At 64.7% G+C, this 55,652-nt stretch carries 54 protein-coding genes and 1 pseudogene (2 of these 55 cut by a window edge); 30 read left to right on the top strand and 25 right to left on the bottom strand.

The annotated features are described in order from the left end of the window. Positions 1-1,018, bottom strand: the 5' portion of a protein-coding gene (gene dnaJ, locus QCM77_RS07895; RefSeq protein ID WP_279660146.1) for a molecular chaperone DnaJ. 116 nt of this gene lie to the left of the window's left edge; only the first 1,018 of its 1,134 coding nucleotides appear in the window; the start codon lies at positions 1,016-1,018; its stop codon lies off the left edge, out of view. Positions 1,019-1,278: 260 nt separating this feature from the next. Next, entirely contained in the window at positions 1,279-3,180 is a 1,902-nt protein-coding gene (gene dnaK / locus QCM77_RS07890; RefSeq protein WP_106943974.1) for a molecular chaperone DnaK, read from the bottom strand. A 396-nt stretch (positions 3,181-3,576) separates the two neighbouring features. Between dnaK and QCM77_RS07885 the strand changes: the two genes are divergently transcribed. After that, a complete protein-coding gene (locus tag QCM77_RS07885; RefSeq protein ID WP_279682739.1) occupies positions 3,577-4,518 on the top strand; it encodes a hypothetical protein in 942 nt (313 codons plus the stop codon). A 169-nt stretch (positions 4,519-4,687) separates the two neighbouring features. After that, positions 4,688-5,410: a bifunctional nicotinamidase/pyrazinamidase gene (gene pncA, locus QCM77_RS07880; protein ID WP_279682737.1), complete on the top strand. Its 723-nt coding sequence runs from the start codon at positions 4,688-4,690 to the stop codon at positions 5,408-5,410. A 77-nt stretch (positions 5,411-5,487) separates the two neighbouring features. Here the strand turns inward: pncA and grpE are convergent, their stop codons facing one another. Both grpE and hrcA read right to left on the bottom strand, forming a co-directional pair. Next, positions 5,488-6,093, bottom strand: a complete 606-nt coding sequence (gene grpE / locus QCM77_RS07875; RefSeq protein ID WP_279682735.1) for a nucleotide exchange factor GrpE — start codon at positions 6,091-6,093, stop codon at positions 5,488-5,490. Positions 6,094-6,189: 96 nt separating this feature from the next. Continuing rightward, positions 6,190-7,278 (bottom strand): heat-inducible transcriptional repressor HrcA, encoded by a 1,089-nt coding sequence (hrcA, locus tag QCM77_RS07870; RefSeq protein ID WP_279682733.1) that lies wholly within the window; start codon positions 7,276-7,278, stop codon positions 6,190-6,192. 181 nt (positions 7,279-7,459) lie between these two features. On the opposite strand from hrcA, the gene rph reads away from it, so the two are divergent. The 3 genes from rph to hemW are packed head-to-tail and all read left to right on the top strand — an operon-like array spanning position 7,460 to position 9,961. Further along, on the top strand, positions 7,460-8,173 hold the full coding sequence (rph, locus tag QCM77_RS07865; RefSeq protein ID WP_279682731.1) for a ribonuclease PH: 714 nt from the start codon (positions 7,460-7,462) through the stop codon (positions 8,171-8,173). A gap of 11 nt (positions 8,174-8,184) precedes the next feature. After that, the gene (gene rdgB / locus QCM77_RS07860) at positions 8,185-8,820 is read left to right on the top strand and encodes an RdgB/HAM1 family non-canonical purine NTP pyrophosphatase (protein ID WP_279660152.1); all 636 of its coding nucleotides are present in this window, start codon (positions 8,185-8,187) and stop codon (positions 8,818-8,820) included. After that, positions 8,807-9,961, top strand: coding sequence for a radical SAM family heme chaperone HemW (hemW, locus tag QCM77_RS07855; RefSeq protein WP_279682729.1), 1,155 nt, complete (start codon positions 8,807-8,809; stop codon positions 9,959-9,961). The genes rdgB and hemW overlap by 14 nt, the downstream gene beginning before the upstream one ends. 147 nt (positions 9,962-10,108) lie before the next feature. Here hemW and QCM77_RS07850 read toward each other — a convergent pair whose 3' ends face one another. Then, the gene (locus QCM77_RS07850; RefSeq protein ID WP_279660154.1) at positions 10,109-11,362 is read right to left on the bottom strand and encodes a penicillin-binding protein activator; all 1,254 of its coding nucleotides are present in this window, start codon (positions 11,360-11,362) and stop codon (positions 10,109-10,111) included. Between the two features lie 347 nt (positions 11,363-11,709). Here QCM77_RS07850 and rsmI point away from each other — a divergent pair, with 347 nt between their 5' ends. The 7 genes from rsmI to QCM77_RS07815 all read left to right on the top strand — a co-directional run bounded on the left by rsmI (position 11,710) and on the right by QCM77_RS07815 (position 18,760). After that, positions 11,710-12,660 (top strand): 16S rRNA (cytidine(1402)-2'-O)-methyltransferase, encoded by a 951-nt coding sequence (rsmI, locus tag QCM77_RS07845; protein ID WP_279682727.1) that lies wholly within the window; start codon positions 11,710-11,712, stop codon positions 12,658-12,660. Further along, on the top strand, positions 12,647-13,048 hold the full coding sequence (locus tag QCM77_RS07840; protein WP_279660156.1) for a YraN family protein: 402 nt from the start codon (positions 12,647-12,649) through the stop codon (positions 13,046-13,048). Before rsmI ends, QCM77_RS07840 begins: the two co-directional genes overlap by 14 nt. A gap of 10 nt (positions 13,049-13,058) precedes the next feature. Further along, positions 13,059-14,003, top strand: a complete 945-nt coding sequence (gshB, locus tag QCM77_RS07835; RefSeq protein WP_279682726.1) for a glutathione synthase — start codon at positions 13,059-13,061, stop codon at positions 14,001-14,003. Positions 14,004-14,328: 325 nt separating this feature from the next. Continuing rightward, the gene (gene cpaB, locus QCM77_RS07830) at positions 14,329-15,153 is read left to right on the top strand and encodes a Flp pilus assembly protein CpaB (protein ID WP_279660158.1); all 825 of its coding nucleotides are present in this window, start codon (positions 14,329-14,331) and stop codon (positions 15,151-15,153) included. Positions 15,154-15,166: 13 nt separating this feature from the next. After that, complete coding sequence (locus QCM77_RS07825; protein WP_279682776.1) at positions 15,167-16,684, top strand: type II and III secretion system protein family protein; 1,518 nt, start codon at positions 15,167-15,169, stop codon at positions 16,682-16,684. 55 nt (positions 16,685-16,739) lie between these two features. Continuing rightward, on the top strand, positions 16,740-17,474 hold the full coding sequence (locus QCM77_RS07820; protein WP_279682724.1) for a CpaD family pilus assembly protein: 735 nt from the start codon (positions 16,740-16,742) through the stop codon (positions 17,472-17,474). After that, the gene (locus tag QCM77_RS07815) at positions 17,471-18,760 is read left to right on the top strand and encodes a CpaE/TadZ family protein (RefSeq protein WP_279682722.1); all 1,290 of its coding nucleotides are present in this window, start codon (positions 17,471-17,473) and stop codon (positions 18,758-18,760) included. The genes QCM77_RS07820 and QCM77_RS07815 overlap by 4 nt, the downstream gene beginning before the upstream one ends. A gap of 45 nt (positions 18,761-18,805) precedes the next feature. Here the strand turns inward: QCM77_RS07815 and QCM77_RS07810 are convergent, their stop codons facing one another. Together QCM77_RS07810 and QCM77_RS07805 are read right to left on the bottom strand one after the other, a co-directional pair. Then, positions 18,806-19,594: a tetratricopeptide repeat protein gene (locus QCM77_RS07810; protein WP_279682721.1), complete on the bottom strand. Its 789-nt coding sequence runs from the start codon at positions 19,592-19,594 to the stop codon at positions 18,806-18,808. A 79-nt stretch (positions 19,595-19,673) separates the two neighbouring features. Next, positions 19,674-19,919, bottom strand: coding sequence for a PilZ domain-containing protein (locus tag QCM77_RS07805; RefSeq protein WP_007598461.1), 246 nt, complete (start codon positions 19,917-19,919; stop codon positions 19,674-19,676). A 226-nt stretch (positions 19,920-20,145) separates the two neighbouring features. On the opposite strand from QCM77_RS07805, the gene QCM77_RS07800 reads away from it, so the two are divergent. From QCM77_RS07800 to QCM77_RS07785, 4 genes are all read left to right on the top strand, one after another. After that, the gene (locus tag QCM77_RS07800) at positions 20,146-21,684 is read left to right on the top strand and encodes a YifB family Mg chelatase-like AAA ATPase (protein WP_279682719.1); all 1,539 of its coding nucleotides are present in this window, start codon (positions 20,146-20,148) and stop codon (positions 21,682-21,684) included. A 109-nt stretch (positions 21,685-21,793) separates the two neighbouring features. Next, positions 21,794-22,261, top strand: coding sequence for a hypothetical protein (locus QCM77_RS07795; protein WP_279682717.1), 468 nt, complete (start codon positions 21,794-21,796; stop codon positions 22,259-22,261). 164 nt (positions 22,262-22,425) lie between these two features. Further along, positions 22,426-24,651 carry an ATP-binding protein gene (locus QCM77_RS07790; RefSeq protein ID WP_279682715.1) on the top strand — a complete coding sequence of 742 codons (2,226 nt, stop codon included), beginning with the start codon at positions 22,426-22,428 and terminating at the stop codon, positions 24,649-24,651. A gap of 124 nt (positions 24,652-24,775) precedes the next feature. Then, positions 24,776-25,420: a histidine phosphatase family protein gene (locus QCM77_RS07785; protein WP_279682714.1), complete on the top strand. Its 645-nt coding sequence runs from the start codon at positions 24,776-24,778 to the stop codon at positions 25,418-25,420. Between the two features lie 55 nt (positions 25,421-25,475). Here the strand turns inward: QCM77_RS07785 and coaA are convergent, their stop codons facing one another. The 7 genes from coaA to hisB form a co-directional block, all read right to left on the bottom strand. Then, positions 25,476-26,432 carry a type I pantothenate kinase gene (coaA, locus tag QCM77_RS07780; RefSeq protein ID WP_279682713.1) on the bottom strand — a complete coding sequence of 319 codons (957 nt, stop codon included), beginning with the start codon at positions 26,430-26,432 and terminating at the stop codon, positions 25,476-25,478. 21 nt (positions 26,433-26,453) lie between these two features. Further along, on the bottom strand, positions 26,454-26,780 hold the full coding sequence (locus QCM77_RS07775; RefSeq protein ID WP_279660167.1) for a phosphoribosyl-ATP diphosphatase: 327 nt from the start codon (positions 26,778-26,780) through the stop codon (positions 26,454-26,456). A 102-nt stretch (positions 26,781-26,882) separates the two neighbouring features. After that, entirely contained in the window at positions 26,883-27,656 is a 774-nt protein-coding gene (gene hisF / locus QCM77_RS07770; protein WP_279660168.1) for an imidazole glycerol phosphate synthase subunit HisF, read from the bottom strand. Positions 27,657-27,666: 10 nt separating this feature from the next. After that, a complete protein-coding gene (gene hisA / locus QCM77_RS07765; RefSeq protein WP_279682711.1) occupies positions 27,667-28,413 on the bottom strand; it encodes a 1-(5-phosphoribosyl)-5-[(5-phosphoribosylamino)methylideneamino]imidazole-4-carboxamide isomerase in 747 nt (248 codons plus the stop codon). Further along, positions 28,401-29,051, bottom strand: a complete 651-nt coding sequence (gene hisH, locus QCM77_RS07760; RefSeq protein WP_279660170.1) for an imidazole glycerol phosphate synthase subunit HisH — start codon at positions 29,049-29,051, stop codon at positions 28,401-28,403. The genes hisA and hisH overlap by 13 nt, the downstream gene beginning before the upstream one ends. Continuing rightward, on the bottom strand, positions 29,048-29,578 hold the full coding sequence (locus tag QCM77_RS07755) for a DUF2628 domain-containing protein (protein ID WP_279660171.1): 531 nt from the start codon (positions 29,576-29,578) through the stop codon (positions 29,048-29,050). The genes hisH and QCM77_RS07755 overlap by 4 nt, the downstream gene beginning before the upstream one ends. 64 nt (positions 29,579-29,642) lie before the next feature. Next, entirely contained in the window at positions 29,643-30,236 is a 594-nt protein-coding gene (gene hisB, locus QCM77_RS07750; protein WP_279660172.1) for an imidazoleglycerol-phosphate dehydratase HisB, read from the bottom strand. Between the two features lie 191 nt (positions 30,237-30,427). Here hisB and hslV point away from each other — a divergent pair, with 191 nt between their 5' ends. The 5 genes from hslV to QCM77_RS07725 all read left to right on the top strand — a co-directional run bounded on the left by hslV (position 30,428) and on the right by QCM77_RS07725 (position 34,752). Beyond that, complete coding sequence (hslV, locus tag QCM77_RS07745; RefSeq protein ID WP_247352594.1) at positions 30,428-30,988, top strand: ATP-dependent protease subunit HslV; 561 nt, start codon at positions 30,428-30,430, stop codon at positions 30,986-30,988. 3 nt (positions 30,989-30,991) lie between these two features. Then, a complete protein-coding gene (locus QCM77_RS07740) occupies positions 30,992-31,477 on the top strand; it encodes a GNAT family N-acetyltransferase (RefSeq protein ID WP_279682708.1) in 486 nt (161 codons plus the stop codon). Beyond that, the gene (locus QCM77_RS07735; RefSeq protein ID WP_279682707.1) at positions 31,474-32,091 is read left to right on the top strand and encodes a DUF2585 domain-containing protein; all 618 of its coding nucleotides are present in this window, start codon (positions 31,474-31,476) and stop codon (positions 32,089-32,091) included. Before QCM77_RS07740 ends, QCM77_RS07735 begins: the two co-directional genes overlap by 4 nt. A 51-nt stretch (positions 32,092-32,142) precedes the next feature. Further along, positions 32,143-33,447 carry an ATP-dependent protease ATPase subunit HslU gene (gene hslU, locus QCM77_RS07730; protein ID WP_279660176.1) on the top strand — a complete coding sequence of 435 codons (1,305 nt, stop codon included), beginning with the start codon at positions 32,143-32,145 and terminating at the stop codon, positions 33,445-33,447. Between the two features lie 180 nt (positions 33,448-33,627). Next, the gene (locus QCM77_RS07725) at positions 33,628-34,752 is read left to right on the top strand and encodes a hypothetical protein (protein ID WP_279682705.1); all 1,125 of its coding nucleotides are present in this window, start codon (positions 33,628-33,630) and stop codon (positions 34,750-34,752) included. A 65-nt stretch (positions 34,753-34,817) separates the two neighbouring features. Here the strand turns inward: QCM77_RS07725 and QCM77_RS07720 are convergent, their stop codons facing one another. From QCM77_RS07720 to QCM77_RS07710, 3 genes are read right to left on the bottom strand one after another with little or no spacing between them, the layout of a single operon-like run. Then, on the bottom strand, positions 34,818-35,408 hold the full coding sequence (locus QCM77_RS07720) for a Smr/MutS family protein (protein ID WP_279682704.1): 591 nt from the start codon (positions 35,406-35,408) through the stop codon (positions 34,818-34,820). Next, complete coding sequence (mltA, locus tag QCM77_RS07715; protein ID WP_279660179.1) at positions 35,405-36,970, bottom strand: murein transglycosylase A; 1,566 nt, start codon at positions 36,968-36,970, stop codon at positions 35,405-35,407. Before mltA ends, QCM77_RS07720 begins: the two co-directional genes overlap by 4 nt. Next, positions 36,948-37,643, bottom strand: coding sequence for a Tim44/TimA family putative adaptor protein (locus tag QCM77_RS07710; RefSeq protein WP_279660180.1), 696 nt, complete (start codon positions 37,641-37,643; stop codon positions 36,948-36,950). The genes mltA and QCM77_RS07710 overlap by 23 nt, the downstream gene beginning before the upstream one ends. 437 nt (positions 37,644-38,080) lie before the next feature. Between QCM77_RS07710 and secB the strand changes: the two genes are divergently transcribed. Beyond that, complete coding sequence (secB, locus tag QCM77_RS07705; protein ID WP_279660181.1) at positions 38,081-38,566, top strand: protein-export chaperone SecB; 486 nt, start codon at positions 38,081-38,083, stop codon at positions 38,564-38,566. Here the strand turns inward: secB and dnaQ are convergent. The 4 genes from dnaQ to QCM77_RS07685 are packed head-to-tail and all read right to left on the bottom strand — an operon-like array spanning position 38,557 to position 41,415. Next, positions 38,557-39,279, bottom strand: coding sequence for a DNA polymerase III subunit epsilon (gene dnaQ / locus QCM77_RS07700; RefSeq protein ID WP_279682702.1), 723 nt, complete (start codon positions 39,277-39,279; stop codon positions 38,557-38,559). The genes secB and dnaQ overlap by 10 nt on opposite strands. 28 nt (positions 39,280-39,307) lie before the next feature. Then, positions 39,308-39,907 (bottom strand): dephospho-CoA kinase, encoded by a 600-nt coding sequence (coaE, locus tag QCM77_RS07695; RefSeq protein ID WP_279682774.1) that lies wholly within the window; start codon positions 39,905-39,907, stop codon positions 39,308-39,310. Between the two features lie 23 nt (positions 39,908-39,930). Further along, the gene (locus QCM77_RS07690; RefSeq protein ID WP_279682700.1) at positions 39,931-40,539 is read right to left on the bottom strand and encodes a Maf family nucleotide pyrophosphatase; all 609 of its coding nucleotides are present in this window, start codon (positions 40,537-40,539) and stop codon (positions 39,931-39,933) included. Positions 40,540-40,575: 36 nt separating this feature from the next. Further along, positions 40,576-41,415, bottom strand: coding sequence for a pyruvate, water dikinase regulatory protein (locus tag QCM77_RS07685; RefSeq protein WP_279682698.1), 840 nt, complete (start codon positions 41,413-41,415; stop codon positions 40,576-40,578). A 457-nt stretch (positions 41,416-41,872) separates the two neighbouring features. On the opposite strand from QCM77_RS07685, the gene hemJ reads away from it, so the two are divergent. The 7 genes from hemJ to QCM77_RS07650 all read left to right on the top strand — a co-directional run bounded on the left by hemJ (position 41,873) and on the right by QCM77_RS07650 (position 50,557). Then, positions 41,873-42,307: a protoporphyrinogen oxidase HemJ gene (gene hemJ / locus QCM77_RS07680; protein ID WP_279682696.1), complete on the top strand. Its 435-nt coding sequence runs from the start codon at positions 41,873-41,875 to the stop codon at positions 42,305-42,307. Between the two features lie 247 nt (positions 42,308-42,554). Further along, a complete protein-coding gene (gene rho, locus QCM77_RS07675; protein ID WP_279660187.1) occupies positions 42,555-43,820 on the top strand; it encodes a transcription termination factor Rho in 1,266 nt (421 codons plus the stop codon). 319 nt (positions 43,821-44,139) lie between these two features. Then, positions 44,140-45,498, top strand: coding sequence for a tRNA uridine-5-carboxymethylaminomethyl(34) synthesis GTPase MnmE (gene mnmE, locus QCM77_RS07670; protein WP_279682694.1), 1,359 nt, complete (start codon positions 44,140-44,142; stop codon positions 45,496-45,498). Between the two features lie 454 nt (positions 45,499-45,952). After that, positions 45,953-47,833 (top strand): tRNA uridine-5-carboxymethylaminomethyl(34) synthesis enzyme MnmG, encoded by a 1,881-nt coding sequence (gene mnmG / locus QCM77_RS07665; RefSeq protein ID WP_279682692.1) that lies wholly within the window; start codon positions 45,953-45,955, stop codon positions 47,831-47,833. Positions 47,834-47,932: 99 nt separating this feature from the next. Beyond that, positions 47,933-48,616: a 16S rRNA (guanine(527)-N(7))-methyltransferase RsmG gene (rsmG, locus tag QCM77_RS07660; protein ID WP_462676300.1), complete on the top strand. Its 684-nt coding sequence runs from the start codon at positions 47,933-47,935 to the stop codon at positions 48,614-48,616. Positions 48,617-48,649: 33 nt separating this feature from the next. Further along, positions 48,650-49,504, top strand: coding sequence for a ParA family protein (locus QCM77_RS07655; RefSeq protein WP_279682690.1), 855 nt, complete (start codon positions 48,650-48,652; stop codon positions 49,502-49,504). Between the two features lie 168 nt (positions 49,505-49,672). Next, positions 49,673-50,557 carry a ParB/RepB/Spo0J family partition protein gene (locus QCM77_RS07650; RefSeq protein WP_279682689.1) on the top strand — a complete coding sequence of 295 codons (885 nt, stop codon included), beginning with the start codon at positions 49,673-49,675 and terminating at the stop codon, positions 50,555-50,557. 239 nt (positions 50,558-50,796) lie between these two features. Here QCM77_RS07650 and holA read toward each other — a convergent pair whose 3' ends face one another. The 3 genes from holA to leuS are packed head-to-tail and all read right to left on the bottom strand — an operon-like array spanning position 50,797 to position 55,047. Then, positions 50,797-51,825: a DNA polymerase III subunit delta gene (holA, locus tag QCM77_RS07645; protein ID WP_279660192.1), complete on the bottom strand. Its 1,029-nt coding sequence runs from the start codon at positions 51,823-51,825 to the stop codon at positions 50,797-50,799. A gap of 47 nt (positions 51,826-51,872) precedes the next feature. Next, on the bottom strand, positions 51,873-52,424 hold the full coding sequence (gene lptE / locus QCM77_RS07640) for an LPS assembly lipoprotein LptE (RefSeq protein ID WP_279660193.1): 552 nt from the start codon (positions 52,422-52,424) through the stop codon (positions 51,873-51,875). Continuing rightward, complete coding sequence (gene leuS, locus QCM77_RS07635; protein WP_279660194.1) at positions 52,411-55,047, bottom strand: leucine--tRNA ligase; 2,637 nt, start codon at positions 55,045-55,047, stop codon at positions 52,411-52,413. Before leuS ends, lptE begins: the two co-directional genes overlap by 14 nt. Before the next feature lie 303 nt (positions 55,048-55,350). On the opposite strand from leuS, the pseudogene QCM77_RS07630 reads away from it, so the two are divergent. Next, positions 55,351-55,458, top strand: a pseudogene (locus tag QCM77_RS07630) (GGDEF domain-containing protein); the annotation flags it as partial. Positions 55,459-55,461: 3 nt separating this feature from the next. Here the strand turns inward: QCM77_RS07630 and QCM77_RS07625 are convergent. Next, a protein-coding gene (locus QCM77_RS07625) for a diguanylate cyclase domain-containing protein (RefSeq protein ID WP_279660196.1) crosses the window boundary here: on the bottom strand, positions 55,462-55,652 show its 3' portion. 1,507 nt of this gene lie beyond the right edge of the window; only the last 191 of its 1,698 coding nucleotides appear in the window; its start codon lies off the right edge, out of view; its stop codon occupies positions 55,462-55,464.

Here is a 55,652-nt window from a genome sequence, read left to right as displayed (position 1 = left end):
TGGTGAGATTTTGCGGGGTCTCGACCACGACCTGGACATACATGTCGCCCGTCTGGCGCGAGCGCAGCACCGGCATGCCTTTTGATGCAATGCGGAATCGACGGTTGGACTGGGTCCCGGGAGGCACCTTCACCTTGGCCTTGCCCTTCTCGATGGTCGGCACCTCGAATTCGCCGCCAAGCGCCGCCGTCACCATCGAGATCGGCACACGGCAATGCAGATCGGCGCCGTCGCGCTGGAAGAACTGGTGCTGGGCCAGCGACAGGAAGATGTAGAGATCGCCGGGCGGGCCACCGCGGACCCCGGCCTCGCCCTCGCCGGCGAGCCTGATCCTGGTGCCGTCCTCGACGCCCGGGGGAATGTTGACCGACAGCGTCCGCTCGCGGGTGACACGCCCCTGACCCGAGCAGGACGGGCAGGCGTCCTCGATCATCTGGCCGCGGCCCTGGCAGCCCGGACAGGTCCGTTCCAGCGTGAAGAAGCCCTGCGACTGCCGCACGCGTCCGGCGCCGCCGCAGGTCGAGCAGGTCTTCGGCTTGGTGCCGGCCTTGGCGCCGATGCCCGAACAGGCCTCGCAGGTGACCGAGACCGGGATCTCGATCTGCGCGGTTTTGCCGCCAAAAGCTTCCTCGAGCGTGATTTCCATGTTGTAGCGCAGATCGGCGCCGCGCTCGCGGCCGCCGCGGCCGCCGCGCTGTCCGGCCATGCCGAACAAATCTTCGAAAATGTCGGAGAACGAGGAGGCGAAGCCCGCGCCGAAACCGGCGCCGCCACCGCCACCCTGCTCGAAGGCGGCATGGCCGTAACGGTCATAGGCGGCCCGCTTGTCCTTGTCTTTCAGGACCTCGTAAGCCTCGTTGATTTCCTTGAACTTGACTTCGCTGGTGTCGTCCCCGGGATTGCGGTCTGGGTGAAACTTCATCGCCAGCTTGCGGAACGACGATTTCAGGACGGAATCGTCGGCATTGCGTTCGACTTCGAGGGTTTCGTAATAGCAGCGCTTGGTGGACGTGGACATGATGAACTCGGTCTATCCGATCGCGTTTCAAGTCGGAGCGAAGCAACGTCGCCATGCGACGATATAAGCGCTCCTACGCCTTGCGGCAGAGGGCAGCATGGCGGCGTTCAGCATAGCGGCTGGGAATTGATCGATCGTAACGGGGCCGATTTTAACAGAGTCTTGGCCCGTCGAGCCCGACACGATGGCCTCCCCCGCGAGGGAGGAGGCCGTTGGCGCGTGTGGGGTCCAAGCCGTCCGCATCATCACCCTCGCGGGCTTCAGGCGGACTTCTTGTTGTTCTTGTCGTCGTCGACTTCGGTGAATTCCGCGTCGACGACGTCGTCCTTGGCCGCATCCTTCTTGGCGTCGGCCTCGGCCTGCTGCTTGTACATGGCCTCGCCGAGCTTCATCGACGCCTGGGCCAGCGTTTGGGTCTTGGCCTTGATCGCCTCGGCATCGTCGCCCTTCAGCGCTTCCTTGAGGTCGCTGACGGCATCCTCGATGGCGCGGCGCTCGGTCTCGGCGACCTTCGAACCGTGCTCGGCCAGCGCCTTCTCGGTCGAATGCACCAGTCCGTCCGCATCGTTCTTGGCGGTCACGGCCTCGCGGCGCTTCTTGTCCGCCTCGGCATTGGCCTCGGCGTCCTTGACCATCTTCTCGATGTCGGCTTCCGACAGACCACCGGAGGCCTGGATGCGGATCTGCTGCTCCTTGGCCGTGGCCTTGTCCTTGGCCGAGACGTTGACGATGCCGTTGGCGTCGATGTCGAAGGTCACCTCGATCTGCGGCATGCCGCGCGGGGCCGGCGGAATGCCCATCAGGTCGAACTGACCGAGCATCTTGTTGTCGGCCGCCATTTCACGCTCGCCCTGGAAGACGCGGATGGTGACCGCATTCTGGCTGTCCTCGGCGGTCGAGAACACCTGGCTCTTCTTGGTCGGGATCGTGGTGTTGCGGTCGATGATGCGGGTGAACACGCCGCCCAGCGTCTCGATGCCCAGCGACAGCGGGGTCACGTCGAGCAGCAGCACGTCCTTGACGTCACCCTGAAGCACGCCGGCCTGGATCGCGGCGCCGATCGCCACGACTTCGTCCGGGTTGACGCCCTTGTGCGGCTCCTTGCCGAACAGCTGCTTCACGACTTCCTGGACCTTCGGCATGCGCGACATGCCGCCGACCAGCACCACTTCGCCGATCTCGGCGGCGGTGAGGCCGGCATCCTTCAGCGCCTTGCGGCAGGGCTCGACGGTCTTCTGGACGAGGTCGTCGACCAGCGCCTCGAACTTGGCGCGGGTGAGCTTCATCGTCAGATGCTTCGGGCCGGTCTGGTCCGCGGTGATGAAGGGCAGGTTGATCTCGGTCTGCGTCGTCGACGACAGCTCGATCTTGGCCTTTTCAGCGGCTTCCTTCAGGCGCTGCAACGCGAGCTTGTCGTTGCGCAGGTTGATGCCCTGCTCCTTCTGGAACTCGTCGGCCAGATAGCCAACGAGGCGCATGTCGAAATCTTCGCCGCCGAGGAAGGTGTCGCCGTTGGTCGACTTCACCTCGAACACGCCGTCGCCGATTTCGAGAATGGAGATATCGAACGTGCCTCCGCCGAGATCGTACACGGCGATCGTGCCGGTCTTGGTCTTGTCGAGGCCATAAGCGAGCGCGGCCGCGGTCGGCTCGTTGATGATGCGCAGCACTTCAAGGCCCGCGATCTTGCCGGCGTCCTTGGTCGCCTGGCGCTGGGCGTCGTTGAAGTAGGCGGGAACGGTGATGACGGCCTGGTCGACCTTCTGGCCGAGATGGGCTTCCGCGGTCTCCTTCATCTTCTGCAAGATGAACGCCGAGACCTGGGAGGGCGAGTAGGTCTGGCCGTCGGCCTCGACCCAGGCGTCGCCGTTGGAAGCCTTCACGATCTTGTACGGAACGAGCTTCTTGTCCTTCTCGACCATCGGGTCGTCGTAGCGGCGGCCGATCAGGCGCTTCACTGCGAAGAAAGTGCGCTCGGGATTGGTGACGGCCTGGCGCTTGGCCGGCTGGCCGACGAGGCGCTCACCGTCGTCCGTCACGGCGACGATCGAAGGCGTCGTGCGCATGCCTTCGGAATTCTCGATGACTTTGGCGTTCTTGCCATCCATTACGGCAACGCACGAATTCGTGGTGCCGAGGTCGATCCCGATGACCTTTCCCATGGTCCTGATATCCTTGTTTTTGCGGCAGGCTGGTTGGGCCCAGAAGGCACCCGAACCGAAACCCCCTAAGATCAAACATTCGCGATATTGCGATGGTTGGGGGTCATATAGGAGGGGGGGAGGGGCCCGCAAGGACCGAACGCAAGTTTCGGCCGTGAAAACATTGGGTTTTGGAAGATCATATCCGGGCTGAACCGCCCTTGCGGGTGAGGAATTATTAACAGGTTCGACGATCGGCCGGCATCCGCCATCGCGTTCCGCCCCGCCCTGTTGCGGCAAGACCAAACCCGCTAAAAGGTGGGCAGCCGACCGGCCTCGTATCGGGCTGCCTCGCGCGACAAAGCGGCCCGGTCGCCGACCATCGAACGGCCTCAATGTGAACCAATCAGAGTGCCCATGAAGCTGATCCGCCCCCTCGCCGCGCTCGCCCTCCTCGTCGCCTCGGCGCTTCCGGCTCTGGCTGCCGACGCCGTTTTCCCGCCTGGCTTGCGCCTCGGCATGGTGCCGTTGGTCGGCCTCAACACAGCCAAGACCTTTCCCGGCTTCGAGAGCGAGGACGGCAGCGTCAAGGTACTGATCACCGAGCTGCCGCCGGCAGCCTATGGCGAGGTCGTGAGCGCCTTCAATTCCAATCCGGCCGGAGCCAACGGCGTCAAGCAGGACAAGATCGAGACGCCCGCAGGCCTGGCCTATTTCACCACCGAAAGCGGCAAGGCCGGCGATACCCCGGTGAAGCGCTATTCGATGATCGTCCCGGGCGCCGGCTTCTCCGGCTATGTCGCGGTGCAGATTCCGGAGAATGCGACCAAGATTTACACCGACGAGGCGGTGCGGCAGATGTTTGCGAGCGTCGCCACCCGCAAGCAGGTCTCAGCCGACGAGCAGATCGCGCTGATGCCGTTCAAGATCACCGATCTCGCCGACTTCAAGGACGTCCGCACGCTGGCGCCGGGCTCGAGCATCATCCTGGCCGACGGCGACGAGAGCACAGGCTATGAATCGAAGCCGTTCATGATCCTCGGCGTGATCGGCGCCACCCCGCAGCAGGCCGACGACCGCGCCCGCTTCGCCCAGGAGGCGGCGCTCCAGATCCCCGGCGTGCGCGAAGCGCGCGTCACCATGTCCGAGCCGATCCGCATCAACGGCCAGCAGGGTTTCGAGACCCGGATCGACGGCGTTAGCGGCAAGGACAAGACGGCGGTGACCGTGGTGCAGTGGATCCGCTTCTCAAGCGGTGGCGCCTCGCTGCGCATCATCGCCAGCGCCCCGCGCGAGCAGTGGTCGCCCGCCTTCACCCGCTTCCGCGCGGTGCGCGACGGCATCCAGCCGAAGGGCTAGCCCGACACTCGGCGTCGTCCCGGCGAAGGCCGGCCTACGCCGGGACGACAATGATATCGGGTCAGCAGCCCGGCCACTCGCCAGAACCGGCTGCATTTTCGGGCTTCTGTTCGTACCCAAGCGGAACTAGGCTTCACCTCCGTTGGATCACCCTGAGGGGAGGCGAATGATGCTGGATCGGCGACATATCTTGGCGGCGCTTGGAACGACGGCGCTCGCGACCCTCGCTCCAACCGCGCTCTTTGCAGCGGCATCGATCAAGCCGGACGATGCGTCCGTGCTGCTCGTGATCGACGTGCAGAACTGCTTCCTGCCCGGCGGCAGCCTCGCCGTGAAGGAAGGCGAGCAGGTGGTGCCCGTCATCAACAAGATGGCCAAAGCGTTTTCGAATGTGGTGATGACGCAGGACTGGCACACGCCCGGTCACGTCTCGTTCGCGTCGGTGCATTCCGGCAAGAAACCGTTCGAGACCGTCGATCTTCCCTACGGCAAGCAGGTGCTGTGGCCGGACCATTGCGTGCAGGGCACCGACGGTGCCGCGCTGTCGAAGGATCTTGCGATCCCGCACGCCGAGCTCATCATCCGCAAGGGTTTCCACAAGGACGTCGACAGCTATTCGGCTTTCCTCGAAGCCGACGGCAAGACCTCGACCGGCCTTGCCGGCTATCTGAAGGCGCGCAAGATCAAGCGCGTCTTCGTCGCGGGGCTGGCGACAGATTTTTGCGTGGCCTGGACCGCGCTCGACGCCCGCAAGGCGGGCTTCGAAGTCTATGTGGTGGAAGACGCCTGCCGCGGCATCGACAATCAGGGTTCGCTCGCAAAAGCTTGGGCCGATATGGCCAAGGCCGGCGTGAAGCGGATTCAGTCTGCGGATATCGCGGCGAGCGCGTAGGCGCGGCTAAAAACTGCAAGACCCTCATCCCGAGGAGCGCGCTTGTTCGCGCGCGTCCTCACCATGAGGATTGAGAGCTACACCGGCTCGTTGCTGTTGGCGGCGGGCGCGGCCTTCGCGCCGCCCTTGGCGACACCGACCAAAGCGGGACGCAGCACGCGTTCGCCGATGGTGTAGCCGGCCTGCATGACCTGCACAACGGTGCCCGGGGGCACCGACGCATCAGGCACCTCAAACATCGCCTGCTGGAAGTTCGGGTCGAACTTCTGGCCCGAGGGGTCGAATTTCTTCACGCCGTGTTTTTCCAGCGCGTTGAGCAGCGAGCGCTCGGTCAGCTCGACGCCCTCGATCAGCGAGGCCAGGCCGGGATCAGCCGCCGCACGAGCTTCGGCCGGAACGGCATCGAGCGCGCGCTGCAGGTTGTCGGCGATGTCGAGCACGTCGCGGGCAAAGCCGGTGATGCCGTAGAGGCGGGCGTCAGCGACCTCCTTGGTGGTCCGCTTGCGCAGGTTCTCCATCTCCGCCAGCGTCCGCAGCATGCGGTCGCGCGCCTCGGCGACTTCCTTCTGCAACACCTCGACCGAGCCCAGCTCCGGATCGTCGGGCATGATGTAGGGTTTTGACACCACGGGCTCGCCGGCCGCAGCAGTCGTGTCTTCGGGTTGCCGGTCTCGATCGGTCATCGGCTCTCTTTTCGCATTCGTCTCAGGGGGTTTCTGGCCCGGATATCGTGCTTCGGGCGCCGAAAAGCAAGCGCCCGTGATCGGGGGAAACGCCGGTCAGCCCCCCAGAAGCTGGCTGACGATGCGGGCCGCGTAATCCACGGTCGGGATCACGCGGGCATAATTCAGCCGCGTCGGCCCGATTACGCCCAAAACGCCGACGATATGGCCGGCGGCATCCCGATAGGGCGAGATGATGGTGGACGAGCCCGACAGCGAGAACAGCTTGTTCTCACTGCCGATGAAGATCCGCACGCCTTCCGCGGTCTCGGCCCGGCCGAGCAGGTCGATCACGCCGCGCTTGGTTTCGAGATCGTCGAACAGCAGGCGAACGCGCTCCAGATCGTCCAGCGCATGCAAATCTTCGAGCAAATTGGCGTGGCCGCGGACGATGAGCTGGCGGTCCTCGTTCTCGCCGCCGGACCAGTTGGCGATACCGGCGGAAATCACCTTTTGCGTGAGCTGATCGAGCTCGGCACGGGCCTCTCCGAGTGCGGTCTCGAGCTCGAGCCGCGCCTCGGCCAAGGTCCGGCCGCGGATTCGCGCATTGAGGAAATTGCCGGCCTCGGTGAGTGCCGAGGAGGGAACCCCGAGCGGCAGCACCAGCACGCGGTTTTCGACCTGGCCATCCTCGCCGACCAGGATCACCAGCGCCTTCTCCGGTTCCAGGCGGACGAATTCGATATGTTTCAGCCGCGCATTAGATTTTGGCGTCAGGACGACTGCGGCGGCCCGGGTCAGGCCGGACAAACGCGTTAGTGCCTCCTCCAGCGCAGCCTCGACTGATTGCGCCTGGCCGACGGAGGCGAGCTGACTCTGGATCGCCTGCCGCTCGGCCTCGGTGAGGTCGCCGATCTGCATCAGGGCATCGACGAAGAAGCGCAGGCCGAGTTCCGTTGGCAGCCGGCCGGCGGAGGTATGCGGGGCGTAGATCAGGCCGAGCTGTTCCAGGTCGGCCATGACGTTGCGGACCGAGGCCGGCGACAGCGGCATGGCGATCAGGCGCGAAATATTGCGCGAGCCCACCGGCTCCCCGGTCGCGAGATAGCTTTCGACAATTTGACGAAAGATGTCGCGGGAACGCTCGTTGAGCTGGGCGAGGCCCGCGCGCGGCGCGATCAGATGGATCGGATCGTGATGGGCCACTGACGGTAACTCCTCTCGGATCCACGTAATTTGTCTATCCCGGGCGCTTCTGACAAGCGTGGCGTTCGCGGATGGAAAAACGGGGGTGAATAAGGCCTTGATCTTCCCCCTTGCCGCCCACCCTCACCCCACCTACAAGCACCGCGAACAGCCCTTTTCCGAGAGTTTTGGAGGAATTCCCATGCGGCCAAGCCGCCGTGCGCCCGACGAATTGCGCCCCGTGACGCTGGAGCGCGGCGTGGTCAAATATGCGGAAGGCTCGTGCCTGGTGAAATTCGGCGACACCCATGTGCTGGTCACCGCCACGCTGGAAGACCGCCTGCCGCCATGGCTGAAGGGCCAGGGCCGCGGCTGGGTCACCGCCGAATACGGCATGCTGCCGCGCGCGACCTCGGAACGCACCCGCCGCGAGGCCTCCGCTGGAAAGCAGAGCGGCCGCACCGTCGAAATTCAGCGCCTGATCGGCCGCTCGCTTCGCACCATCATCAATCTCGAAGCGCTCGGTGAGCGCCAGATCACGGTCGATTGCGACGTGCTCCAGGCCGACGGCGGCACCCGCACGGCCTCGATCACGGGTGCCTGGGTCGCGCTCGCCGATTGCGTCAATTGGATGAAGGCGCGCAACATGATCAAGGCCAACGTGTTGCGCGACAACGTCGCCGCGATCTCCTGCGGCATCTACAACGGCACGCCCGTGCTCGACCTCGACTATGCCGAGGATTCCGAAGCCGACACCGACGCCAATTTCGTCATGACGGGCGATGGCCGCATCATCGAAGTCCAAGGCACCGCGGAACGCGAGCCGTTCACGGAAGCCGAGTTCCTGGCGCTGATGGCGCTGGCGCGCAAGGGCGTCGCGCGTCTCGTGGACTTGCAGAAACTGGCGGTAGCGTAGTCAATAGGCCGATGCATCGCCGAATCACCGGAAAGCTCGTCATCGCAACCCACAATCCCGGCAAGCTCGCCGAGATGAAGGAGCTGCTCGCGCCATACGGCATCGAGGCGGTGTCGGCCGGCGAGCTAGGCGTTCCCGAGCCGGAAGAAACCGGAAACGATTTCCGCAGCAATGCCGCGATCAAGGCGATCGCGGCAGCGCAGGTGACGAAGCTTCCGTCTTTCGCCGATGATTCCGGCATCGTGGTCGACGCGCTCGATGGCGCGCCCGGCATCTACTCGGCGCGCTGGGCCGGTCCGAACAAGGATTTTGCCGCGGCGATGGCGCAGATCGAACGGCTGTTGCAGGAGCGCGGCGCGACCACGCCCGCCAAACGCAAGGCGCATTTCGTTTCCGCGCTCTGCGTTGCATGGCCCGACGATCATCTCGAAGAGGTCGAGGCGCGCGTCGACGGCACGCTGGTGTGGCCGCCGCGCGGTACCGCCGGCTTCGGCTACGACCCGATGTTTTTGCCCGACGGCCACAGCCGCACCTTCGGCGAGATGGAGAGCATCGAGAAGCACGGCCTGCCGCCGCTCGGTCTTGGGCTGTCGCATCGTGCCCGCGCCTTCGTGAAACTGGCGGAGATCTGCCTTGAGCCGCGCTAAGGAAGCCTTCGGCGTCTACGTGCACTGGCCGTTCTGCCTGTCGAAGTGCCCCTATTGCGACTTCAACAGCCATGTCCGCCATGTCGCGATCGACGAGGCGCGTTTTGCGTCAGCATTCGCCCGCGAGATCGCCGCGACCGCCGAGCGCGCGCCCGGCCGTGAAGTTACCTCGATCTTTCTCGGCGGCGGCACACCCTCACTCATGCAGCCTGCAACCGTCGGCGCTGTGCTCGACGCCATCGGCAAGCACTGGACTGTGGCGAAAGACGTCGAAGTCACGCTGGAGGCAAACCCGACCAGCGTCGAAGCCACACGCTTTGCCGGTTATCGCGCCGCTGGCGTCAACCGGGTCTCGCTCGGCGTGCAGGCGCTCGACGATGCCTCGCTGAAAGCGCTGGGCCGCCTGCACAGCGCGCGCGAGGCACTCGATGCCGTCGCGATCGCACGCCGCTCGTTCGATCGTTATTCGTTCGATCTGATCTACGCCCGTCCCGACCAGACGCCGGAGATGTGGGCCGATGAATTGCGCCTCGCGATCGATGAGGCGGCCGAGCATCTGTCGCTCTATCAATTGACGATCGAGGAAGGCACGCCGTTCTTCGGCCTGCATCAGGCCGGCAAATTGAAGACGCCGGATGAAGCGATCGCGCGCGCGCTCTACGACGTCACGCAGGAGACCTGCGACAAGCTCGGCCTGCCCGCCTACGAAATCTCAAATCACGCGCGGCGCGGCGCCGAGTGTCGGCACAATCTCGTCTATTGGCGCGGCAACGAATACGCCGGCATCGGTCCGGGCGCGCACGGCCGCCTCGACATTGACGGTATCAGGCACGCCACCGCCACCGAGAAGCGCCCCGAAGCCTGGCTGATGCGGGTCGAGACCAACGGCCACGGCCTCGTCACCGACGATCTCCTCAACAGCGAAGAGCGCGCCGACGAATTCCTGCTGATGGGATTGCGCCTCGCCGAGGGCATCGACCCCGAGCGTTACAGGGCGCTGTCAGGCCGCCCGCTCGACCCCAAGCGCATCGTGTTGCTGCGCGAGGAAGGCGCGATCACGGTGGATGCAACGGGCCGGCTGCGCGTGACGAGCAGCGGTTTTCCCGTGCTGGACGCGGTGGTTGCGGATCTGGCGGCGTAAGCTCTCTCCATCGTCGTCCTGGCGAAAGCCAGGACCCATTACCCCGAAGAGCAGTTGCAGCGTAAAGCTGACAACCACGAGTCTTCGCAAAACCACTTCCTGTGGTTATGGGTCCTGGCTTTCGCCAGGACGACGTCGAGGAACCAATTACGCCCCAAAACTCTTCGGCGAGCCCGCGACCGCAACGCCGCCGCCGGTCGTGACCTTCATCACCGCGAGACCACGCTCGTTGGTGCCGTCGGCGCGGAAGCGGAACAGGCCGTCGATCCCGGCAAAGCCGGAGGGATTGGTGAGCACGTCGGATGAGAAGCGCGTCGTGCCTTGCGTGCGCGCCAGCGCGGCGACGAGGGCGACGGCGTCATAGGCGAGCGTCGCGGTGCGCACCGGCTCGGCGCCGTATTTGGTGCGATAGCGGCCGGAGAAGGCGCGGAAGCCGGCCGGGTCCGGCGCGGCATAGAGGCCGCCTTGCAAGCTTGAGCTGGCATAGACCCGCGGACTGTCCCACAGGCCGGTGCCGAGCAGCTGGATATTGCGCAGATTCGCACCCGCCGCACTCATCGCATCGGCGACCGCGACGACGGCGTCGCCATCATCGGCGATGAACAGCGCATCGGCGCTGCCGAGCTGCTGCGCGACGGTCCGTGCCGGCGCCGCGCGATCGGCGCCGTATTTTTCGAACGCGACGATGCGTCCGCCGCGGCGCGGCACTGCCGCCTTCACCGCGGCCTCGACCACATTGCCATAGGCATTGTCGGGCACCAGCACGGCGACGGAGCGCTTTCCGATGCTGGTGGAATATTCGACGATGCGGTTGACGTCGGACTCCGGCAGGAAGCTCAGCAGAAAGACGCCGCGGCCGGCGATGCTGGAATCGGTCGAGAACGCCATCACCGAGATGCCGCGCGTACGCGCGATCTGGGCCACCGCAGGCACCGATTGCGCGAACAGCGGCCCCAATATGATCTCGGCGCCTTCGTCGACCGCCTGCTGCGCGCTCGCCTGCGCGCCTTGCGGGCTGCCATTGTCGTCCTTGATCAGGAGCTGGATGTTGGGATTCTGGAACTCGGCCAGCGCCATCTCGGCGGCGTTGCGCATCGACTGCGCGGCAAGGCCCGCATTGCCGGCCGCCGAGAGCGGCAGGATCACGGCAACCTTGACCCCGCCGGTGCCGGCGGTCGTCGCCTGTTGCGGCGGGCCGGCCGGCTGGGCCGGAGGCGAGGAGGAGCTGCTGAACGGATTGGAGAACTGGCTGAGACTCTGTTGCACGCCGGCGCAGGCCGACAGCAGCGGCGCGCCGAGCAACAGGCCAAGCGCGCTCCGCCGGGTCGCCCCTGATATCAGGGGCCCCTGAACGGGAGACTCCTCCGAGAAGGAAGATCTGGGATCACGCGGGCCCGTCATGGCAGCTTCTCTTCTGACCGGCCGTCGCCAGCCGGTCACAACAACTCTTTCCACGACACAAGCCGCAGATTCAGGCATATTGTCGGCAAATAGTTAACTAAAACAAAAGGATAATGACCGCTTAACGCGCCCCCACCTCAAGTTCTGGCTAGCTGTCCACCGTCCATCACCCAGCATCAAGGCGGCGTTTCCGCCGCGAATATGGCGCTGACGCTTCATTCCCTCGGGAATGTGATGCCGGATGGATCACATTCCAGTCCTTCCTCGCCCCTTACCCAGCCACGATCTTTTTCTTTTTCCGAGAACCGGTTCCCAGCCCCGGGGATCATGCCTAAGTTCGTCTCATTATGCGCGCAAAGCCGTCCCCGATAAATACACCTGAGACTACGGATCCCGCCTTGCGCGGTTTCTCCATCGACGCCCATCGGCTCGCGGCGCGGAAGGCCGCGCCGGGCCTGCACCTGGTCGCGACCCCCATCGGCAATCTCGGTGACATCACGCTGCGGGCGCTGCAGACCCTCGCCGGGGTCGATGTCATCGCCTGCGAGGACACCCGCATCACGCGGCGTCTGACCGAGCGCTACGCCATCGCGGCGCAGCTCAAGCAATATCACGAGCACAACGCGGAAGCGGCCCGTCCAAAGATCCTGGAGGCGCTGGGGCAGGGCGGCTCGGTCGCGCTGGTGTCGGACGCCGGCACGCCGCTGATCTCCGATCCCGGCTTCAAGCTGGTGCGCGAGGTCTGCGCCGCCGGCCACGCGGTCTACGCGCTGCCCGGTCCGTCCTCGGTGCTGGCGGCGCTGTCGGTCGCGGCATTGCCGACCGATCGTTTCTTCTTCGAAGGTTTCTTGCCGTCGAAATCCGTCGCGCGAAAATCGCGCCTGACCGAGCTTGCGCGCATCGATGCGACGCTGGTGATGTTCGACTCCGGCAACCGGGTGCAGGACACGCTCGCCGAGCTCGCCGAGATCATGGGGACCCGCGAAGCCGCGATCTGCCGCGAGCTGACGAAACTGCACGAGGAGATTTCGCGCGCGACGCTGCATGAGCTGGCCCGCGACGCCGGCACGCTGGAGACGCGGGGCGAATTCGTCCTGGTGATCGCTCCGCCTGCGGCTGATGCCGAGATGCTGACATCGGATGCGCTCGACGACGTCCTGCGCGAGCAGCTCGCCGCGCACAGCGTCAAGGATGCGGTGGCGCATGCGGTCGCGCTCTCGGGCCGGCCGCGCCGCGAGGTCTATGCTCGCGCGCTCGAGCTTGCCAAAGGCCTGCGGGGCGGCGATGGCGAAGAATGAGGTCCCGGCGGAGCCCAAAGTCGCCTCGCCCGAGCGCGTCGCCGCGTTCCACACCGGCATCTCCGCGGAAAGCCGCGCCGCAGCCTTCCTGATGGCCAAGGGCTACCGCATCCTCGCCAAACGCTACCGCACGCCGCATGGCGAGATCGACATCGTGGCCCGCCGCCGCAACCTGATCGCCTTTGTCGAGGTCAAGGCGCGCGCGACGCTGGACGACGCCGCCTTTGCCGTGACGGCGCGCCAGCAGCAGCGCATCATCGACGCCGCGCAAGGCTGGCTGGTAGCGCATCCCGAGCATGCCGAATTCGAATTGCGATTCGACGCCATGCTGATTGCGCCGCGGTCACTTCCGCGCCATGTGTTGGCGGCATTCGACGCCTCGACCTGAAAGGCAGACCATGAAACTGAACGTCGCCGTCCAGATGGACCCCATCGCCCGTATCAATATCAAGGGCGATTCCACCTTTGCACTGCTCCTGGAGGCGCAGAAGCGCGGCCACGGCCTGTCCTATTACACGCCCGACAAGCTCTCGATGGTCGGCGAGGAGATTGTCGCTCCCGTTCAGCTGCTCACCGTGCGCGACGAACCCGGCAATCATTTCACCCTCGGCGAGCCCAGGCGGGAGGCCCTCAACGGCTTTGACGTGGTGCTGCTGCGCCAGGATCCGCCGTTCGACCTCGCCTACATCACCTCGACGCATCTGCTCGAACGCATCCACCCGAAGACGCTGGTCGTCAACGACCCCGCCTCGGTGCGCAACGCGCCGGAAAAGCTGTTCGTGATGAACTTTCCGCAACTGATGCCGCCGACCCTGATCTCGCGCGACTTGGATGAGATCAACGCCTTTCGCGACAAGCACGGCGCCGTCGTCATGAAGCCGCTGCACGGCCATGGCGGCGCCGCGGTATTCCGCGTGATGCCGCAGGACATGAATTTCGGCTCGCTGTTCGACATGTTCTCGGTGACATTCAAGGAAGCCTGGGTGATCCAGCAGTTCATCCCCGAGGTGAAGCACGGCGACAAGCGCATCATCCTGGTCAACGGCGAGTTCGCCGGCGCGGTGAATCGTGTCCCGGCCACAGACGACCTCCGCTCCAACATGGTACGCGGCGGCGCCGCGCAGGAGACCGAGCTCACGCCGCGCGAGCGCGAGATCTGCGCCACCGTCGGACCGACGCTGCGCGAGCGCGGGCTCTTGTTCGTCGGCATCGACGTCATCAACGGCAACCTCACCGAGATCAACGTGACCTCGCCGACCGGCATCCGTGCGATTGCAAAGCTCGGCGGCCCGGACGTGGCGGCAAAGGTCTGGGACGTCATCGAGCAGAAGCGGGCGAAGTAGGCACCTGTTCTTTCGTGGCTTGCAGCCCGCATGAGCGCAGCGATATCCCGGCTACGGACATCAATGGAAACACTGCGCACACGCCACTAGCCACCCCTTCACCATGACGCCGCGCGCCTCATTCGAACGCAGGGGCCGCGCTGCGTGAAACTACGGGGCCAGTGGCCGACCAGCTAACGCCCCATTCACCATCTGCCCAGAACGCGCGTCGTCACTGGCCATCACACTCGGCCTCGCAACACCCCTTATACTTTTACTGCCTACTCATCGACGTCGGGGAACCCGCCAGGTGCGGTTCGAGTGCCCCGCGTAAGAGTAGAAGCGTATGAACACCGCACGCATTGTCGTTCTCGTCATCGCGCTAGGCGCCGGCGGCGTCGCTGCGTATCTGGCGAGCGGCTATGACAACAGGCCCGCGCCCGTTCTCCCCGTCGCCGAGAAGCTGCCGACGGTTGAGGTCCTGGTCGCCAAGAACGACATCCAGCTCGGTCAAGCCGTGAAGCCCGAGGACCTGCAATGGCAGGCCTGGCCGGCGACGACCGCGAGCAGCGCCTTCATCCGCCGCGACAACAGGCCCGAGGCGCAGACCCAGATCGCAGGCTCGATCGCACGCGTGCCGTTGATGCAGGGCGAGCCGATCCGCGAGCAGAAGCTGGTCAAGGCCGAAGGCTCCGGCTTCATGGCCGCGATCCTGCCGTCGGGCATGCGCGCCGTCTCCACCGAAATTTCAGCCGAGACCGGCGCCGGCGGCTTCATCCTGCCGAACGACCGCGTCGACATCGTGCTGACCCGCCGCCTGAAGAATCCTGACGGCGCGAACAACAGCAACGGCCCGACCGGCGGTAACGACCTCGTCCTGTCCGAGGTCATCCTGACCAATATCCGCGTGCTCGCGATCGACCAGGCGCCGAAGGAAAAGGACGGCCAGAACGCCGTCGTCGGCAAGACCGTCACGCTCGAGCTCAGGCCCGATCAGGTCGCCACGCTGTCGGCCGCGCGCCAGGGCGGCACGCTGACACTCGCGCTGCGCAGCATTGTCGATGCCAACTCAGTCGACGGCACGCCCGAGGACCAGGCGATCAAGCGTCCCGGCGGCGTCAACGTGATCCGCTACGGCGTGCAGGCACGGCAACTGACGTCACAGAAGTGATGATGGGGATATGATGAACTACGGGGATGATCGGACGGGCATGCGCATTCGGGGGAAGCGCGCGCGCTCGTTCTGGACGGGGACGATGCTGATACTGGGGCTCCTCGCAGCTCCCGATGTCGTCAGCGCGGCAGATGCGCCGGTCGGCGACCAGGCGCCGATGCAGGCAGCGGATCTCGATGTGGCGCCGGTCGCGACGATCGCGCCGGCGAGGACGCGCTTCCTGTCGCTCGGCGTCGGCAAGTCCGCCGTCATCGACCTGCCGCGCGAGGTCAAGGACGTGCTGGTCGCCGATCCCAAGATCGCCAATGCGGTGATCCGCTCGGCCCAGCGCGCCTATATCATCGGCGGACAGGTCGGCCAGACCAACGTCGTATTCTTCAGCGCCGACGGCCAGCAGGTCGCCGCCTACGACATCGCGGTGAAGCGCGACCTCAACGGCATGCGCGCGGCGCTGCGTCAGTCGCTGCCGGGCGTGCAGATCGAAGGCATCGGCGACAGCGTGATGCTGACCGGCTCGGTGTCGAGCCCGGTCGAGGCCCAGCAGGCCGGCGACGTCGCCGCGAAACTGGTCGGCGGCTCTGAGAAGGTCGTCAACAACATCGTCGTGCGCGGCCGCGACCAGGTGATGCTCAAGGTCGTCGTCGGCGAAGTGCGCCGCGACATCGTCAAGCAATTGGGCGTCGATCTCAGCGCCAGCCTGAATGCCGGCACGGCGGTCGTGAACTTCAACAATTCCAATCCGTTCTCGGTCTCGGGTGGCCCGCTCGTCAGCAGCAACGGTCTAGGCGTCGCCGGCCTCACCAAGGGCGTCGCCACCGTCAGCGCCACGATGCGCGCGATGGAGAGCGCCGGCGTGATGCGGACGCTGGCCGAGCCGAGCCTGACGGCGATCTCCGGCGAGTCCGCCACTTTCATCGCCGGCGGCGAATTCCCGATCCCTGCGGGCTATTCCTGCGATCCGGTCACCCACGTCTGTACCACCCAGATCACCTACAAGAAGTTCGGCATCTCCCTGAACTTCACGCCGGTCGTGTTGAGCGAGGGACGCATCAGCCTGCGCGTGATGACCGAGGTCTCGGAGCTGTCGAATCAGAACGCTATCTCGGTGACACAGGCGGTGTCCGCGAGCTCGACCAGCTCAATCACCATCCCCTCGATCCAGACCCGCCGCGCCGAGACCACGCTCGAGATTCCCTCGGGCGGCTCGATGGCGATGGCCGGCCTGATCCAGCAGCAGACCAAGCAGGCGATCAACGGCCTGCCGGGCGTCGACCAGGTGCCGATCCTCGGCGCGCTGTTCCGCAGCCAGGACTACGTCAACAACGAGACCGAGCTGATGGTGATCGTGACGCCCTATGTGGTGCGCGCGGTCGCCCAGAAGGAATTGTCGCGGCCCGACGACGGCTTCGCGCCGGCCTCTGACGCCCAGACGGCGCTGCTCGGCCGCATGAACCGCCTCTATGGCATCGCGCGCCGCGTCGATCCCATCGCCGGCACGCCCGGCGATTTCGGCTTCATCATCGACTGAGGCGAACGGGCGGCCAGGGGAACGGGGCAAGATAGGGGCAAGAGGGGATGAAGCGATGACGAAGACCATGGCCGATCGACGTCGCAAGTTGAGCGTCGCGCTGGCGCTGACGGGGCTCTCCGTCATGCTGGGCGCCTGCAACACCACCGGCGAGATCGTCACCCAGACGGTGCCGACCGACTATCGCCAGCGTCACCCGATCGCGGTGCAGGAAGCCAAGAAGTCGATCGTGATCTTCGTCGGCAAGGCTCGCGGCGGCCTCTCGGCCGCGCAACGCTCGGACGTCGCCGGCATTGCCCGGGACTGGGTCGGCGAAGGTACAGGCTCCGTCGTCGTCGACGTGCCCGTCGACGCCGCGAATTCGCGCGCGGCGGCAGCGACTTATCACGAAATCCGTTCCGTGCTCGCATCCGGCGGCGTGCCCTCGCGCGCCGTCGTCCAGCATCCCTATCGGCCCGAGGATCCCGGACTGCTGCCCACCATTCGCCTGAGCTATTCCCGGATCGCCGCGGTCGCCGGCCCCTGCGGGCTGTGGCCGGAGGATATCGGCCCCTCCATCCTCGACCCCGGCTACAACGAGAACCGGCCCTATTTCAATCTGGGCTGCGCCAGCCAGCGCAACCTCGCGGCGATGATCGACAATCCGGCCGACCTCGAGCAGCCGCGGTCCGAGACGCCGGCCTATAATGCACGGCGTGACATGGCCTTCGAGCGCTATCGCAAGGGCACGCCGATCGCGACCGCCAATCCAGAGGCCGACAAGGCCAAACTCAGCGACACAGGCAGATGACACGCGTCCACGACGAAGAAGCGGACGATCCGCAGCACCCCGAGGAACACATTGCGCCGGTTCCTCGCATCTCCGTGCAGGCCTTTTGCGAGACCGGGCAGACGCTCGCCGCGGTGACCGCGGCCGGGCAGGATCGCCGCCTCGCCAAGGCACACCTCACCGCCAAGGACGGCGGCCTCGCCGCGGCGATCGAAGTCTATGAAACGATGCCGACGCCGAACGTCATCGTGATCGAATCCGACGGCGCGCGCGACATCCTCGAGGGGCTCGACGACCTCGCCGGCGTCTGCGATCCCGGCACCCGCGTGGTCGTGATCGGCAATCCCAACGACACCGCGCCCTATCGCGAGCTGGTCCGCCGCGGCGTCAACGATTATGTGGTGGGACCGGTCGAAACGCTCGACGTCGTCCGCTCGATCTGCAGCCTGTTCTCGGCGTCCGAAGCCATCATCACCGGCCGCGTCATCGCGGTGGTCGGCGCCAAGGGCGGCGTCGGCGCCTCCACCGTCGCGCACAATGTGGCCTGGACCATCGCCCGTGACCTCGCGCTCGATTCCGTCGTGATTGATCTCGACCTCGCCTTCGGCACCGCGGGTCTCGACTACAACCAGGATCCGGTGCAGGGCATCGCCAACGCGGTGCTGTCGCAGGACCGGCCGGACACGGCGCTGATGGAGCGTCTGCTCTCCAAATGCACCGAGCGGCTCAGCCTGCTCGCCGCGCCCGCGACGCTCGACCGCGTCTACGATTTCGGCGCGGAGGCCTTCGACGCGGTGTTCGACACGCTGCGTATGACCACGCCCTGCATCGTGCTCGACGTTCCCCACCAATGGTCGGGCTGGACGCGGCGCGCGCTGGTCAACGCGGACGACATCGTGATCGTGGCCGAGCCCGATCTTGCGAACCTGCGCAACACCAAGAACATGCTGAGCGTGTTGAAGGCGGCGCGGCCGAACGACCGGCCGCCGCTCTACTGCATCAACCAGGTCGGCATGCCCAAGCGGGCGGAGATCGAGGTCAAGGCATTCGCCAAGACCATGGAGAGCCAGCCGATCGCGGTGATCCCGTTCGATTCGAAGCTGTTCTCGACCGCGGCCAACAACGGCCAGATGATCGCGGAGGTCTCCAGGAGCCACCGCACCACCGAGCTGTTCCAGAACATGGCGAACCGCCTCGCCGGGCGCGGCGAGGTGAAGAAGCCGAAGCGCTCGCTGCTCGGGCCGCTCCTGAAGAAGCTGAAGGGCAGGTCGGGGCGCGGGTCAGCCCCGCATCGCAAGGCATCCTGACCAAGGCATCCTTGCCAAGGCATCCTGACACGCGCGGGCGGCGGGTTACTTGTCCGCCCGCTGCTGCTGCTTCTTCACCAGCAACTGCCGCAGCGCCGTGACTTTTGCCGCCGCCTGATCCGGCGGCAGATCGGCCTTGACGATGGTCTCGGCCTCGGCCTGCTTTCCTTCCAGTCCCAGCACGAGCGCGAGATTGGCGCGCACGCGGACATCGGCGGGATTGCGCTCATGCGCCCGGCGCATCGTTTCCTCTGCCCGCGGCAGATTGTTCTGGAGCATGTAGGACAGTCCGAGATTGGACAAAACCTGCGGCTCGTCGGGCACGATCTTCAGCGCGGTGGCGTAATATTGCTGCGCTTCCTCGTTGCGGCCGAGCTGATCGAGCGCGGCGCCCTGCGCCGACAGGATACGCCAGTCGGGATCTTCAGGCGAATGCGCGCGCCCGAGGACGTCGAACGCCTGCTGGAAATTACCGCTGTCGGCGAGCGCGCGGCCATAGCCGGCGAGCAGCGCCTTGTTGGTGGAATGGGCCAGCACGGCCTGCTCCAGCACCGCAAGTGCCTGCGCGCGCTGGCCGGTCTGGCGCAGCGCCTTGCCGTATTCGAGCGCGACGTTGGGATCGCCAGGCTTGGCGCGATAGCGCTCGCGCAGCGCGTCCATGTCCGGCTTGATGTCCGGCTTGGCGTCGGCCTTGCCAGCCGTTTCCGACCTTCCGCCGAGCGCACCGGTGATGTCCTCGATGCCCGTGGTCTGACAGCCGCCGAGCGCCAGGATCAGAAGCGCGGAAAACAGATATCTCGCCGGAGGAGAGGCAACGGACAAACGCTTGGACATACTCTGATCACTCGGCGACTGATCAGAGATGCTTACCGATTAACGCTAAGGTCCCGTTAAGGCGGGGCGCTTCTGTAGCTTAGTCGGTGAATTCAGCGCCGAATTCGCAGCCGATGCGCCAGCGCAGGCGGCACTGGCGGGAATAGTCGGGCGCGAAGATGATGGTGAATTGCGGCGGCACTTCCAGAAACTCGGCCACCACCTTCACGCCGCCATCCGAAATATCCGTGATCGTGCAGTCCCGCGGCAGGGAACCCGCGCCAAAATGGATCTTGGCAAGCCGGGTGCACATCCGTCGTTCGCTTCTCCGGCGATTTGCAAGCATTTGAATTGTTCACCCGTTAGACCACGGCCCATCCCGCAGCCTTAGGAGTAGCGGACATTCGTTGGAATGTGCTGAGGAGAGCCGCTGGCATTCGAGGCGTAGTGTCTTGGTCGTGTTTACGATTGGTTAGGGCCTCCCAGCCCCTGGGCATGTTCCCGTATTGTTCTTGCAAGTGCCGGCCCGCTCTGCTACCCCTAATTGTGCAAGAGGGCAGGCTGGTTCGGGCATGGTTCAGCGGGTTTCCACCGTCGCCTTTGAGGGGATCGAGGCCCGCGCGGTCGACGTGCAGGTGCAGGTCGCGCCGGGTCTGCCGGCCTTCGCGATCGTCGGTCTCCCCGACAAGGCGGTGTCGGAGGCGCGCGAGCGGGTCCGCTCGGCGCTGATCGCCTCGGGGCTGGCGCTGCCGGCGCGGCGGATCACCGTCAATCTCGCCCCCGCCGATCTGCCCAAGGAGGGCAGCCATTATGACCTGCCGATCGCGCTCGGGCTGATGGGGGCGATCGGCGCGATCCCGCCGGATGCGCTGACCGGCTTCACCGTTCTGGGCGAGCTCGGCCTCGACGGATCGATCGCGCCGGTGGCCGGCGTCCTTCCCGCCGCAATCGGCGCCAATGTGCGCGAGGAGGGGCTGATCTGTCCGGCAGCTTGCGGCTCGGAAGCGGCGTGGGCGAGCCCGGACATCCAGATCATCGCCGCAAGTTCGCTCATCCAGATCGCCAACCACTTCAAGGGAACGCAGGTGCTGTCGCGGCCTGTGCCGAAGGTGCATGAAGCCGCGGCCTCGCCGCTCGACCTGCGCGACATCAAGGGACAGGAGAGCGCCAAGCGGGCGCTGGAGATCGCGGCCGCCGGCGGGCATCATCTGCTCATGATCGGCGCGCCCGGCGCCGGCAAATCGATGCTGGCGGCACGCCTGCCCTCGATCCTGCCACCGCTGTCACCGGGCGAGTTGCTCGAGGTGTCGATGATCGCCTCCGTCGCCGGCGAGATCGAGGGCGGTGCGCTGACGGCGCGGCGGCCGTTCCGCTCGCCGCATCATTCCGCCAGCATGGCCGCGCTCACCGGCGGCGGCATGCGCGCAAGGCCCGGCGAAATCTCGCTCGCGCATCAGGGCGTGCTGTTTCTCGACGAGCTCCCCGAGTTCGATCCGCGCGTGCTGGATTCGCTGCGCCAGCCGCTGGAGAACGGCGAGGTCTCGGTGTCCCGCGCCAATCACCGCGTCACTTACCCCGCACGCTTCATGCTGGTCGCGGCGATGAATCCCTGCCGCTGCGGCAATGCGTTCGAGCCCGGCTATGCCTGCAAGCGCGGCCGCATCGATCGCTACACCGGCGACTACCAGGCCCGCATCTCGGGGCCGCTGATGGACCGCATCGACTTGCGCATCGAGGTTCCCGCAGTGACCGCGGCCGACCTGATCCTGCCGCCGCCGGCAGAGGGCTCGGCCGAAGTCGCCGCGCGCGTGGCGGCGGCGCGCGACATCCAGCTCGCGCGCTACGCGGATGCCGGCCTGCCGAAGGTTCGCACCAATGCCGAAGCGCCGGCCTCGGTGCTGGAGGAGATCGCCAAGCCGGATGCGCAAGGCCAAAAGCTGCTGCGCGACGCCGCCGAGACCATGCGGCTGTCGGCACGCGGCTATCACCGCGTGCTACGGGTGGCGCGCACGCTCGCCGACCTCGACGGCGCCGACAAGATCGGCCGGCTGCATCTCGCCGAGGCGCTGTCCTACCGCGCGCTCGCAGAGGATGTGCGCCAGATGGCGTGAGCGTCACGCGCGTCAACCCGGCGGTAACGAGTTTCCTTTACGCTCTGCAAACCATAAGGCCCATCGGTTCCCGCCACGAGTTTCCCCAGGGCCTGGCGAGTAGCGTGTCATGTTGCGTTTCAAGGTCCTGGCCTCGGTTATTCCCCTGCTCGCGGCTGCGGTGTTTGCCCGCAGTGAGATCGGATCGGTCTCGCATCCCTGCATCGCACTGGGCGACACCTCGGTCGAGCTGACGTCCCTGTTCTGGACCGCCGGCGTGCATGTCGCCTTCACCGATGATCCCGCTCGCGCCACGGTGCGGGTTCAGATCACCGAGGATGCGGATGCGGCAGACTTCGCGGTCGTCGACGACGGCCTCGGTTCGGAATCGGAGACCTGCCAGGCCAATCCTTCGACCCGTCTGATCTCGATTGCCGCGCAGCCCGTCGACGGCGGTCAGGTGATCTATCTCTCCACCGAGGGGCCGGCGGATTACCGCGTCTATGTGCGCTCGAAGACGTTCTCGCAGCGCGAGGCGGCGGCGCTGATCGTCGGCGCCCGCGGCGGCCACCGCCATCTCCAGGCCGCCTCGCTCTAGATTGTTGTTTGAGCATGATTTTTCTGAATCATGCGCTGAGCCGTTAACGCCTCGTCAACCCTGTTTGGAGGCGGTCCCAATACCTCAAGCTGTTCGCAAGGTCGGCGGGACATCGTCGGTTACAGCGAGCGCAGGGTTTTAGGAAAACAGTCGGGTCGGTGGCGATGGGTCGGACGTTCCGGATCAAGGTGCGCATGCGCCGCTTCAGGCGGCAGTACCCCAAAATCGCCTTCGCGATCCGCTCCTTCATGATCTTCTCGGCGACCTTCGGCGGCGCCTATGGTTTTGTCTCCGGCAGCCGGTCCGAGAATTCCGGCTATGATCCCAACGCGTTCGCGATCGGCGCCAGCTTCCTGTTCGCGCTCTCCTGTCTCGGCCTTGCCACGCTCAGCATGCGCCTGCGCTTCGTCAAGAAGCGGATGCGTGCGCTGGCGGCTCACAACGAAGCGCTGATCGACCGCAATTGGGAGCTGAAGGAAGCGGAGGAACGCGCCCGCAGCCTGTTCGAACAGCAGGGCGATTTGATCGTGCTGCGCGACACAAACGGCCGCATCACCTTCGCCAACGAAGCCTATTGCGCGCTTGCGGGGCAGGCGCGCGGCGCGCTGGTCGGCACGCGCTTTGATTTCGACGTGCTGGAGCAGGGCGACAGCGCCCGCGAGAGCAACGGCACGCGCATTCACGACCAGAAGATCGCAACCCCGCTCGGCGCACGCTGGATCGCCTGGCGCGAAGGCTATGTCCGCCTCGACGCCGGCCAGCCCGCCGAATTGCAGAGCGTCGGACGCGATGTCACCGACCGCACCGAGACCGAGCGTGCGCTGTCCGACGCCCGCGACCAGGCCGACGCCGCCAACCGCGCCAAATCGCGCTTCCTGGCGATGGCGTCGCACGAGATCCGCACGCCGCTCAACGGCATCATCGGCATGGGCGGGCTGCTGCTCGACACCACGCTGACGCCGGAGCAGACGACCTACGCCAAGGCCGTGAAGACCTCCGGCGAAGCACTGATGGCGCTGATCGAGGAGTTGCTCGACTATTCCAAGATCGAAGCCGGCAAGCTCGATCTCGAGCAGCGTCCCTTCGCGCTCTCGGCCCTGATCGAGGAAATCACCGAGCTGCTCGCGCCGCGTGCGCAGGCAAAGAAGCTCGAAATCGCCGCCTATGTCGACGAGCGCCTGCCGCTCGAATTGGTTGGCGACGCCGCGCGGCTGCGCCAGGTGCTGCTCAACCTCGCCGGCAATGCCATCAAGTTCACTGCGAGTGGCGGCGTCGCGCTGATCGTCGAGCCCGGCATCTGGCCGAACGAGATCAGCTTTCTGGTGCGCGACACCGGCATCGGCATCGCGCCGGAAGCGCAACAGCGCATCTTCCGCGAATTCGAGCAGGCCGACGAACGCGTTGCGCGCACCCATGGCGGCACCGGCCTCGGTCTCGCCATCAGCGAGCGCATCGTCAAGCGCATGGGCGGCCGCATCACGCTCACGAGCGAGCCGGGCAAGGGCTCGACCTTCGAGGTCGCGATTCCGCTCGCGTCATTGCACGCCGGCGCGGAGCCGACGGCGTTCCCGAGTCCCGACCTCACCGGCAAGTCGATCCTGCTGATCGCCGACGGTATCGAGGCCTCCCTGATCGCGCGGCGGCTGGCGCGCTGGGGCGGCCAGACCTGCATGGTGACGGACGCGGCGGCGGCGGAAGCGCTGCTGCCGGAACGCTCATGGCATTCGGTGCTGATTGATCGTGCGCTTGGCGCCGCCATCGCCGACCGCCTCGGCGAGGCCGCACGCAGGCATGCTATGCAACGCCTCGTGCTGCTGACGTCGGGCTCGCGCCACGAGAAAGTCTCGCCGGCCTTCACCGGCTTCCTGGTGAAGCCGCTACGCGCGGGCTCGCTCGCCGCACGCCTCGCGCTGACCCCGGAGGTCGCCTCACCCGATCTGGCACCGGAGCCATCACCCCGATCCACCGGCGCGGTACCGGCGAAAGGCCTGTCAATTCTCGTCGCCGAGGACAACGAGATCAACGCGCTGTTGATGCGCTCGCTGCTGACGAAACTCGGCCACCGCGTCGTCATCGCCGTCCATGGCGAGGCCGCGCTGGAATCCTGGCTCGGCGCGTCATCGGCCGGCACGCCCTATGATCTCGTGCTGATGGACATCCAGATGCCGCAGCTCGACGGCATCGAAGCGACAAAACGCATCCGTGCGCATGAGGCAGCCAAAGGCGGCCACCACACGCCGATCCTCGCACTCACCGCCAATACGCTGGTGGAAGATCGCTACGCCTGCTTTGAAGCGGGCATGAACGGATTTCTGATCAAGCCGCTCGATCGCGAGAAGCTGGAAGAGGCGCTTGCGGGGCTGGCGGGGTCGCGGCATCTGGCAGTTTGATCCAGGACGGCTCGACGTTTCCGCGCATGGGAACTTCTTATCCGTTGATATTCGATAATTGAAATCGACCCTGCTGCACGTCACCATCCTCGGGGGGCCGTTTTTCAAGAAGAGGATGTCGGACATGAACCTGCTTTGCCGGCTCGCTGCCATTGTCCTTCTCTCTGGATTCACCTCGTCTGGATTCACCCCGGCCGCCGCGGCCGATAGCTCGGAACTAATCGCCTCGCTCAAGCAAGGCGGCTACGTGCTGGTGTTTCGCCACACCGCCACCGACGACGGCCAAAAGGATGTCTACCCCTTCAAATTCGACGACATGAGCGCCCAGCGCCAGTTGAGTGAAAAGGGCCAAGACATGGCACGCCAGATCGGGACCGCGATCAAGGAACTCGCGATCCCGATCGGAGACATCTACACCAGCAGGCTGAACCGTGCGATCGAGGCGGGCAAGCTGCTCTCCGGCCGCGAGGTCAAGCCGATCTATGCGTTGACGGACAGCAGCAACGCCAGCGCATCGGGAATGGCAAACCCGACCGGTGCGAACGCAAAAGCCGGACTGGCCATGCGCCAGCTCGTCGACGCCTCGCCGAAGGCCGGCACCAACACGTTCCTGGTCACGCACAAGACCAACATCGCCGACGCCTTCGGCAAGGACGCCGGCGACGTGCAGGAAGGCGAAGCCTTCGTCTATAAGGCAAGCCCCACCGGTGCCGCGACTTTCGCGGGGCGCATCAAGCCTGCGGATTGGATTGCAAGAGCCGGCAAGTGACGTGCCGCACGCAGCTTCGGCGGGCAGATCGCTGACGCATCCGGCTGGCTCGCAGCTACAACCTGCGCAGCGCCACGCTCGCCACCGTGTGGTCGGCGCCCTTCTTCAGGATCAGCGTCGCGCGGGGGCGGGTCGGCAGGATATTGTCCTCGAGATTGGCGAGGTTGGTGCGCTCCCAGATCGCGATCGCGGTCGCGGTGGCTTCCTCGTCGGACAACAGCGCATAGCGATTGAAGTAAGACTTCGGATTGGTGAACGCGGTGTCGCGCAGCGACAGGAAGCGCCTGATGTACCACTGTCGCAGCGCGGCTTCGTCGGCGTCGATATAGACCGAGAAATCGAAGAAGTCGGAGACGACGGGCACGGCCTTGCCGTCGCGCGGCAGCTTGCCGGTTTGCAGCACGTTGACGCCCTCGACGATCAGGATGTCGGGCTGGTCGATCTCGGCCCACTCGTTCGGCACGATGTCGTAGGTCAAATGCGAATAGACCGGCGCGCGCACATGGCGGCGGCCGGCCTTGATGTCGGAGAGGAAGCTGAGCAGCAGCGGCAAATCGTAGCTCTCCGGAAAACCCTTCTTCTGCATGATGCCCTGCCGTTCGAGCACGGCATTGGGATACAGAAATCCGTCGGTGGTGATCAGCTCGACCTTGGGACGCGGCGACCAGCGCGCCAGTAGCGCCTGAAGCACGCGGGCGGTGGTGGACTTTCCGACCGCGACCGAGCCGGCGACCCCGATGACATAGGGCATCTTGCGGTCGCGGATGTTGAGGAACTGGCGCTCCGCGTAATAAAGCCGCTGCATCGCATCGACATAGATCGACAGCAGGCGCGATAGCGGTAGGTAGATGTCCTCGACTTCCTGCAAGTCGAGGCGATCGTGCAGCGAGCGCAGCCGGTCGAACTCGCCCGGCTCCAGGGTCATCGGCGTGTCGTCGCGCAGCCGCGCCCATTGCTCGCGCGTATAGACGCGGTACGGATTATACTGCTGCTCGGGTGCGCGGATATCCATGACGCGATCTTTCCACCTCGGCTAGTTGCCGCTTTTGCGCGACGCCTTTTCTTCCAACCCTGACATGTTCGTCCGCTTGTCCAGCGCGGCTTCGACCTCTTCCAGCTTTACGCCGCGGACCTTGAGCAGCACAAGGAAATGATAAAGCAGGTCGGCGCCTTCAGCGATCAGATGCGCGCGATCGTTTTCGACTGCTGCGATTACGGTTTCGACTGCTTCCTCACCGAACTTCTTGGCGCAATGTTCGGCGCCCTTGTCGAGGAGCTTGCGGGTATAGGACGCCTCGCCACCCGCTGCCGCGCGGGCGTCGATGGTCTCGGCCAGATCATGGATCGTAAAACGCGGCATACAAAATACTCGGAAAACGCGCCTCGGCCGATTATTGGCCGGTTATCTGGCGGGATAAGCCGGTCCCCGCCGATGATGTAGCATTTTTACGGACGGGAGTCGTCAGGCATCGAGGCGCATGGCCAGCCCGCGCCGGGCCATGTGCTCCTTGGCTTCGCGGATGGTGAATTCCCCAAAGTGGAAGATCGAGGCGGCCAGCACGGCGGTGGCGTGACCGTCGCGAATACCGTCGACGAGGTGGTCGAGATTGCCGACACCGCCCGAGGCGATCACGGGAACGGGAATGCTGTCGGCGATCGCCCGGGTCAGCGGGATGTCAAAACCCTGCCTCGTGCCGTCGCGGTCCATCGAGGTGAGCAAAATTTCACCAGCGCCGAGCGAGACCACCTCCTGGGCGTATTCGATGGCGTCGATGCCGGTCGAGTTGCGGCCGCCATGGGTGAAAATCTCCCAGCGGTCGCCGCCCGGTCGCTTGACCCGCTTGGCGTCGATCGCGACCACCACGCACTGCTCGCCGAATTTTTCGGCAGCTTCCTTGACGAACTCACGCCGCGACACAGCGGCGCTGTTGATCGAGACCTTGTCGGCGCCGGCACGCAGGAGCGTCTTGATATCGTTGACCTCACGCACGCCGCCGCCGACGGTCACCGGCATGAAGCAGGCTTCAGCGGTGCGCCGGACCACGTCCAGCATGATGCCGCGATTCTCATGGGTCGCGGTGATATCGAGAAAAGTGAGCTCGTCGGCGCCGGCGGCGTCATAGGCGATCGCCGCTTCGACGGGGTCACCGGCATCGCGCAGGTCAACGAAATTGACGCCCTTGACGACCCTTCCGTCCTTGACGTCGAGGCAGGGGATCACGCGCACCTTGAACATGTGTCAGCTCCTAGGCGATGCGCGCGGTGCGGATCAAAGTGAGGGCGGCGGCTGGATCGAGCCGACCGTCATAGAGCGCGCGGCCGGCAATCGCACCGGCGAGCTTTTTCGCGCGCGGCGTCAGCATCGCCTTGACGTCCTCGATCGAGGCGAGGCCGCCGGAGGCGATCACCGGGATGGATATGGCATCTGCCAGCGCAATGGTCGCATCGAGATTCAGGCCCTTGAGCAGGCCGTCGCGCGCGATGTCGGTGAAGATGATGGCGGCGACGCCGGCATCCTCGAAACGCTGTGCGATCTCCAGCACCGTCACCTGAGAGGTCTCGGCCCAGCCTTCGACCGCGACCTTGCCGTCGCGTGCATCGAGCCCAACCGCGACGCGGCCGGGGAATTTCCTTGCAGCCGCCTTCACCAATTCAGGGTCGCGCACCGCGGCGGTGCCGATGATGACGCGGGCGATGCCCTTTTCGAGCCAGGCTTCGACGGTCGCGAGATCGCGAATGCCGCCACCGAGCTGCACCGGAATCCTGATCGTCTTCAGCATCGCCTCGACGGCCTCGGCGTTGACCGGCTTGCCGGCAAACGCACCGTCGAGATCGACGACGTGGAGATACTCAAAGCCCTGCGCAACAAAGCTCTCGGCCTGCGCGGCGGGATTGAGGTTGAACACGGTCGCGCGCGCCATGTCGCCTTGCTCGAGGCGCACGCATTGGCCGTTCTTGAGATCGATCGCGGGAAAGAGAATCACGGCTTCCATCGCAAAAAGTTCGAGATCAGGGCCAGGCCAAAACGCTGGCTCTTCTCGGGGTGAAACTGCGTGCCGATGGCGGTGTCCTTGGCGACGATCGCGGTCACAGGCCCGCCGTAATCGGCGCGCGCGAGCACGTCCGCCTCGTTGGCGGCATTGAGGTGATAGGAGTGCACGAAATAAGCGTGCTGGCCCTTGGGGCCGAGCGGCAGCCTCTCCAGCACCGGGTGCTCGCGCAGGACGTCGAGCGTATTCCAGCCCATGTGCGGGATCTTCAGGCTTTCGTCGCGCGGCGTGATCTTCTCGACGTCGCCGCCGATCCAGTTCAGCCCTTGCGTGATGACATGCTCCTTGCCGCGGGTGGCGAACAGCTGCATGCCGACGCAGATGCCGAACATCGGCCGCGCCTTGACGCGCACTGCTTCGGTGATCGCCTCGACCATGCCGTTGACCGCATCGAGCCCGCGCCGGCAATCGGCGAAGGCGCCGACGCCCGGCAGCACCAGACGGTCCGCGCCATAGGCCTGGTCCGGATCGCTGGTGACGAAGACCTTTTGCGGGTTCTCCATGCTGCGCGCGGCGCGCTCGAACGCCTTGGCGGCCGAATGCAGATTGCCGGAACCGTAATCAATGATGGCGACGCTCATCTTGGCCCTCCCGGTTCTGGAAACAATCCAATGATGCCGCCCGCCGGCATCGGCGGTGGGTTTGAGAATTGCTGACCCGGCACGTTGCGGGTCGGCGGCGGGCCGCCGCGATCGACGGCCCATTGATCGTTGACGATGCCGCGCTGCTTTTGGCTCCAGCGCTCGAAGAAGCGGCGCTCGGCGGTGTCCTCGTCGTCGGCAATCACCACGTCGAGCTGACGCCATTTGCCGCGCGACAGCGTCCAGCGCCGCAGGCTCGAGGCCTCGAAACCCATCAGGAGCGCGACGATGATGTCGGCAAAGAAGATCGAGCTGCGTCCGACGCCGAGGCTGGACAGCCCCGCGTTGAACGCGGCGACGAAGATCACCCAGCCGATCAGCGCCAGCCATAGCCGATGCCACAGCAGCCAGAGCGGGCCGAAAATCATCGCCCAGAAATGGAAGCCGTCGCGCACGAAGACGAACTTGTCGGTCGCGCGCAAATCGGCTCCGGCAGGGGAGGGAGCATGAACTGTATAGACAGGCATGGTGATGCCCCGTTCTCAAGAATTCAGTGATACCGCAAGCGGCGCGTGCCGCCGGCCCGAGATGTCAGCCGCCGAGCGAGCCCTTGGTGGACGGGATTTCGCCCACAGCCTTCGGATCGATCGCGACCGCCGTCCGCAGCGCCCGCGCCAGACCCTTGAAGCAGGACTCGGCGATATGGTGGCTGTTATCGCCATATAGGGTCTCGACGTGGAGAGTCACGCCGGCGTTCATGGCGAAGGCCTGGAACCACTCGCGCACCAGCTCGGTGTCGAACTCGCCGATCTTGTCGCGGGGGAAGTCGACCTTGAACACCAGGACCGGGCGGCCCGAGATGTCGATGACAACGCGCGACAGCGTCTCGTCCATGGGCATGTGCATGTCGGCATAGCGGGTGATGCCCGCCATGTTGCCGAGCGCCTGCTTGACGGCCTGGCCGAGCGCGATGCCGGTGTCTTCGGTGGTATGGTGATGATCAATGTGCAAATCGCCCACCGCCTTGACCGTGAGGTCGATGCGGGAATGGCGGGCGAGGAGATCGAGCATATGGTCGAAAAAGCCGATGCCGGTCGCGATATTGGACACGCCGGAGCCATCGAGGTTCACGGTGACCTCGATGTCGGTTTCCTTGGTCTTGCGCTTGATCGTCGCGGTGCGCATCAAAACTAGCTTCCATCCTAGTTCGGGGCCGAAAACGCCGGTCTTTTAACAGCCAAATGACGCCTTCGCTACTGCGGGAACGGCTGGCCGGGCCTCTACTTCTGCCTATGGTGAGCGAAATTGGGCCCGGAGCGGCCCGTTGTGCCCCCGCCCCTGACCGCCTAAATCAGCCCGGACAACGAGGATCATTCATGCAGGACTCCCCAAACAGCTCGCCGGGCTGGCACGGCACCACGATTTTGACGGTCCGCAAGGGCGGCACGGTGGTGGTCGGCGGCGACGGCCAGGTCTCGATCGGCCAGACCGTCATCAAGTCCAATGCCAAAAAGGTCCGGAAACTCGGCAAGGGCGACGTCATCGGCGGTTTTGCCGGCGCCACCGCCGACGCCTTCACGCTGTTTGAGCGTCTGGAAGCCAAGCTCGAGCAGTATCCGGGGCAATTGACCCGGGCCGCGGTCGAGCTCGCCAAGGACTGGCGCACCGACCGTTATTTGCGGCGCCTGGAGGCCATGATGATCGTGGCCGACAAGGACGTCTCCCTGGTGCTGACAGGCACCGGCGACGTGCTTGAGCCCGAGGCCGGCGTCATGGCGATCGGCTCCGGCGGCAATTACGCGCTGGCCGCCGCGCGGGCCCTGCTCGACACCGACAAGGATGCCGAGACCATCGTCCGCCGCTCCCTCGACATCGCCGCCGACATCTGCGTCTACACCAACCGCAATGTAACCATCGAAGCGCTGTCGGCCGGCTAGGCCATGCCCCTCGCCTACACCTTCCGCCCGATGACCGCGACCGACCTGCCGCTGATCCGGCGATGGCTCGGCGAGGCGCATGTGCGGGAATGGTGGGGCGATCCGGACGAGCAATTCGCGCTCGTGAGCGGCGATCTCGACGAGCCTGCGATGGACCAGTTCATCGTATTGGCCGGCAGCCGGCCGTTCGGCTATCTTCAGTGCTACAGCCTGACCGCCTGGAATACGGGGTTCGGGCCGCAACCTGAGGGCACGCGTGGGATCGACCAATTCATCGGCGAAAGCGACATGATCGGACGCGGTCACGGTTCGGCATTCATCCGCCAGTTCGCCGATGCGCAGCTTCAGCAAAGCCTGCCGCGTATCGTCACCGATCCCGATGCACTCAACCTGCGTGCCGTGCGCGCCTATGAGAAGGCTGGCTTTGTCCGCAACCGCATGGTCGAGACACCCGATGGGCCGGCGCTCCTGATGGTGCGCGAGCCATGACGCTGACAACCACGCACGAGGGCAACGCCGCGTTTACACCGCTCGCCTGGGTTGGCATCGCGCTGCTGCTGCTGGCGCTGCAGGCTTCGATCCTGTTCGCGATGGGGCGGGTACCGATCTGCACCTGCGGCTATGTCAAGCTGTGGCATGGCGTGGTGAACAGCTCGGAAAATTCGCAGCAGATCGCCGACTGGTACAGCTTTTCGCACGTCCTGCACGGCTTCCTGTTCTATGGCTTGACCTGGCTGCTGCTCGCGCGCCTGCCGTTCCCGTCTCTGTCCTGGCCGGCCCGGCTGATCGTCGCGATGCTGATCGAAGGTGCCTGGGAGATCGTCGAGAATTCGCCTTTCATCATCGAGCGCTACCGCGCCGGCACGATCTCGCTGGATTATTACGGCGACAGCATCGTCAATTCGATCTCGGACACGCTGTTCATGATGCTGGGCTTTCTCGCCGCGCGCCTGCTGCCCGTTACCGTGACCGTCCTGCTCGGGCTCGCCTTCGAGATCATGCTGGCGCTCCATATTCGTGACAATCTGACGCTCAATATCCTGATGCTGATCCATCCGATCGAGGCCGTGAAACAATGGCAATCGGGTCCGCCGATCATCTGACGGCAAAAAAGCGGCTTGTCCCGCCCCGCATCTGACCCTAGCTAAGGTCCCATGACAGACTTCTCCCCCCGCGAAATCGTTTCCGAACTCGACCGTTTCATCGTCGGCCAGGCCGATGCCAAGCGCGCGGTCTCGATCGCGCTGCGCAACCGCTGGCGGCGGCAGCAGCTCTCTGGCTCCTTGCGCGAAGAGGTGCTGCCGAAGAACATTTTGATGATCGGCCCCACCGGCGTCGGCAAGACCGAGATCGCGCGACGGCTGGCCAAGCTTGCCAACGCGCCGTTCCTGAAGGTCGAGGCGACGAAATTCACCGAGGTCGGCTATGTCGGCCGTGACGTCGAGCAGATCGTGCGCGATCTCGTCGAGGTCGCGATCGCCCAGGTCCGCGAGCGCAAGCGGAAGGACGTGCAGGCACGCGCGCAGCTCGCCGCCGAGGATCGCGTGCTCGACGCCCTGGTCGGTGCCAATGCCAGCGCGGCAACGCGGGACTCCTTCCGCAAGAAGCTGCGCGCCGGCGAGCTCAACGACAAGGAAATCGAGATCGAGACGCAAGGCGGCGGCAGCGGCTTTCCGATGTTCGAGATCCCGGGCATGCCCGGCGCGCAGATGGGCGCGGTTTCGATCGGCGACATCTTCGGCAAGCTCGGCGGACGCAGCAAGACGCGGCGGCTGACGGTGGAGAGCTCGCACGAGATCCTCGTCAACGAGGAATCCGACAAGCTGCTCGACAGCGATCAGTTGACGCAGGAGGCGATCAGCGCGGTCGAGAACAACGGCATCGTGTTCCTGGACGAGATCGACAAGATCTGCGCCCGCGAAGGCCGCGCCGGCGGCGACGTCTCGCGCGAGGGCGTGCAGCGCGACCTGCTGCCGCTGATCGAGGGCACGACCGTTTCGACCAAGCACGGCGCGGTGAAGACCGACCACATCCTGTTCATCGCGTCGGGCGCCTTCCACGTCGCAAAGCCGTCCGACCTGTTGCCGGAACTGCAGGGCCGCCTGCCGATCCGCGTCGAGCTGCAGCCGCTGACCCGCGACGACCTGCGGCGTATCCTGACCGAGCCCGAGGCCTCGCTGATCAAGCAATATGTCGCCTTGATGCAGACGGAGGGTGTGACGCTCGACATCACCGACAACGCCATCGATGCGCTGGCCGACGTCGCGGTGGCCGTCAATTCGGCAGTCGAGAACATCGGCGCGCGGCGGCTCCAGACCGTGATGGAGCGGGTGCTGGACGAGATCTCCTTCAGCGCGCCCGATCGCAACGGCGAGACCATCCGGGTCGATGCCGATTACGTGCAGAAGCACGTCGGCGACCTCGCCAAGAACGCGGATCTGAGCCGGTTCATTTTGTAAATTGACCGGCCCGCGCTATTTATTCCGCCGTCGTCCCGGCGAAGGCCGGGACCCATAACCACCAGCGGTTATTGTTGGAAGAGATAGCGGCCCCGGCTTTGGATCAAAACGAACATTCGTGGCTATGGGTCCCGGCCTTCGCCGGGACGACAGCGGAGTTTTGTGCGCGTCGAGTGTCACATGCACGCTAACTTCCTGCAAAACCCCTGGCGGCTGCTGCTCGCCATCAACGCCGCAATCATCGTCGGCGTCTTCATCCACAAGATCCAGCTGCCGCCTTATGTCCCCTACATCCACCTCCTCGTCGATTACCATTTCGGCTTCATCAAGCGCGCGCTGATCGGGGCGACGGTCGCGCTGTTCACGGACAAGGTGCCGGTGTGGCTGGTGTTCGCGCTCGGCGGCGTGACGTGGCTGGTGACGCTGGGGCTATACGCAAGGCTATTCCAGAAGACGTTCGGCTTCACCGCAAAGGCGCTGCCGCTGTTCGTCTTCATCGCGGGCTCGCCATTCTTCCTCAAGAATTTCATGCACACGCTCGGCCATTTCGACATCTATGGCTGCGCGTTCTCGCTCATCCTGCTGCTGGCGCCGGCGGGCTCGCTTCTGTTCGTGGCGCTAGCTGCGCTGTTCTCGATCGTTCTCGTCCTGATCCACCACATTCATCTCTTGATGTATGTGCCCACCATCTTCACCATCGTCGTGATCAGGCACTATCTGACCTATGGCTGCAATTGCACCAACGTCGCGTTCGGCATCATTGCCTTGCTCATCGTCTCTACGCTGTTCCTGGCGGCGCAGTTTTTGGGAACGATGCCGATCCCGGAGGCGGATTTCGTCCTGTATCTGAAGAGCCGGATGGCCGATCCGTCGCGGACCGACCTGCTGCAATTCGCCTACATCTGGTACCAGCCGCTGGCGAAGGAGATTTCCGACACCTGGGGCCGCCTGCCCCACAACATCCTCGGCGTGCCCGTGTTCGTGCTGCTGATCTGGCTGCACACGCCGCTGTGGCGCTATTTTGCGAACCTGATCGGCGCGCTCGCAAGCGACACGCACCGCCGTCTCGTGATCGCGGCGCTGGCCGGCGTCAGCCTCGCCTATCTCGTGATGTTCGCGATGGTGTTCGACTATTCGCGCTGGATCTCGAACTGGGCGGTCTGCATGTTCCTGATCCTGCACGCGGCGAAGATGCTGCCCGCCGCACGCGAGACCCCGCTGATTCCGCCCGAGGACCGCAACACAAACGTCTTCGGCTTGGTCATCACACTGATCCCGCGCGTCGGGATCGTGCGGCCGTTCTAGAGCTCGGTGCGCCCCCTCTCCCGCTTGCGGGAGAGGTTAAGGGAGCCTGCGGCCCGATCGAGATTTTAAGATCTAGCCCGCCGAATCCGCACGTAAAGCGCGCCCTCGCCGCCATGGCCGATACCGGCTTCCTCGAAGCCCACGACAAAGGCGCGGAATTCCGGCAGGCTCAGCCATTCCGGCACCTGGCGGCGCAGCACGCCGCTTTCGCCGCCGCTTCGGCCCTTGCCGGTGATGACGAGCACGAAGGTCAGTCCGTCGTGATGGGCGCGGTGCAGGAAGCCGGTCAAGGCGCGATGGGCGCGCGTCTGGGTCATGCCGTGCAGATCGAGCCGTGCCTCGATCTCGCTGCGCCCGCGCGACAGTTTTGTGCGCTCGCGCTTGCCGAGCGGCGCCAGCGGCGGCATGGCCGGTTTTGCCACGCGCGGCGCCGGCGCGGCGGCAATCGGACGCGGCGATGGCGCAAGCCGCGTGGCCGGCGCCGCGGGTGAAGACTCAGTGCGCGGCGCAGCTTGCGCCTTGGCCGCGCGATGCTTCCTCAGCGGCTTGACCTGCTTTGCGATCGTATCCCAGAGCTCGCGCTCTTCCTCGCTCAGCGCGCGGCGGCGCGGCGAGGGACGAGGCTCCAGCACGGGCGGACGGGACGATCGCTTCATTGCTGCCGATGGGAACGATTTTTCACCGGCCGCCGCGGCTCGCGGACGGGCTCTATCACAGGACGCGGCGCCGGCAGCGGGACGGGGTTGGCGACGGCGACGGTCTCACCTTTGCCTTGTGTCACGGCTGCGGGCGGAGCCGCCGCCTTGACCGAATCCTTGGCCGAATCCCTGGCCGAATCCTTCGCAGGCTCCGTTTGCGGAAACAGCCTTGCGATCTTCTCCGAGGGCCGCGGGTCCGGTACCGGCAGCCGCGCGCCGCGCGTTGTGGGATCGAGGCCCTTCGGCACCAGCATCACGAAATGCATGGCATGGCGCAGCCGCCCGGAGACCCGGCCGGCGTCCTGGCCCGCGCCGAAATAGAGATCGGCGCGCGCGGGTCCGATGATGGCCGAGCCGGTGTCCTGCGCGATCATCAACCGATGGAACGGCGTCTTCGCGCGTTCGGAATCGATCGGCAGCTCGCCCTCGATGAAGAACGGGGTGCCGTAGACATGCAGCGATTTGTCGACCGCGATCGAGCGGCCGGCCGTCAGCGGAATGCCTTGCGCGCCGACCGCCTCGTCCTTGTCGGAGAGATTGACCTCGCGGAAGAAGATGTAGGAGCGGTTCTGGCGCCGCAGCTCCTTGGCGCCGTCCGGGGTCTGCGCCATCCACTCCCTGATCTTCTGCATCGACATCTCTTCCTTCGGAATGATGCCGCGCTCGATCAGGATGCGACCGACCGCCGTATAGGGATAGCCGTTATAGGCGTCGTAATTGAGCCGCACCGTGCCGCCGTCGTCGAACTTGATCCGCGCCGAGCCCTGGATCTGGGCGAACAGCAGATCGGTCGGGTCCTTCAGCCAGGCAATCTCCAGTCCGCGGCCGGCGATCTTGCCATCCTCGATCTCGCCACGGTCGTAATAGGGCACGAGCTTGCGGCGGCCGATCTTGCGGTGCACCGGGCCCTTGTTGGGCAGGCTGACCGAATCCTGCTTGTAGCCGCGCACGAACAGGTTCGAGGGCCGGCGATAGACCGGGACGTTGTAGACGTCGGTCTGCGTGCGCGATCCCTCCAGCACCGGCTCGTAATAGCCGGTGACGAAACCGTCGGGCTCGCCGAGGCGCGAGATCCGCAGCGGCGCGAAATTCTCCTCGAAGAAGGTTTTCGCCCTGGCGTCGTCGGTGAGCTCGAGCGATTTGGCGACCCGGCAGGGTTCGCTCAGCGAGGCGCCCAAAGCCTTCGGTTCGGGAGCGCCGGTCTGCGCGCTGATCGGACGGCAGCTTGCGCGAAACGTCTTGTAGGCGGCGAGATGATCGTCATCGCTCCAGCCCTTCACGTCGGCCCAGGCCAGCGGCAGATATTGCGTGCCGGGGATTTCGAACGGCAGGGGAAGCTGCGGATACGGCAAGGCCCGCGGCGGCGCGGCAGGCAATTCCGGGAGATGGTGGTGATGGCTGCGATAGTGGCGCCGCGCCGCCTCGGCGCCGAGCGAAAACGACGATAGCGCGACGACACCGGCGCAAAGCGCCGTCGCGCTGGTCTTGAGGAAAGCCTTAATTCGCGCTTCCGGTGCCAACCAGCTTCCAGTTCGGATCGCGAGAGGTGATGTCGCGGGCGAAAGTCCAGATGTCGGTGATGTCGGCGACCGTGTCGGCACTGCCGTCGACGATGTTGCCGGTCTTGTCTCGGGTGGCCGAGATCATCTGCGAGACGAAGCGGATCGTGAGCTGGGCCGTGCGGTCGCGCAGCTCGGCGCCGACGAGCTCGGCCTTGTCGATCGAGACGAAGCGCGTCTCGGTCTTCTGCTCGTTCTTCTCGCGCTCCTTGATCGCGGCATCGAAGCTTTCATAGACCTCCGACGACAACAGGTCGCGCAGCGCGCGGCGGTCGCCATTGGCAAAGGCCAGCACGATCATCTCATAGGCGCCGCGGGCGCCGGAGATGAAATGGCGCGGATCGAAGGTGGAATCCTTTTCGACGATGCCGTCCAGGCCCTGCGCCAGCGCGGTGCCCGGCTCGGTCAGGCCCTTCCAGCGGTCGGAGGGCGGGGTCGGCTCGGCCGTCGGCGCCAACGGGGCCTGGTCGATGACCTTGCCCGGCATGGTCACAACGTTCTTGTCCTGGGCACCCTGGAGCGCGTTACGGTCGAACGGCGGCCGCTCGTTGCCCGTGCGCTGCCCCAGCACGCTGCGCAGCCTCAGAAAGATGAAGACCGCCAGCGCCAGGAAGATGATGGTGTAGATGTCCACGTCGTATTCGCTTTCTGGTCTTCTGTAGATTTCTGGTCTTCTGTAGAAAAGGGGCCGTCTCGAAGGGGTCGTTGCCGGGAAAATCGATCCGGCCAGTAGACCGTTCCATACCCGAACGGCAAGTCTACATCACCATTTCGGGTCCGCGCGTCAGGTCCGTGGGATGTAGGCACGAAATCTTGCCCGGCCAATGGCGCCTTTTGGCACAGCACCGAGTGTAGCGCGTTTTATGCTTAAGGGGAAACCCGATCCTGCCCGGAAATCGCGCATCTTCAATCGTTTAAGGCGCAATTTCGCGGGATCGGCGGGGTGAACGTCACAGTTGCGGACGCGGCCGGAATTCCCCATCCGGGACCGTTCGTCCTTGTGGAACGAGGCGGCCCTATGTTAGCCAACCGCCGCGAATTTCAGCCCCAATCGGGTAAGGAGACACTCTTATGACCAACGGTAACGGCACCCCTCCCGAGGCGGCCCAGGCTCCCCAGCTCAACGTGCTGGCGCAATATACCAAGGACCTCTCGTTCGAAAATCCGAACGCGCCCAGCTCGCTCCAGCAGCAGAGCCAGCCGCCCCAGATCAACATCCAGATCAATGTCAGCGCCAACAACCTCAGCGAACAGGAGTTCGAGGTGACGCTGTCGGTCGAGGGCAAGGCCGAGACCGCCGGCAAGATCATGTTCTCGTTCGAGCTCGCTTATGCCGGCGTGTTCCGCATTTCCAATGTGCCGAAGGAAAACCTGCATCCGCTGGTCATGATCGAATGCCCGCGCCTGCTGTTCCCGTTCGCCCGTGAGATCATCGCGACTGCCGTGCGCGACGGCGGGTTCCCGCCCCTGATGCTGGATCCGGTCGATTTCGTCGGTCTCTATCGTCAGAACATGGAGCGGCAACAAATGGCCGCTTCGCCGAGCGGTCAGGCCTGACCAGCCGAACGGGCGGCTGGAGCGGGCAAGAACTCGTTCCAGATCGCCTTGTCGCCCAGCGTTGTGATGAAAGCCCGGTGGGCCTCACGCTCGGCGTCCGAAATCCGCGGCGTGAGCGGCATCGGCCGCTGCCGCCGTGGCGCATCGGCAGCCCCATTGACGCGAATCTCCTCGGCTTCCGAAGCCAGGAGCAGCTGCGATTGCCGCGCCCCGACCAGATCGACATAGACTTCGGCCAGGAGTTCCGCGTCGAGCAACGCGCCGTGCTTGGTGCGGTGTGAATTGTCGATCGCATAGCGCGAGCAGAGATCGTCGAGTCGGTTCGACACGCCGGGATGCTTGCGCCGTGCCAGCAGCAGCGTATCGACCAGCCGCTCACGCGGGATCGCCGCGCGTTTGATCCGGTCCAGCTCGGCATTGATGAAGCTGATGTCGAACGAAGCGTTGTGGATCACCAGCGGCGCGTCGCCGATGAACTCCAGAAACCCGTCGACGACCTCGTGAAACAGCTGCTTGGTCGCCAGAAACTCGGCCGACAGCCCGTGCACCGCAAAGGCTTCCGCCGGCATGTCCCTTTCGGGATTGATGTAGACGTGGAAGCTCTGCCCCGTCGGCATGCGATTGAACATCTCGACGCAGCCGATTTCGACCAGGCGATCTCCACGTAGCGGGTCGAGGCCGGTGGTTTCGGTGTCGAGAACGATTTCACGCATGATTTAGGAAGCCGTGTAAGGCGGCGAATCAGGTTCGCCGCTGCGGCATCTTAACGACCTCGGCGAGGATATGCGCGATTTGGGCGCGCACCGGTTCGAGTCCGTGTGACGTATCCACCACGAAATCGGCACGCTTGCGCTTTTCCGCGTCGGGCGTCTGCTTGGCGATGATGGCGTCGAGCTTGGCCTCGTCCATCGTGCCGCGCGCCAGTACCCGCTCGCGCTGGAGTTCCGGAGACGTCGTCACCACGACCACGGCATCGACCCGCGTCTCGCCGCCAGTCTCGAACAGCAGCGGAATGTCCAGCACGACGACCGGCGCGTTGGCGGCTTCGGCATCGGCGAAGAATTTTTTCCGGGAAGCGCCGAGCATCGGATGGACGATCTGCTCGAGCTGCTTGATGGCGGCGGCATCGTGCACCACACGCGCCGACAATTTGGCCCGATCCACCTTGCCGTTCGCGGTGGTGCCGGGGAAGGCGGCCTCGATCGCGGGCGCAGCCTCGCCCTCATAGAGCTGATGGACGGCCGCATCGGCATCGTAGACAGGGACGCCGGCCTCCGCGAATAATTTCGCGGTGGTGGATTTGCCCATCCCGATCGAGCCGGTCAGTCCCAGGATACGCATCAGCGTCCAGCCATATCTGCCATTCACACGGCAACTAGCCGCTCGCGCCGCAGGAACGCAAGCAGCGGCAGCAGCGGCAGGCCGAGAATGGTGAAGTGGTCACCCTCGATGCGCTCGAACAGGTGGATGCCCAGGCCTTCGAGCTGATAGCCGCCGACGCTGGTGATGACGGCATCGCCGGCGGCGTCGAGATAGGCCGAAAGCTCAGCCTCGGTCATCTGCCGCATGGACAGGCGGGCGACCGAGACGTCCTCGAAGATGATCTCACCATCGCGTGCTATCGCCACGGCGGAATTCAGCTCATGGCACTTGCCGGAGAGATCGCGTAGTTGCGCCAACGCCTGGGGGCGGCCCGCAGGCTTGTTGAACAGACGATCGCCGAGGGCCAGCGTTTGATCCGCACCGATGACGTAGCTTCCAGCGTGATGGGCCGAGACTGCCTTGGCCTTTTCGCGCGCCAGCAGCAGGGCGATCTCGCGCGGACCCGAAAGCCCGGAGGCAGCCTGGATACCGCGCTCGTCGATATCAGCCGTGATCGCCTTGAATTCGAACCCGGCATTGGCCAGCAGCATCCTTCGCGCGCTGCTCTGCGAGGCCAAGATCAACGAAGATTTGCCGAGCCACAGACCCATCGCAAAATTATTCCCGAGACTATATTATTCCCAAGACTATTCAGAAGGCCGGTTACGCTGGCGATCGCTGTAGAGCTTCATGATCGCCGCGGCGGTTTCCTCGATCGAGCGCCGCGTGACGTCGAGCAGCGGCCAATCGTGCTTGGCGCTCAGCTTGCGGGCAAATGCGACCTCCTCCGCGACTGCCTGCCTGTCGGTATAGGTGTCGCCGCTGGAATCGGCACCCATGGAGAGCAGGCGGTTCTGGCGCACCTGGATCAAGCGTTCCGGCGTCGCGTGCAAGCTCACCACCAGCGGCCGCGTCAACGTTTCCAGTTGCGAGGGCACCGGAATGCCCGGAACCAGCGGCACGTTGGCGGTGCGGATGCCACGGTTGGCAAGGTAGATCGATGTCGGGGTCTTTGAGGTGCGGGAGACACCGACAAGCACCACGTCCGCGTCGTCGAGCCCCTCAACATGCTGGCCGTCGTCATGGATCATCGTGTAGTTCAGCGCGTCGATACGCTTGAAGTATTCGGCATTGAGCACGTGCTGGGCGCCGACCCGGCCGGTCGTGGCAGCTCCGAGATACGCCTCGAACAATTGCATCACCGGGCCGATGATCGACAGGCTCGGAACATTGATCCCCTTGCACTTGTCCTCGAGCCTGGAGACCAGATCCTTCTCGAGCAGCGTGAACAGCACGATTCCCGGCGCCTCCTCGATCTCGTCGAGCACGCGATCGAGCTGTTTCTGGCTACGCACCAGCGGATAGACGTGTTCGACCGGGGTCACGTTGGCGTACTGGGCGGCAACGGCGCGCGCGACCGTGATCAGGGTCTCACCGGTGGAGTCGGACACGAGGTGCAGATGGAAATAATTGCTCGAGGTCGGCACAAAAGCTCTTTGTATGAAGGCGGTGTGGTTTGTGGATTTCTGTGGAGCTTAACCGCTCGGAAAGGGATGTGCGACACCAGGGGCGGGATAACCGCCAACTTTCTTCACACCACTGCCCGTCAGAACAAGTTTTACGCCCTGCCGAACGGGAAACGGGATTGCGTCGATAACCCCCTTGATAAGCTGCCGATAGAAACGCGCAAGCCTTTGAAGCTGACTGACTTATCGAAAGCGGCCAGGGCGGTCAGGTATATGTTGATGGATGTGAACAAGCGCGCGTGAACGGGCGGATGGAATTGTGTGAGTCCAATTCACCGTCACATAGACTCAAACCTTAAGAATCTAAGATTCTTATTTGAGAAGGGCGCTACGGACGGATAAGTGTGCAGGCAAGACCTTAACGAGTTCTTACTATCCCCAGCGTTCCCTAGGCTGGGCGGGAATCCGGACGCAGGACATGTTCGAAGACGTCTATCTCTGGATCAAGGCGCTGCATGTGATCGCCGTCATCTCCTGGATGGCGGGCATGCTCTATCTGCCACGGCTGTTCGTCTATCACTGCGAGGCTGAGATCGGCTCGAAGCAGTCGGAAACGTTCAAGATCATGGAACGGCGCCTGTTCAAGGCGATCATCAACCCGGCCATGATCGTGACCTGGCTCGCCGGGCTCTATCTCGCCTGGGCCGGGCACTGGTTCACTTTCGGCTGGCTGCACGTAAAACTGGCACTGGTCCTGGCGATGTCCGCGGTCCACGGCTTTTTTTCGCGCTGGTTGAAGGATTTCGCCGCGGACCGGCGTCCCCGGAGCCAGAAATTCTATCGGATTATCAATGAGGTACCGACAGTCTTGATGATTTTGATCGTCATCATGGTGATCGTGAAGCCGTTCTAGGCAAGGATCGCGAACGATCGCTCAGCGCTTCGGCTTGCGGAGTGAGAGCCGATTTTCTATATTGGCGATATCCCACCCAACGCAGGCGGATGTGGTCGTGTCTGAGCTTTCCAGAGGCCGGACACCCCATCAGGTTTGAAGCCTCACCGGCGCTCTCCTTGCCAGACCTGCGGACCTTACCTTCTCGCGTCCGCATTTCAGAGCCTCCTCGCACCCCCTCCCAAGGTTACCCCACAGGACCACCCCAATGCGGGAAATTAAACTCCAGGACCTCAAGTCGAAGACGCCGGCCGAGCTCGTCTCGTTCGCGGAAGAGAACGGGGTCGAGAATGCCAGCACCATGCGCAAGCAGGAGCTGCTGTTCGCCATACTCAAGCAGCTCGCGCTCGCCGAGACCGACATCGTCGGCGAAGGCGTCGTCGAGGTTCTCTCCGACGGTTTTGGCTTCCTCCGCTCGCCCGATGCGAATTATCTGCCGGGCCCGGACGACATCTACGTTTCGCCCTCGCAGATCCGCCGTTTTGGCCTGCGCACCGGCGACACCATCGAGGGCCACATCCGCAGCCCGAAAGAAGGCGAGCGCTACTTTGCGCTGCTGAAAGTCAACACGCTCAATTTCGAGGATCCGGAAAAGGCCAAGCACAAGGTCAATTTCGACAACCTCACGCCGCTGTTTCCGAACCAGCGTTTCCGCATGGAGATCGACGATCCGACGCGGAAAGACCTGTCTGCAAGGGTGATCGACATCGTCGCGCCGATCGGCAAGGGCCAGCGCGCGCTGATCGTCGCGCCGCCGCGCACCGGTAAAACGGTGCTGATGCAGAACATCGCGCATTCGATCGCGCATAATCATCCTGAGTGCTATCTGATCGTGCTCTTGATCGACGAACGTCCGGAAGAAGTCACGGACATGCAGCGCTCGGTGAAGGGTGAGGTCGTCTCCTCGACCTTCGACGAGCCGGCGGTGCGTCACGTCCAGGTCGCCGAGATGGTGATCGAGAAGGCCAAGCGCCTGGTCGAGCATGGCCGCGACGTGGTGATCCTGCTCGACTCCATCACCCGCCTCGGCCGCGCCTACAACACCGTGGTGCCGTCATCCGGCAAGGTGCTGACCGGTGGTGTCGACGCCAACGCGCTGCAGCGGCCGAAGCGCTTCTTCGGCGCCGCCCGCAACATCGAAGAGGGCGGCTCGCTGACGATCATCGCGACCGCGCTGGTCGATACCGGCAGCCGCATGGACGAAGTCATCTTCGAGGAATTCAAGGGCACCGGTAACTCGGAGCTGATTCTCGACCGCAAGGTTTCGGACAAGCGGACCTTCCCGGCGATCGACATTTCGCGCTCCGGCACCCGCAAGGAGGAGCTGATCACCGATCCGCTGGTCCTGAAGAAGATGTACGTGCTCCGCCGCATCCTGAACCCGATGGGTACGATGGACGGAATCGACTTCCTGCTCGATAAGCTGCGCTCGACCAAGAGCAATTCCGAGTTCTTCGACTCGATGAATACCTGAGCCAGGGTGCAGCATGGAAATCAGGGGGCGCCTTCGGGCGCCCTTTTTTCTTTGTGCGGCTTTGTTGCAGCAGAGGTGCAGCATGATGGGTTTTTGCAGCTTGGACCGAAGTTCTTTAAGTTATTGATATAATTTCGGAATAGTTGACTTTTGGAGCGGTTTCTCAATCGGTGGCGAGTGATTTTTGCAGCAAACTGCTGCGGATATACTGCATTGCGATATGGGGTCTTTGCTGCGGGAATTGCTGCAGCAAAACCACGCAATCCGGCCGGCCGAAACGGACGTTTGCCTTTTTCCCCCTCAGCCGGACAAATAGGCCATGCATCCGCGAGACCACACCATCTTTGCGCTGTCGTCCGGCCGTCCGCCGAGCGCGCTCGCGGTGGTGCGCGTCTCCGGGCCAGGCGCCAGCCTGGCGCTGACGACGCTGGCGGGCAAGCTGACGGCACCGAGGCAGGCCAGCCGCCGGCTGCTTCGTGACGGCGCGGGCCAGCCGATCGACGATGCGGTGGTGCTGTGGTTTCCGGGGCCGGCCAGCGCGACCGGCGAGGACGTCGCCGAATTCCACGTCCATGGCGGCCGCGCGGTGCTGGCTGCGCTTTTCGCCGCTATTTCCGTAATTCCGAATATGCGGGCCGCCGAGCCCGGCGAATTCACGCGGCGCGCCTTCGAGAACGGCAAGCTCGATCTCACCGAGGCGGAGGGCCTCGACGATCTCATTCATGCCGACACTGACCGCCAGCGCCGCCAGGCGCTACGACAGTTGCAGGGCCTGCTGGGCAATCGCGCGCGCGACTGGCGCGAGCGCATCATCGAGGCCTCGGCCTTGATCGAGGCCGGCATCGATTTCTCCGACGAGGGCGATGTGCCCGCCGAGTTGAGGGCGCCTGCGGTCAAGGCGATCAGTACGCTGCACGGCGAAATCGCAGAAGTCCTTGCGGCACAGGGACAGGCTGAACGTCTGCGCGACGGCCTGGTGGTTGCGATCGCGGGCGAGCCGAATGTCGGCAAGTCGACGCTGATCAACCAGCTCGCGCGCCGCGACGTCGCGATCGTCTCGCCGCATGCCGGCACGACGCGCGACGTGATCGAGGTGCAGCTCGATCTCGACGGCTATCCCGTCACGGTGATCGACACCGCCGGCATTCGCGAGACCGATGATCCGGTCGAGCAGGAGGGTGTACGCCGGGCGCGAGCACGAGCCGAAGATGCCGACCTCGTGTTGTGGCTGGTGGAGGGCGGGCGCGCAGTCGATCCGGACGCGGTGCGGTCGCTGGGGAAGTCCGGCAACGGGAGCAGCCCCTCCGGCGGTTCGGTCTGGATCGTGCGCAACAAGATCGATCTCAGCAGTGTCGAGGACGCCGGGCCGCTTGGCGAGTTCGGGATCTCGGCGAGCCAGGGGGACGGCATTCCCGAGCTGGTCGATGCCCTGGTGAAGTTCGCTGCCGACTTCTTCGGAACCACCGAGGGCGCATTGGTGACCCGGGCCCGCCAGCGGGACCTGCTGCGCCGAGCATCGGACAGCTTGCACCGGAGTCTGGAGCTTGTAGAAGAGGGCGAGGAGCTTGCCGCCGAAGAGCTGCGTGCTGCCGCCTATGCCTTGGGCCGGCTGTTGGGCCGGGTGGACGTCGAGGACGTCCTGGGGGCCATTTTCCAAAAATTCTGTATCGGAAAGTAGCGCTAATTCTTGATTGTAGAACTAGGCTTTGTTCCACTTCTTGCCGTTTCACGTGAAACACTCTGAGCAGGGTGCGCGCCGCGATTGACCTCGGTGCAAATGGGGTAGCGGTTTGGGGATGCGCGCTCACTGAAGGTCATTGCAAGAGCAATCCAGTCTGTCTTCGCAGAACCATCCTGGATTGCTCTCGCAATGACGGGAGTATGCCGCGGACATCGCGTTCCGATCGGGGGGCCGGTATTCAGTTGCTACGGCCTCCGGTCCAACGTCCTTTCCCTCCACGAAAGCAGTTTTTGTCTCCTAAAAACAGTAATCCTTTCACGGGCCATTCTACTGTGCATGGGGTTGTTTTCGCGAAAATTGCCTTGCCGAAACGGAGTCCCGTTTCACGTGAAACAATTGCCTCACCCAGTTTCCACTTTCGGCTTCCCCGCCTCTGAGCTAGAAGTCCGCCATGCGACCAGAGCGAGAGAGCTTCGACGTCATCGTGATTGGCGGCGGCCATGCCGGCTGTGAGGCCGCGGCTGCCTCTGCCCGAATGGGCGCAGCGACCGCTCTGGTGACGCACCGTTTCTCCACGATCGGCGCGATGTCCTGCAATCCCGCCATTGGTGGTCTCGGCAAGGGTCACCTGGTTCGTGAAGTCGATGCGCTCGATGGTCTGATGGGCCGCGTCGGCGATGCCGGCGGCATCCAGTTTCGCGTTCTTAATCGCCGTAAGGGCCCGGCGGTCCGTGGTCCGCGCGCGCAGGCCGACCGGAAGCTCTATGCCGCCGCGATGCAGGCGGCGATCCGTGAGACCGAGGGTCTTTCCCTTGTCGAGGGTGAGGCGGACGAGCTGATCATGGTCGAGGGGCGGGTGACCGGCCTGCGCCTGGCAGATGGCCGCGAACTTCGGGCAGGAGCCGTCGTCGTCACTACCGGCACCTTCCTCCGCGGCCTGATCCATCTTGGAGAGAAGAACTGGCCGGCCGGCCGGGTTGGCGAGGCTCCTGCGATGGGCCTTTCGTCCTCCTTCGAGCGGGCCGGATTCACCCTTGGACGGCTCAAGACGGGGACTCCGCCGCGTCTGGACGGGACCACGATCGACTGGTCGGCCGTCGAGATGCAGCCGGGGGACGAGCCTCCGGAGCCGTTTTCGGTAATGACCGAGCGGATCACGACGCCGCAGATCCAGTGCGGGATCACCCGGACAACGTCCGCGACCCACGAGGTGATCCGGGCCAACGTCCATCGCTCCCCGATGTACTCCGGCCAGATCAAGAGCTCCGGACCGCGCTATTGCCCCTCGATCGAAGACAAGATCGTTCGCTTCGGCGACCGAGACGGTCACCAGATCTTCCTGGAGCCGGAAGGGCTCGACGATAGCACCGTCTATCCCAACGGTATTTCGACCTCGCTGCCGGAGGAGGTCCAGCTCGCCATCCTCGCAACCATTCCCGGCCTGGAGCGGGTGAAGATGGTCCGGCCGGGCTATGCCATCGAATACGACCACATCGATCCCCGGGAGCTGGATCCGACCCTCCAGACCAAGCGACTTCGCGGTTTATTCCTAGCCGGGCAGATCAACGGCACGACCGGATACGAGGAAGCTGCTGGCCAGGGCATCGTGGCCGGGCTGAACGCGGCACTGGCCGCGAGCGGCGCCGCGCTGACGGTGTTCGACCGGGCGGATGGCTATCTCGGGGTGATGATCGACGACCTCGTCACCCGCGGCATCAGCGAACCCTATCGGATGTTCACCTCCAGGGCCGAATACCGGCTGACGCTGCGGGCGGACAATGCGGATCAGCGTCTGACCGAGAAGGGTCTCGCCTTGGGATGCGTTGGGAGCGCCCGCACGCTGCATCATCGGGCCAAGATGGACGCCCTGAATGCGGCTCGAGCTCTCTCGAAGTCGCTGACGATCACCCCGAACGAGGCGATCAAGCACGGGCTGTCCCTGAATCGGGACGGCCAGCGGCGGTCGGCCTTCGAGCTGATGGCGTATCCGGACATCGGCTGGAGCCAGATCCGTGCGATCTGGCCGGAGCTGTCCGCTATCGACGCTGTCACTGCCACCCATCTCGAGATCGACGCGAAGTACGATGTCTATCTGGGGCGCCAGAGCGCCGACGTCGAAGCCTTCAGGCGGGACGAGGGGATGGTGCTGTCGGAGGTCGATTACCAGCAGGTCCCCGGTCTCTCCAATGAGGTGAGGGCCAAGTTGGAGAAGGCGCGGCCGTTCACTGTCGGCCAGGCCGGCCGGATCGATGGCATGACGCCGGCGGCGCTGGGCATCCTCGCGGCCTATCTCCGGCGCGAGGCGCGGAAGACTTCCAAAGCAATCGCATAGGCGTTTCACGTGAAACAGCGCGGGCCGGGCGGCGGCAGATCGTCATCAGGAAAACCCTCGGCGGGTGAGGGCGCCGGTCGTCGCTCCGAACCGACGCCGATCAGGCCGAAGATCGACAAGGCCAGCGCCAACGATCGATCGCTGGACTCCGTCATCGCCGCCGACAAGATCGCGGCGCTCAAGCTCGCGCCCGTTTCACATGAAACGGAAGCCCGGCTCGATCGCTACATCGCACTGCTCCGGGAATGGCAAGCCAAGACCAACCTCGTCGCGCCCTCGACGTTGCCGCATCTCTGGACCCGGCATATCGCTGATTCGCTTCAGCTCGTTGCTCTCGCGCCGGCGGCCAAACGCTGGGCCGACCTCGGCAGCGGTGGCGGCTTTCCCGGAATCGTCCTTGCCTGCGCCATGGCCGGGACGGTCGGGGCGAGCGTTCATCTGGTCGAGCGAATCGCCAAGAAGGCGGCCTTCCTGCGCGAAGCCATCCGCGTCACCACATCTCCGGGGGTCGTACATCTCGCTGAGATCGGGGATAATGTGGATAGAATCACCGGCCCGGTCGATTGCGTCACCGCGCGTGCGCTGGCTCCGCTACACCAACTCATCGGCTTTGCGGAGCCGCTGATGCGCCAAGGCGCAAAGGCGTTGTTTCTCAAGGGTCAAGATGTAGAGTCTGAATTGACCGAAGCCACTAAATATTGGAATATTCAGCCGCAGCTCCACCAAAGCCGGACCGGTAACGGTTGGATCGTCGAGCTGGCTTCCGCCGAACGGCGCGGGTGAGGCGTTCAGGGGTCGTCGAGTGGGGAATTTGCGATGAGCGTGATTGACGAACCGCAGCAAGAAAAGACCGCTGCCGTCCCGCAGGGCCATCCGCGCATCCTGGCGCTGGCGAATCAGAAGGGCGGCGTGGGAAAAACTACCACGGCGATCAATCTCGGCACGGCGCTCGCCGCGATCGGCGAGCGTGTCCTGATCGTCGATCTCGATCCGCAGGGCAACGCCTCGACCGGCCTCGGTATCGATCGCCGCAACCGCTCCTGCTCGACCTATGACGTTCTGGTGGGCGAGGCGAGCCTGCGAGAAGCGGTGGTGTCGACTGCAGTGCCGCGGCTACATATCGCGCCCTCGACCATGGATCTCTCCGGCCTCGAGCTCGAGCTCGGCACCACGCCCGGTCGTGCGTACAAGCTGCGTGACGCGATCAGCGCGCTCAACAACAACGTCTCGCCCGACGCCGACTACACCTACGTGCTGATCGACTGTCCGCCCTCGCTCAACTTGATCACTGTGAACGCGATGGCGGCTTCCGACGCGATCCTGGTGCCGCTCCAGTGCGAGTTCTTCGCGCTCGAAGGTCTGTCGCAATTGCTCCAGACGGTGGAGCAGGTGCGCTCGACGCTCAACCCGAACCTGTCGATCCACGGCATCGTGCTGACCATGTTCGACTCGCGCAACAATCTCTCGAACCAGGTCGTTGCCGACGTCCGGCAGTTCATGGGCGAGAAGGTCTACAAAACCATGATCCCGCGCAACGTGCGCATCTCGGAGGCGCCGTCCTACGGCAAGCCGGTGCTGGTGTACGATCTCAAATGCGTCGGCAGCGAAGCGTACTTGCGGCTGGCTACCGAAGTGATCCAGCGCGAGCGCGAGCTGCGGACGACGCATTGAAGCGACATTGATTCGTAGGATGGGTATTGATTCGTAGGATGGGTAGAGCGCAGCGAAACCCATCATCACGCGCACGAACAGCGATGGGTTTCGCTTCGCTCTACCCATCCTACAAGTTTCGAGAATTCAGTTCTGGAGTGCTGCACCGTGAATCCAAGGGAGCTGGCGATGGCCGACGAAGCGCGTTCGCGACTGGGCCGGGGTCTTGCGAGTCTGATCGGTGACGTCGGCGGCGAGGCTCAGCATGTCGACCGCCCGCGCGCGCAGCGCAAGGTGCCGATCGAGTTCATCAAGCCCAATCCGCGCAACCCGCGCCGCGCCTTTTCGGAAACCGAGCTCAGGGAGCTCAGCGATTCGATCAGGCAGCACGGCGTGATCCAGCCGATCGTGGTGCGCCCCGTGAAGGGTGCGCAGGATCGGTTCGAGATCATCGCCGGCGAGCGGCGCTGGCGTGCCTCGCAGATGGCCGGCCTGCACGAAGTGCCGATCGTGCCGGTCGACATCAGCGACAGCGATGCGCTTGAGTTCGCGATCGTCGAGAACGTGCAGCGCGAAGACCTCAATCCGATGGAAGAGGCGCTGGGCTATCACGCGCTCGCCAATGAGTTCAAACGCAGCCAGGACGACATTGCCAAAGTCGTCGGCAAGAGCCGCAGCCACATCGCCAACATGATGCGGCTGACGAAGCTGCCCGACGAGGTGCAAGCCTTGATCACGAGCGGCGAGCTGACTGCCGGTCACGCGCGCGCGCTGATCGGCGTGCCCGATCCGGTCGCGGCCGCCAAGCGCATCGTCGAGGAGGGCCTCAACGTCCGCCAGACCGAGGCGCTGGCGCATGAAGAGGGTGTGCCGGAGCGCAAGCCGCAGAAGGCGCGCACGGGGGCGAAGGAGAAGGATCCTGACACGGTCGACCTGGAGAAGCGCGTCAGCGACGCACTCGGCCTCAAGGTCACGGTGAGCCACCGCGACCCCGGCGGCTCTGTGCAGATCAATTACCGCAATCTCGACCAGCTCGACGAGGTGATGCGGCGGCTCGCAAAGGGCGCGCTGTAGTCGTTATTTTCGCTCTCTCACCCTCACCCTGAGGAGCCGCGGAGCGGCGTCTCGAAGGGCGAGGGCCCGGGCCTTCATCCTTCGAGACGCGCGCAAGAGCGCGCTCCTCAGGATGAGGGGGCACGCACTGTCGCTCGTCATTGCGAGCGAAGCGAAGCAATCCAGAATCTTTCCGCGGAGGGATTCTGGATTGCGTCGTCGCAAGAGCTCCTCGCAATGACGGCTGGAAAGGCTTGAGCTCAGCCCCGCCGCTTCGCGTTCGCGGCGATCGCCATCAACGTGCGCTGGGCGATGGCGGCGGCGAGGGTGGATTGCTTGCGGGTGTCGAGCGCGGCGGTCGCGAGCTGCTCGATGATGACGGCGAGCCGCGCCACGCTGAAATTGCGCAGCGCGGTTTCGACCGCGGGCTTTCGCGAAAAATGCAGGCGCGGAAAGCCGCCGTCGAGCACCGCGGAAGCGGGCGTGCCGTCTGCGATTGCGAGCGCCGATTTGTGCAGCCACGCCGCCTGACGCTGCGCCGCAGAGATGATCACGCCGGGATAGGTGCCGGCGATCATCGCTTTGGCAAACTCGTTCTCGACGATCTCGGGCCGGCCGGCGAAGGCGCCGTCGACGATCGGATCGAGTTTGAGCTCCGACGCATCGGCGACGACGGCCATCACGTCATCCAGCGTGATCTCGCCTTTGCCATGGGCATAGAGCGTGAGCTTGCGCAGCTCGTTGCGGGAGGCCTGGCGGTCGCCGCCGAGGAACGACATCAGCGCCGCGCGGGCGTCCTGCGCAATGCGCAAATTGGCGATGCGGAGCTCATCTTCCATCAGCTTGGCCAGGTCGCGCTCGGTATCGGGATAGCAACCGATCGCGACGGCCGTCTTGGCGCGTTCGCAGGCCTTGCGCAGTGGCGATTCCGGGCGCAGCTCGCCGGCCTCGATCACGATGCGGCAATCCTTCACGCCCATCTCCGCCAGCGTGTCGATGCCGCTGGCAAAGCTGCGCGAGCCGGCGCGGATGCGGATGGCGCGGCGGCCGCCGAACAGCGGCACCGTCATGGCCTCGTCGACGAGGCGCGACGGCGCGGCGGAGAGCTCGTCGCCATCGAGCCTGACCAGCGAGAAGGGATCGTTGGGATCGTCGACAGCCGAGGCGATCAGCGCATCCGCGCGTTCACGGACCAGGCCCGCGTCAGGACCATAGAGCAGGATGATCGGACGGCCCGCATCGGGGCGGGCGAGAAAGGCGTCGATCTCTTTTCCGCGCAGCGCGACCATGTTGCCTGAGGTTCGTCATTCCGGGCGTCCCGGGATGACGGGATGAATTAAGTGCCCGCGGTGAAGAACGAGGCGAGGCGAGTCGTGATGTTCTCGGCGATCTCGTTGGCGGCACGATCCTCGGCATCACGTATCGCGCGGTTGCGGCTGAAACGCTGATAGGAGCCGGGCATGTCGTAGGACACGCGGGAGAACGTCGTGCCGGTCATCACCGACTTCCCGCTGACGACCTCGATCAAATTGTACTGAGCGTCGAGGCCGTAGTTTTCGCTGCTCGGCAGGCCGGTATTGGGATCGACGATCAGGGACGTCTTGCTGCTTGCGAAGCGGATCTCCAGGCGGTGGGTCGGCGGCATGCCGGTGGCGGTGCCATAGAGCTTGAAGGCCAGCGCGTTGCGGACCTCGACGCCGACGCGGGCCTCGCGCGAGGCATTGGCCTTGGCGATCGGGGGCAGATCGACCCCCATCAGCTTCTCGCGCAGGCCGGGGGTGCCGTCGGTGTGCTCCGCATACATCGGGTGGAAGCAGCCGGCCGTCAGGGCCGCCAGTGCGGCGACTGCCAGCAAGCGGGCTGCGATGCGGATCCTAGCCGACAACATTCACGATCCTCTTGGGAACGATAATCACCTTGCGGACGGGCTTGCCGTCCAGAGCCAGTTTTACCGCATCGAGGGCCAAAACGGCAGCCTCGATTTCCGGATTCTCGGCCGCTGTTGCAACTGTGACCTCACCCCGCTTCTTGCCGTTGACCTGGACCACCAGGGTCACACTGTCTTCAACCAGCAAATCGCGTTCGATTTGGGGCCAATTGGCCTCGGAAACCAGCCCGTCATGGCCCAGAACCTGCCAACACTCCTCGGCCAGGTGCGGCATCATCGGGGAGAACAGCTGGACCAGGATCTGGCTGGCCTCCCGGATCGCCCAGGCCACATCGGGGGCCGGTTGGCCGGGGCGCTGGAGCACCTCCGAAAACGCATTGGCGAATTCGCGGATATGGGCGAGGCAGACGTTGAAGTGCAGCCGCTCGATCCCGGTGGTGACCTTGTCCAGCGCGCCATGGGCGGCCTTGCGCAAAGCGGTGGCGTCCGGGCCGAAGCTGGCCGGCCGGGCTGCGGGCACGGCCTTGCCGAGTTCCTTGCAAAGTTCCTGGGAGTCGTTCACCAGCCGCCACAGCCGCTGCACGAAGCGCGAGGCGCCCTGGACGCGCTCGTCGCTCCAGATCACGTCGCGGTCGGGCGGGGAGTCCGACAGCATGAACCAGCGGGCGACGTCGGCGCCGTAGGTCTCGATGATGTCGTCGGGGTCGACCGTGTTCTTCTTCGACTTCGACATCTTCTCGATCGGGCCGATCTGGATGTCTTCGCCTGACGTCAGGAGCGTGGCGCGGCGGCCGTTGGCGCCAGTCTCGACCTTGACCTCGACCGGCTGCACATAGGTGCCGTCCGCCTTCTGATAGGTCTCGTGCACCACCATGCCCTGCGTGAACATGCCGGCGAACGGCTCGTCCAATGCGATGTGCCCGGTCGCCTTCATCGCGCGCGTGAAGAAGCGGCTGTAGAGCAGATGCAGGATCGCGTGCTCGACGCCGCCGATATACTGGTCGACCGGCAACATCCGGTTGGCGACCCCAGGCGTCGTCGGGGCGTTCTCGTTCCAGGGATCGGTGAAGCGCGCAAAGTACCAGGACGAATCCACGAAGGTGTCCATGGTGTCGGTTTCGCGCTGCGCTTTCCCTCCGCATTGCGGGCAGGTGACGTGCTTCCAGGTCGGGTGATGATCGAGTGCGTTGCCCGGCTTGTCGAAGGTCGCGTCCTCCGGCAGCGTCACCGGCAGGTTGGCGTCCGGCACCGGCACCACATCGCACTTCGGACAGTGGATCACCGGGATCGGGCAGCCCCAATAGCGCTGGCGCGAGATGCCCCAGTCGCGCAGGCGGAAATTGACCTGACGCTCGCCGACCGGCGCGTTGCCGCGCAGTTCGGTCTCGAGACGCTTCGCCACCTCCTCCTTGGCCTGATCGATGGTCATGCCGTCGAGGAAGCGCGAATTGATCATGCGGCCGTCACCGTCATAGGCGGTGTCGGTGATGATGAAGCTCTTCGGATCCTGGCCCTCGGGGCACACCACCGGCGTGACGCCCAGGCTGTATTTGTTGACGAAGTCTAGGTCGCGCTGGTCGTGCGCGGGGCAGCCGAAGATCGCGCCGGTGCCGTATTCCATCAACACGAAGTTGGCGACATAGACCGGGAGCTTCCAGGACGGGTCGAACGGATGAACCGCACGGATGCCGGTGTCAAAACCCTGCTTCTCCGCGGTGTCGATGATCTCCTGCGCCGTGCCGATCTTCTTGATGTCGGCGACGAACTGCGCAAGCTTCGGGTTCTTCGCGGCTGCTGCCTGCGCCAGCGGATGATCCGATGAGATCGCCATGAATTTCGCGCCGAACAAAGTGTCGGGACGCGTCGTGAAAATCTTCAGCTCGCTCTCGCCGGCGGGCGTGGTTGCCTGATCCAGCGCGAAGCGGACCAGGAGGCCTTCGGAGCGGCCGATCCAGTTGCGCTGCATGAGGCGCACCTTGTCGGGCCAGCGATCCAGCCCATCCAGTGCAGACAGCAGCTCCTGCGAGTACTTCGTGATCTTGAAGACCCACTGGCTCATTTCCCGTTGTTCGACAACGGCGCCGGAGCGCCAGCCGCGGCCGTCGATCACCTGCTCGTTGGCGAGCACGGTCATGTCGACCGGATCCCAATTGAGCTTGCGCTTCTCACGCTCGGCCAGCCCTGCGCGGAGCATGTCCAGGAACATCTTCTGCTGGTGCTTGTAGTAGCTGGGATCGCAGGTCGCGAATTCGCGTGACCAGTCCAGCGACAGCCCGATCGAGCGGAGCTGCTTCTTCATCGCGGCGATGTTGTCGTAGGTCCAGGCCTTCGGCGCGACCTTGCGCTCGATCGCGGCGTTCTCGGCCGGCAGGCCGAAAGCGTCCCAGCCCATCGGGTGCAGCACGTTGAAACCCTTGGCGCGCATGAAGCGGGCCAGTACGTCGCCGAGCGTGTAATTGCGGACATGGCCGATATGGATGCGCCCCGACGGGTAGGGGAACATCTCCAGCACATAGTATTTCGGCCGCGAATCGTCGTTCTTGGAGACGAAGATCGCCTGTTGGTCCCAGGCGGCTTGCCAGCGCGGTTCGGCGTCGCGGGCGTTGTAGCGTTCGGAGGTCATGGAATCGTTGGGTTTTCGTGGATTTGGCCGTCTAAAGACGGCGGACTAGGCCATAGAAGTCCTCAAGGGGTCAATGGGTTGCCGCGACTTGGGAGCCTTTGGGGACTGCCCCGGTGAAGTACTGAGGCCGCCGTTGGGGTGTGATTAAGGGGTCGATGCGAGGTTGCGGCTGGCCGGGACCCAAATACTCGCGACGGACGCCAGCTTCGACGTCGCGCCCAAGGGGGGGCCGTTGCCTTCGAGACGTCCGAGCGGCTGTATGCCCTCATGGGCGCGGCGCAGGAGTTTGTGGCGACGGCGCTCGGCGACCTGATCGAGCGCTGCGACGGCGCGCTCTATCTTGCCAAGGGCGGTGGCCGCAATCGCGTGGTGACGGAGCGCGAGCTCGATCGCGCCGGGGCTGCCGGTTAGCCCTCAGCCCGCCATCATCATTTCCGCCGCGCCGTTATCGATCACCATGATGCCGTGCTCGACGACATTGTTGCGGCCGCGGTGTTTTGCGGCGTAGAGCGCGGCGTCGGCGGCTTCGATCAGGTCGCCCGGACGCAAGCTCTCGTTGGGCTTCGTCGCGGCAACACCGATCGAAACGGTGACGATCATGTGGG

Origin of the sequence: Bradyrhizobium nivariense (assembly GCF_029846695.2) — a bacterium.
In the GTDB taxonomy this organism is placed as follows: Bacteria; Pseudomonadota; Alphaproteobacteria; order Rhizobiales; family Xanthobacteraceae; genus Bradyrhizobium.
This window is presented reverse-complemented; position numbering and strand designations above follow the sequence as displayed.

What these genes read in the sequence shown, in the direction of transcription:
- dnaK (WP_106943974.1), bottom strand. Translation starts at nt 3,180, where the DNA reads ATGGGAAAGGTCATCGGGATCGACCTCGGCACCACGAATTCGTGCGTT.
- QCM77_RS07885 (WP_279682739.1), top strand. Translation starts at nt 3,577, where the DNA reads ATGAAGCTGATCCGCCCCCTCGCCGCGCTCGCCCTCCTCGTCGCCTCG.
- pncA (WP_279682737.1), top strand. Translation starts at nt 4,688, where the DNA reads ATGCTGGATCGGCGACATATCTTGGCGGCGCTTGGAACGACGGCGCTC.
- grpE (WP_279682735.1), bottom strand. Translation starts at nt 6,093, where the DNA reads ATGACCGATCGAGACCGGCAACCCGAAGACACGACTGCTGCGGCCGGC.
- rph (WP_279682731.1), top strand. Translation starts at nt 7,460, where the DNA reads ATGCGGCCAAGCCGCCGTGCGCCCGACGAATTGCGCCCCGTGACGCTG.
- rdgB (WP_279660152.1), top strand. Translation starts at nt 8,185, where the DNA reads ATGCATCGCCGAATCACCGGAAAGCTCGTCATCGCAACCCACAATCCC.
- QCM77_RS07850 (WP_279660154.1), bottom strand. Translation starts at nt 11,362, where the DNA reads ATGACGGGCCCGCGTGATCCCAGATCTTCCTTCTCGGAGGAGTCTCCC.
- rsmI (WP_279682727.1), top strand. Translation starts at nt 11,710, where the DNA reads ATGCGCGCAAAGCCGTCCCCGATAAATACACCTGAGACTACGGATCCC.
- QCM77_RS07840 (WP_279660156.1), top strand. Translation starts at nt 12,647, where the DNA reads ATGGCGAAGAATGAGGTCCCGGCGGAGCCCAAAGTCGCCTCGCCCGAG.
- gshB (WP_279682726.1), top strand. Translation starts at nt 13,059, where the DNA reads ATGAAACTGAACGTCGCCGTCCAGATGGACCCCATCGCCCGTATCAAT.
- cpaB (WP_279660158.1), top strand. Translation starts at nt 14,329, where the DNA reads ATGAACACCGCACGCATTGTCGTTCTCGTCATCGCGCTAGGCGCCGGC.
- QCM77_RS07825 (WP_279682776.1), top strand. Translation starts at nt 15,167, where the DNA reads ATGAACTACGGGGATGATCGGACGGGCATGCGCATTCGGGGGAAGCGC.
- QCM77_RS07820 (WP_279682724.1), top strand. Translation starts at nt 16,740, where the DNA reads ATGACGAAGACCATGGCCGATCGACGTCGCAAGTTGAGCGTCGCGCTG.
- QCM77_RS07815 (WP_279682722.1), top strand. Translation starts at nt 17,471, where the DNA reads ATGACACGCGTCCACGACGAAGAAGCGGACGATCCGCAGCACCCCGAG.
- QCM77_RS07810 (WP_279682721.1), bottom strand. Translation starts at nt 19,594, where the DNA reads ATGTCCAAGCGTTTGTCCGTTGCCTCTCCTCCGGCGAGATATCTGTTT.
- QCM77_RS07805 (WP_007598461.1), bottom strand. Translation starts at nt 19,919, where the DNA reads ATGCTTGCAAATCGCCGGAGAAGCGAACGACGGATGTGCACCCGGCTT.
- QCM77_RS07800 (WP_279682719.1), top strand. Translation starts at nt 20,146, where the DNA reads ATGGTTCAGCGGGTTTCCACCGTCGCCTTTGAGGGGATCGAGGCCCGC.
- QCM77_RS07795 (WP_279682717.1), top strand. Translation starts at nt 21,794, where the DNA reads ATGTTGCGTTTCAAGGTCCTGGCCTCGGTTATTCCCCTGCTCGCGGCT.
- QCM77_RS07790 (WP_279682715.1), top strand. Translation starts at nt 22,426, where the DNA reads ATGGGTCGGACGTTCCGGATCAAGGTGCGCATGCGCCGCTTCAGGCGG.
- QCM77_RS07785 (WP_279682714.1), top strand. Translation starts at nt 24,776, where the DNA reads ATGAACCTGCTTTGCCGGCTCGCTGCCATTGTCCTTCTCTCTGGATTC.
- coaA (WP_279682713.1), bottom strand. Translation starts at nt 26,432, where the DNA reads ATGGATATCCGCGCACCCGAGCAGCAGTATAATCCGTACCGCGTCTAT.
- QCM77_RS07775 (WP_279660167.1), bottom strand. Translation starts at nt 26,780, where the DNA reads ATGCCGCGTTTTACGATCCATGATCTGGCCGAGACCATCGACGCCCGC.
- hisF (WP_279660168.1), bottom strand. Translation starts at nt 27,656, where the DNA reads ATGTTCAAGGTGCGCGTGATCCCCTGCCTCGACGTCAAGGACGGAAGG.
- hisA (WP_279682711.1), bottom strand. Translation starts at nt 28,413, where the DNA reads ATGGAAGCCGTGATTCTCTTTCCCGCGATCGATCTCAAGAACGGCCAA.
- hisH (WP_279660170.1), bottom strand. Translation starts at nt 29,051, where the DNA reads ATGAGCGTCGCCATCATTGATTACGGTTCCGGCAATCTGCATTCGGCC.
- QCM77_RS07755 (WP_279660171.1), bottom strand. Translation starts at nt 29,578, where the DNA reads ATGCCTGTCTATACAGTTCATGCTCCCTCCCCTGCCGGAGCCGATTTG.
- hisB (WP_279660172.1), bottom strand. Translation starts at nt 30,236, where the DNA reads ATGCGCACCGCGACGATCAAGCGCAAGACCAAGGAAACCGACATCGAG.
- hslV (WP_247352594.1), top strand. Translation starts at nt 30,428, where the DNA reads ATGCAGGACTCCCCAAACAGCTCGCCGGGCTGGCACGGCACCACGATT.
- QCM77_RS07740 (WP_279682708.1), top strand. Translation starts at nt 30,992, where the DNA reads ATGCCCCTCGCCTACACCTTCCGCCCGATGACCGCGACCGACCTGCCG.
- QCM77_RS07735 (WP_279682707.1), top strand. Translation starts at nt 31,474, where the DNA reads ATGACGCTGACAACCACGCACGAGGGCAACGCCGCGTTTACACCGCTC.
- hslU (WP_279660176.1), top strand. Translation starts at nt 32,143, where the DNA reads ATGACAGACTTCTCCCCCCGCGAAATCGTTTCCGAACTCGACCGTTTC.
- QCM77_RS07725 (WP_279682705.1), top strand. Translation starts at nt 33,628, where the DNA reads ATGCACGCTAACTTCCTGCAAAACCCCTGGCGGCTGCTGCTCGCCATC.
- QCM77_RS07720 (WP_279682704.1), bottom strand. Translation starts at nt 35,408, where the DNA reads ATGAAGCGATCGTCCCGTCCGCCCGTGCTGGAGCCTCGTCCCTCGCCG.
- secB (WP_279660181.1), top strand. Translation starts at nt 38,081, where the DNA reads ATGACCAACGGTAACGGCACCCCTCCCGAGGCGGCCCAGGCTCCCCAG.
- dnaQ (WP_279682702.1), bottom strand. Translation starts at nt 39,279, where the DNA reads ATGCGTGAAATCGTTCTCGACACCGAAACCACCGGCCTCGACCCGCTA.
- coaE (WP_279682774.1), bottom strand. Translation starts at nt 39,907, where the DNA reads ATGCGTATCCTGGGACTGACCGGCTCGATCGGGATGGGCAAATCCACC.
- QCM77_RS07690 (WP_279682700.1), bottom strand. Translation starts at nt 40,539, where the DNA reads ATGGGTCTGTGGCTCGGCAAATCTTCGTTGATCTTGGCCTCGCAGAGC.
- hemJ (WP_279682696.1), top strand. Translation starts at nt 41,873, where the DNA reads ATGTTCGAAGACGTCTATCTCTGGATCAAGGCGCTGCATGTGATCGCC.
- rho (WP_279660187.1), top strand. Translation starts at nt 42,555, where the DNA reads ATGCGGGAAATTAAACTCCAGGACCTCAAGTCGAAGACGCCGGCCGAG.
- mnmE (WP_279682694.1), top strand. Translation starts at nt 44,140, where the DNA reads ATGCATCCGCGAGACCACACCATCTTTGCGCTGTCGTCCGGCCGTCCG.
- mnmG (WP_279682692.1), top strand. Translation starts at nt 45,953, where the DNA reads ATGCGACCAGAGCGAGAGAGCTTCGACGTCATCGTGATTGGCGGCGGC.
- QCM77_RS07655 (WP_279682690.1), top strand. Translation starts at nt 48,650, where the DNA reads ATGAGCGTGATTGACGAACCGCAGCAAGAAAAGACCGCTGCCGTCCCG.
- QCM77_RS07650 (WP_279682689.1), top strand. Translation starts at nt 49,673, where the DNA reads ATGGCCGACGAAGCGCGTTCGCGACTGGGCCGGGGTCTTGCGAGTCTG.
- holA (WP_279660192.1), bottom strand. Translation starts at nt 51,825, where the DNA reads ATGGTCGCGCTGCGCGGAAAAGAGATCGACGCCTTTCTCGCCCGCCCC.
- lptE (WP_279660193.1), bottom strand. Translation starts at nt 52,424, where the DNA reads ATGTTGTCGGCTAGGATCCGCATCGCAGCCCGCTTGCTGGCAGTCGCC.
- leuS (WP_279660194.1), bottom strand. Translation starts at nt 55,047, where the DNA reads ATGACCTCCGAACGCTACAACGCCCGCGACGCCGAACCGCGCTGGCAA.